The organism is Dawidia soli, assembly GCF_018598185.1.
Classification (GTDB): Bacteria; Bacteroidota; Bacteroidia; order Cytophagales; family Cyclobacteriaceae; genus Ohtaekwangia; species Ohtaekwangia soli.
In genome coordinates this window covers 1-57,671 of the sequence record NZ_JAHESC010000043.1, presented here as the reverse complement: position 1 = coordinate 57,671, position 57,671 = coordinate 1, and the positions used below count along the sequence as shown (strand labels likewise).

The 57,671-nt window shown below is 55.3% G+C and carries 47 protein-coding genes; 10 read left to right on the top strand and 37 right to left on the bottom strand.

Features of this window, described 5'->3' with window-relative positions; translation table 11 throughout:
* Positions 1 to 32 precede the first annotated feature (32 nt).
* From KK078_RS23605 to KK078_RS23580, 6 genes are all read right to left on the bottom strand, one after another.
* On the bottom strand, positions 33 to 1,028 hold the full coding sequence (locus KK078_RS23605; RefSeq protein WP_254092791.1) for an adenosine kinase: 996 nt from the start codon (positions 1,026 to 1,028) through the stop codon (positions 33 to 35).
* Positions 1,029 to 1,353: 325 nt separating this feature from the next.
* Positions 1,354 to 2,268: a glycerophosphodiester phosphodiesterase gene (locus KK078_RS23600; RefSeq protein WP_254092790.1), complete on the bottom strand. Its 915-nt coding sequence runs from the start codon at positions 2,266 to 2,268 to the stop codon at positions 1,354 to 1,356.
* A 124-nt stretch (positions 2,269 to 2,392) separates the two neighbouring features.
* The gene (locus KK078_RS23595) at positions 2,393 to 3,970 is read right to left on the bottom strand and encodes a DHA2 family efflux MFS transporter permease subunit (protein WP_254092789.1); all 1,578 of its coding nucleotides are present in this window, start codon (positions 3,968 to 3,970) and stop codon (positions 2,393 to 2,395) included.
* A gap of 6 nt (positions 3,971 to 3,976) precedes the next feature.
* Complete coding sequence (locus tag KK078_RS23590) at positions 3,977 to 5,056, bottom strand: HlyD family secretion protein (protein ID WP_254092788.1); 1,080 nt, start codon at positions 5,054 to 5,056, stop codon at positions 3,977 to 3,979.
* Positions 5,057 to 5,080: 24 nt separating this feature from the next.
* Positions 5,081 to 6,403 carry a TolC family protein gene (locus KK078_RS23585; RefSeq protein WP_254092787.1) on the bottom strand — a complete coding sequence of 441 codons (1,323 nt, stop codon included), beginning with the start codon at positions 6,401 to 6,403 and terminating at the stop codon, positions 5,081 to 5,083.
* A gap of 19 nt (positions 6,404 to 6,422) precedes the next feature.
* The gene (locus KK078_RS23580; RefSeq protein ID WP_254092786.1) at positions 6,423 to 7,013 is read right to left on the bottom strand and encodes a TetR family transcriptional regulator; all 591 of its coding nucleotides are present in this window, start codon (positions 7,011 to 7,013) and stop codon (positions 6,423 to 6,425) included.
* A gap of 252 nt (positions 7,014 to 7,265) precedes the next feature.
* Here KK078_RS23580 and KK078_RS23575 point away from each other — a divergent pair, with 252 nt between their 5' ends.
* From KK078_RS23575 to KK078_RS23565, 3 genes are read left to right on the top strand one after another with little or no spacing between them, the layout of a single operon-like run.
* Complete coding sequence (locus tag KK078_RS23575; protein WP_254092798.1) at positions 7,266 to 7,844, top strand: RNA polymerase sigma factor; 579 nt, start codon at positions 7,266 to 7,268, stop codon at positions 7,842 to 7,844.
* Positions 7,841 to 8,383, top strand: coding sequence for an anti-sigma factor family protein (locus KK078_RS23570; RefSeq protein WP_254092785.1), 543 nt, complete (start codon positions 7,841 to 7,843; stop codon positions 8,381 to 8,383). Before KK078_RS23575 ends, KK078_RS23570 begins: the two co-directional genes overlap by 4 nt.
* Positions 8,380 to 9,468: a hypothetical protein gene (locus KK078_RS23565; RefSeq protein ID WP_254092784.1), complete on the top strand. Its 1,089-nt coding sequence runs from the start codon at positions 8,380 to 8,382 to the stop codon at positions 9,466 to 9,468. The genes KK078_RS23570 and KK078_RS23565 overlap by 4 nt, the downstream gene beginning before the upstream one ends.
* Before the next feature lie 69 nt (positions 9,469 to 9,537).
* Here the strand turns inward: KK078_RS23565 and KK078_RS23560 are convergent, their stop codons facing one another.
* From KK078_RS23560 to KK078_RS23550, 3 genes are all read right to left on the bottom strand, one after another.
* A complete protein-coding gene (locus KK078_RS23560; RefSeq protein ID WP_254092783.1) occupies positions 9,538 to 10,911 on the bottom strand; it encodes a hypothetical protein in 1,374 nt (457 codons plus the stop codon).
* 253 nt (positions 10,912 to 11,164) lie between these two features.
* On the bottom strand, positions 11,165 to 12,289 hold the full coding sequence (locus KK078_RS23555) for a hypothetical protein (protein WP_254092782.1): 1,125 nt from the start codon (positions 12,287 to 12,289) through the stop codon (positions 11,165 to 11,167).
* Positions 12,289 to 12,918 (bottom strand): ABC transporter ATP-binding protein, encoded by a 630-nt coding sequence (locus KK078_RS23550; RefSeq protein ID WP_254092781.1) that lies wholly within the window; start codon positions 12,916 to 12,918, stop codon positions 12,289 to 12,291. Before KK078_RS23550 ends, KK078_RS23555 begins: the two co-directional genes overlap by 1 nt.
* Positions 12,919 to 13,103: 185 nt before the next feature.
* Between KK078_RS23550 and KK078_RS23545 the strand changes: the two genes are divergently transcribed.
* On the top strand, positions 13,104 to 13,706 hold the full coding sequence (locus tag KK078_RS23545) for a YceI family protein (protein WP_254092780.1): 603 nt from the start codon (positions 13,104 to 13,106) through the stop codon (positions 13,704 to 13,706).
* Between the two features lie 35 nt (positions 13,707 to 13,741).
* Complete coding sequence (locus KK078_RS23540; protein WP_254092779.1) at positions 13,742 to 15,121, top strand: hypothetical protein; 1,380 nt, start codon at positions 13,742 to 13,744, stop codon at positions 15,119 to 15,121.
* Positions 15,122 to 15,290: 169 nt separating this feature from the next.
* Here the strand turns inward: KK078_RS23540 and KK078_RS23535 are convergent, their stop codons facing one another.
* From KK078_RS23535 to KK078_RS23515, 5 genes are read right to left on the bottom strand one after another with little or no spacing between them, the layout of a single operon-like run.
* A complete protein-coding gene (locus KK078_RS23535) occupies positions 15,291 to 16,757 on the bottom strand; it encodes a hypothetical protein (RefSeq protein ID WP_254092778.1) in 1,467 nt (488 codons plus the stop codon).
* 22 nt (positions 16,758 to 16,779) lie between these two features.
* Positions 16,780 to 18,825, bottom strand: coding sequence for a glycoside hydrolase family 36 protein (locus KK078_RS23530; RefSeq protein WP_254092777.1), 2,046 nt, complete (start codon positions 18,823 to 18,825; stop codon positions 16,780 to 16,782).
* A gap of 32 nt (positions 18,826 to 18,857) precedes the next feature.
* Complete coding sequence (locus KK078_RS23525) at positions 18,858 to 19,679, bottom strand: class II fructose-bisphosphate aldolase (protein ID WP_254092776.1); 822 nt, start codon at positions 19,677 to 19,679, stop codon at positions 18,858 to 18,860.
* Positions 19,680 to 19,681: 2 nt separating this feature from the next.
* On the bottom strand, positions 19,682 to 20,629 hold the full coding sequence (locus KK078_RS23520; protein WP_254092775.1) for a carbohydrate kinase family protein: 948 nt from the start codon (positions 20,627 to 20,629) through the stop codon (positions 19,682 to 19,684).
* A gap of 6 nt (positions 20,630 to 20,635) precedes the next feature.
* Positions 20,636 to 21,802 (bottom strand): SIS domain-containing protein, encoded by a 1,167-nt coding sequence (locus KK078_RS23515; RefSeq protein WP_254092774.1) that lies wholly within the window; start codon positions 21,800 to 21,802, stop codon positions 20,636 to 20,638.
* A gap of 199 nt (positions 21,803 to 22,001) precedes the next feature.
* On the opposite strand from KK078_RS23515, the gene agaR reads away from it, so the two are divergent.
* Positions 22,002 to 22,781, top strand: coding sequence for a transcriptional repressor AgaR (gene agaR, locus KK078_RS23510; RefSeq protein WP_254092773.1), 780 nt, complete (start codon positions 22,002 to 22,004; stop codon positions 22,779 to 22,781).
* 71 nt (positions 22,782 to 22,852) lie between these two features.
* Here the strand turns inward: agaR and KK078_RS23505 are convergent, their stop codons facing one another.
* Positions 22,853 to 24,310, bottom strand: coding sequence for a RagB/SusD family nutrient uptake outer membrane protein (locus KK078_RS23505; RefSeq protein WP_254092772.1), 1,458 nt, complete (start codon positions 24,308 to 24,310; stop codon positions 22,853 to 22,855).
* 12 nt (positions 24,311 to 24,322) lie between these two features.
* On the bottom strand, positions 24,323 to 27,331 hold the full coding sequence (locus tag KK078_RS23500; protein WP_254092771.1) for a SusC/RagA family TonB-linked outer membrane protein: 3,009 nt from the start codon (positions 27,329 to 27,331) through the stop codon (positions 24,323 to 24,325).
* 112 nt (positions 27,332 to 27,443) lie between these two features.
* Between KK078_RS23500 and KK078_RS23495 the strand changes: the two genes are divergently transcribed.
* A complete protein-coding gene (locus tag KK078_RS23495) occupies positions 27,444 to 28,307 on the top strand; it encodes a DMT family transporter (protein ID WP_254092770.1) in 864 nt (287 codons plus the stop codon).
* A 134-nt stretch (positions 28,308 to 28,441) separates the two neighbouring features.
* On the opposite strand, the gene KK078_RS23490 is transcribed toward KK078_RS23495, so the two are convergent.
* On the bottom strand, positions 28,442 to 29,800 hold the full coding sequence (locus KK078_RS23490) for a Gfo/Idh/MocA family protein (RefSeq protein WP_254092769.1): 1,359 nt from the start codon (positions 29,798 to 29,800) through the stop codon (positions 28,442 to 28,444).
* A 40-nt stretch (positions 29,801 to 29,840) separates the two neighbouring features.
* Positions 29,841 to 30,731: a PKD domain-containing protein gene (locus KK078_RS23485; protein WP_254092768.1), complete on the bottom strand. Its 891-nt coding sequence runs from the start codon at positions 30,729 to 30,731 to the stop codon at positions 29,841 to 29,843.
* A gap of 173 nt (positions 30,732 to 30,904) precedes the next feature.
* On the opposite strand from KK078_RS23485, the gene KK078_RS23480 reads away from it, so the two are divergent.
* Complete coding sequence (locus tag KK078_RS23480; RefSeq protein WP_254092767.1) at positions 30,905 to 32,425, top strand: DUF4832 domain-containing protein; 1,521 nt, start codon at positions 30,905 to 30,907, stop codon at positions 32,423 to 32,425.
* Between the two features lie 50 nt (positions 32,426 to 32,475).
* On the opposite strand, the gene KK078_RS23475 is transcribed toward KK078_RS23480, so the two are convergent.
* From KK078_RS23475 to KK078_RS23455, 5 genes are all read right to left on the bottom strand, one after another.
* The gene (locus KK078_RS23475) at positions 32,476 to 33,723 is read right to left on the bottom strand and encodes a DEAD/DEAH box helicase (RefSeq protein WP_254092766.1); all 1,248 of its coding nucleotides are present in this window, start codon (positions 33,721 to 33,723) and stop codon (positions 32,476 to 32,478) included.
* A 59-nt stretch (positions 33,724 to 33,782) separates the two neighbouring features.
* On the bottom strand, positions 33,783 to 34,496 hold the full coding sequence (locus KK078_RS23470; RefSeq protein WP_254092765.1) for a LytR/AlgR family response regulator transcription factor: 714 nt from the start codon (positions 34,494 to 34,496) through the stop codon (positions 33,783 to 33,785).
* Positions 34,471 to 35,658, bottom strand: coding sequence for a sensor histidine kinase (locus tag KK078_RS30695; RefSeq protein ID WP_254092764.1), 1,188 nt, complete (start codon positions 35,656 to 35,658; stop codon positions 34,471 to 34,473). The genes KK078_RS23470 and KK078_RS30695 overlap by 26 nt, the downstream gene beginning before the upstream one ends.
* A 90-nt stretch (positions 35,659 to 35,748) precedes the next feature.
* Complete coding sequence (locus KK078_RS23460) at positions 35,749 to 36,795, bottom strand: Kelch repeat-containing protein (RefSeq protein WP_254092763.1); 1,047 nt, start codon at positions 36,793 to 36,795, stop codon at positions 35,749 to 35,751.
* 5 nt (positions 36,796 to 36,800) lie between these two features.
* The gene (locus KK078_RS23455; RefSeq protein ID WP_254092762.1) at positions 36,801 to 38,072 is read right to left on the bottom strand and encodes a DUF4270 family protein; all 1,272 of its coding nucleotides are present in this window, start codon (positions 38,070 to 38,072) and stop codon (positions 36,801 to 36,803) included.
* A 273-nt stretch (positions 38,073 to 38,345) separates the two neighbouring features.
* On the opposite strand from KK078_RS23455, the gene KK078_RS23450 reads away from it, so the two are divergent.
* Positions 38,346 to 39,578, top strand: coding sequence for a hypothetical protein (locus KK078_RS23450; protein WP_254092761.1), 1,233 nt, complete (start codon positions 38,346 to 38,348; stop codon positions 39,576 to 39,578).
* Between the two features lie 7 nt (positions 39,579 to 39,585).
* Here KK078_RS23450 and KK078_RS23445 read toward each other — a convergent pair whose 3' ends face one another.
* From KK078_RS23445 to KK078_RS23380, 14 genes are all read right to left on the bottom strand, one after another.
* Positions 39,586 to 40,404, bottom strand: coding sequence for a CheR family methyltransferase (locus KK078_RS23445; RefSeq protein ID WP_254092760.1), 819 nt, complete (start codon positions 40,402 to 40,404; stop codon positions 39,586 to 39,588).
* A 12-nt stretch (positions 40,405 to 40,416) separates the two neighbouring features.
* The gene (locus tag KK078_RS23440; protein WP_254092759.1) at positions 40,417 to 42,186 is read right to left on the bottom strand and encodes a PAS domain S-box protein; all 1,770 of its coding nucleotides are present in this window, start codon (positions 42,184 to 42,186) and stop codon (positions 40,417 to 40,419) included.
* Positions 42,187 to 42,219: 33 nt separating this feature from the next.
* Positions 42,220 to 42,819 (bottom strand): hypothetical protein, encoded by a 600-nt coding sequence (locus tag KK078_RS23435; protein ID WP_254092758.1) that lies wholly within the window; start codon positions 42,817 to 42,819, stop codon positions 42,220 to 42,222.
* 6 nt (positions 42,820 to 42,825) lie between these two features.
* On the bottom strand, positions 42,826 to 44,535 hold the full coding sequence (locus KK078_RS23430) for a chemotaxis protein CheA (RefSeq protein WP_254092757.1): 1,710 nt from the start codon (positions 44,533 to 44,535) through the stop codon (positions 42,826 to 42,828).
* 14 nt (positions 44,536 to 44,549) lie between these two features.
* Positions 44,550 to 45,587: a chemotaxis-specific protein-glutamate methyltransferase CheB gene (gene cheB, locus KK078_RS23425; protein ID WP_254092756.1), complete on the bottom strand. Its 1,038-nt coding sequence runs from the start codon at positions 45,585 to 45,587 to the stop codon at positions 44,550 to 44,552.
* 20 nt (positions 45,588 to 45,607) lie between these two features.
* Entirely contained in the window at positions 45,608 to 45,964 is a 357-nt protein-coding gene (locus KK078_RS23420) for a response regulator (protein WP_254092755.1), read from the bottom strand.
* 42 nt (positions 45,965 to 46,006) lie between these two features.
* Positions 46,007 to 46,480 carry a chemotaxis protein CheD gene (locus KK078_RS23415; RefSeq protein ID WP_254092754.1) on the bottom strand — a complete coding sequence of 158 codons (474 nt, stop codon included), beginning with the start codon at positions 46,478 to 46,480 and terminating at the stop codon, positions 46,007 to 46,009.
* The gene (locus KK078_RS23410; RefSeq protein ID WP_254092753.1) at positions 46,477 to 46,995 is read right to left on the bottom strand and encodes a chemotaxis protein CheW; all 519 of its coding nucleotides are present in this window, start codon (positions 46,993 to 46,995) and stop codon (positions 46,477 to 46,479) included. The genes KK078_RS23415 and KK078_RS23410 overlap by 4 nt, the downstream gene beginning before the upstream one ends.
* 31 nt (positions 46,996 to 47,026) lie before the next feature.
* The gene (locus tag KK078_RS23405) at positions 47,027 to 49,225 is read right to left on the bottom strand and encodes a methyl-accepting chemotaxis protein (RefSeq protein WP_254092752.1); all 2,199 of its coding nucleotides are present in this window, start codon (positions 49,223 to 49,225) and stop codon (positions 47,027 to 47,029) included.
* Positions 49,226 to 49,280: 55 nt separating this feature from the next.
* On the bottom strand, positions 49,281 to 50,540 hold the full coding sequence (locus KK078_RS23400) for an NAD(P)-binding domain-containing protein (protein WP_254092751.1): 1,260 nt from the start codon (positions 50,538 to 50,540) through the stop codon (positions 49,281 to 49,283).
* 257 nt (positions 50,541 to 50,797) lie between these two features.
* Positions 50,798 to 51,670, bottom strand: coding sequence for a sensor histidine kinase (locus tag KK078_RS23395; RefSeq protein WP_254092797.1), 873 nt, complete (start codon positions 51,668 to 51,670; stop codon positions 50,798 to 50,800).
* A 147-nt stretch (positions 51,671 to 51,817) separates the two neighbouring features.
* Positions 51,818 to 52,465 carry a response regulator gene (locus tag KK078_RS23390; RefSeq protein WP_254092750.1) on the bottom strand — a complete coding sequence of 216 codons (648 nt, stop codon included), beginning with the start codon at positions 52,463 to 52,465 and terminating at the stop codon, positions 51,818 to 51,820.
* On the bottom strand, positions 52,452 to 53,888 hold the full coding sequence (locus KK078_RS23385; protein WP_254092749.1) for a response regulator: 1,437 nt from the start codon (positions 53,886 to 53,888) through the stop codon (positions 52,452 to 52,454). Before KK078_RS23385 ends, KK078_RS23390 begins: the two co-directional genes overlap by 14 nt.
* 5 nt (positions 53,889 to 53,893) lie before the next feature.
* Positions 53,894 to 57,253 (bottom strand): PAS domain S-box protein, encoded by a 3,360-nt coding sequence (locus KK078_RS23380; protein WP_254092748.1) that lies wholly within the window; start codon positions 57,251 to 57,253, stop codon positions 53,894 to 53,896.
* 105 nt (positions 57,254 to 57,358) lie between these two features.
* On the opposite strand from KK078_RS23380, the gene KK078_RS23375 reads away from it, so the two are divergent.
* The gene (locus KK078_RS23375) at positions 57,359 to 57,631 is read left to right on the top strand and encodes a hypothetical protein (protein WP_254092747.1); all 273 of its coding nucleotides are present in this window, start codon (positions 57,359 to 57,361) and stop codon (positions 57,629 to 57,631) included.
* Positions 57,632 to 57,671 lie beyond the last annotated feature (40 nt).

Below are 57,671 nucleotides of genomic sequence, written 5' to 3'. Positions count from 1 at the left end.
AAAAAGGCTGGTTTACGGTTTCTGGATGCGGCTTACGCCGTCAGCTCCTGCAGCACTTTTTGAGCCTGGGCCGTTTCCAGGCGCGGGCCCCATTGCGACACCACGCGCGACGATGCCAGCGATGCCAGTTTGCCGGCTTCGGCGTAGCTGTGGCCGTGTGTGATGGCATACAGGAAGGCCCCCGCGAACATGTCGCCGGCTCCGTTTGTATCGACCGCCTTCACTTTGTACGGCTCGATCTGAATAAAGGTATCGCCGTCAAAGATCAGGGCGCCGTTGGCTCCCAGGGTGATCACAAACCGCTTGGCCACGCCGCGCAGTTTTTCGCGGGCCTCGCTTACCGAGGTGGTGCCGGTAAAGAGCATGGCCTCCTCGTCGTTACAGAACAGCAGGTCTACGCTGGCGCCGACGATCTCGGTCATTTGCTGCGAGAAATATTTCACCATGCTGGGGTCGGAAAAGGTCAGCGCTACATCTACTTTGTTGCGTTCGGCGATGCGCTTTGCCTCCTTCAGTGCCTGCAGGCCTTGCGGGCTGGGCACCAGGTAGCCTTCCAGGTAGACGTAGGAAGAATTTTTGATGGCGATTTCGTCCAGGTGCTCGGGTGACAGCAGCGAGCTTACGCCCAAAAACGTGTTCATGGTACGCGACGCGTCGGGCGAGGTCATCACCAGGCAGCGACCCGAGTCGCCCGGAGGGCAGGTTTCGTGACGCATATTGGTGTCTACCCCACTGCGGCTCAGCTCGTCCAGGAAAAATTTGCCCAGCTCGTCGTTGGCCACCAGACACGAGTAAAAAGCTTTTCCGCCAAACTGGTTGATGGCCGTTACGGTGTTCCCCGCAGAGCCGCCGCCCGTGAGCTTGCTTTTTTTCATGTCTATGGCCTTCATCAGCTCCACCTGGCGTTTCTCATCCACCAGGGTCATGACGCCCTTTTCGATACCGTTCTTTTCAAAAAAGTCGTATTCGACTTCTGTTACAATATCCACAATGGCGTTGCCGATGCCATAAACGTCGTATTTCTTCATGCGAGGGAAAAATTTTGCGCAAGGATACGGAATACAGCGCCATCAAACAAACCAGTGCTCCGGCAGCTTCGCAACTTTCATTTTACTATACTCTTTATATGCTTACAATAAGGTATCCCTATGTTTGCTATAAGGATGCTATAAGGATGGGTATAGGTTTGCTATGGCTATGCTGGCGCCGGTCACAGCGGCGGACAGCTTGAGAGGGCAGACGGCAGTTACAAACTGCCAACCGTCGCGGCACAAGTTACCGCACCTACGCTACCGCTCGGTGCTCAAACTTGCGCCAGTTTCGGCCAGTTCGGCCAGTTTCGTTGGCATCGTGCTATTTCTTCTGCACGTTCATGCCCAGTGTCATTTTATACCGCCTGGCCCGGTCGGGGTAATCGGTGATAAAGCCATCCACGCCCATGCCTTTCAGCGACAGCATGTCTGAAGTTTCGTTTACCGTCCAGGGAATGACGCGGATCCGGCGTTTGTGCAGGGCGTCGACCCGCTCCCTGGTGATCAATTTAAAGTACGGGCTGTAGATCGCCGGGTTAAACCCGAGGTCGGCCAGGTTGGCGTCTACGGACTTAACGTTCTCCACCAGCGCCGCCAGGCGGATATCCGGATATTTTTTATGCCAGTAGCGCAACACGCGGAAGTCGAAGGATTGGATCACCACGCGGTCCATCGGAATGTATTCGTCCAGCATGGCATACACCAGGTCGGAATATTCCTCTACCGTGGGGTGAAGTTTTTTATCGCCGTCGGGCGAGCTTTTGATCTCGATGTTGTAATCCACTTCATATAACGTCACGCCTTTGATGTGGTCTTCCACGGCGATCAGCACATCGCGCAGCAGGGGTTTTGCTACGGGCATTTTTTGCTGCTGGGGAAACCGCTCGTTGATCTTTGAGCCGCAGTCAAAGCGGGCCACCTGGGCATAGGTCATGTCGTAGATGGCGTAGCGTTTTTCATCCTTGCCGGTAAAGACATTGCCGGCGGTGTCGAGGCAGATCTCCGACGACATCCAGGGTTCGTGTGACAGCACTACCTGCCGGTCTTTGGTAATGACCACATCCATTTCCAATGTCATCACGCCCGAATCGAGGGCGGTGATAAACGCGGGTATGGTGTTCTCGGGCTTCAGGCCGCGGGCACCACGGTGGCCCTGTACATCGAACTTCGGTGTGTAGATCTGCGCCATCAGCGGGGTGGACGACAGCATGCATGCAAGGAAGAGGTATCTAAGCATGCCGAAAGATAAAAGAAAAAAACACGAACATCCGCGGACAGCGCGCGGACCAGGCAACCCCTCTAAAAACTCCAGCCCGGCCCTGCGCTGTGCGCGGATGTCGTGTGTATTGAAATATCCTGAATTAGTGTGCTGCCTGGCTCATGTCAACTTTGCCTTTGGCGGGCTTCAGTATGAGCACGAACGGTACGCACAGCAGGAAGAACAACCCGATGCCGAGGAACACGTCCATGTAGGTCAACAGCGCCGCCTGCTTCATGACCAGCCCCTCCATGGCCCGGTAGGATTGTTGCACGGCTACCTCGGCTGTAGAGCCATGCGACATAAAGTTGGCCTGCATGCCGTTCAGCCGCTGTGTTACGTTGGGATCATATGACGATACGTGGTCGATGAGGTCGGCGCGATGCTGCACGTTCTTGCGGCTGATATAGGTACTGATCAGCGCAATGCCGAACGACCCACCCAACTGCCGCACCATGCCCGTAAAGGCTGCGCCTTGCCCGATCTCTTTCCCCTTGAGCGAGGAGAGCGCCCACGTAGTAACCGGCACGAACAACAGGCCTAGACCTACACCCCGCACCATCAGCATCCAAAAGAAGTCGCCTTCGCCGGTAAACGGCGTGATCACGGTATAGGCCCAGAAACTGAAGCCAAAGAACACGCAGAAGCCCATTGCGATCAGGTACTTTTGCGATATCCCCTTTTGAACGGCTCGTCCCACGAAAGGCATCATGATACCGGTGGCAACCGAACTGGGCACCAGCATTATACCCGCTTGCAGCGCGGTCCATCCCAGCGAGTTCTGCGTAAAGATCGGTATCACGAAGGTCGACCCATAGAGGCCGAAGCCAAGGATAAAGGATAGCACGGTACCAATGGCGAGGTTCTTATCTTTGAGTACCCGCAGCTCTACTGCCGGGTCTTTCGCCACCAGCTCGCGCCAGATGAAGAGGTAGATGCCCAGCGCGCCCAACACGGCAAAGAATATAATGTGCGCATCTTCAAACCAGTCGTGCTCCTGCCCTTTCTCCAATACAAATTGCAGTGATCCCACGGCCATGATCAGGAAGCCGATACCCAGCCAGTCTACATCGCCCAGCGATTTCTTCCCACCATAGTTCGGACTTTTGACATACGACAGCGTCAACAAGGTGGCGATGACGCCGATCGGGATGTTGATATAGAAGATATACGGCCAGCTGTAGTTCATCGTAATATAGCCCCCCAGCGGCGGCCCCAGTGTCGGTCCTACGATCACGCCCATGCCATACAGCGCCTGCGCCATGCCGCGCTTTTCCGGCGGGTATACTTCCGTGATGATCGTCTGCGACGTTACCAGCAGTGCACCGCCCCCCAGGCCCTGGATAAAGCGGAAGAACACCAGCTCCCAGATAGAGGTTGCGTTGCCGCAGAGGAAAGATGCGACCGTAAAGATCACGATCGATACGGCAAAGTAGTTACGGCGTCCAAACTGCTGCGAAAGCCAGCTGGTGAGCGGTACGACAATAACATTGGCGATGGCGTAGGCTGTAATGACCCAGCTCACGTCGTTGAGCGTGGCGCCCAGGTTGCCCCGCATGTCATTCAACGCTACGTTGACGATGGTCGTATCGATGATCTCCAGCAGCGCACACATCACCGCCGTAATGGTAATGATGACGCGGTTGAAGCCGTATTCGACCAATGATTCCTGTTGCGTCATAGGGTATTAGTCCAGGTGTACGTCTACAATCACGTTCATACCGGCGCGCAGCAGACCAGCCTTGGCGGCTTTCTCTGTCAGCACAATTTTTACCGGCACGCGTTGCACCACTTTCACAAAGTTACCGGACGCGTTGTCGGCCGGCAGCAACGAAAACTTTGCGCCTGTTGCCGGTGAGATCGATTCTACCTTGCCCGCGAACACGTCGTCGGGGAAGGCGTCTACTTTGATCTCTACTTCCTGGCCGGGCTTCATCTTGTCCAGCTGTGTTTCTTTGAAGTTGGCTACCACCCATTTTTGTTTTTCGGTGACGAGAGCAAACAACGATTGGCCTGCTTGTACGTACTGACCGAGCTGTACGCTCTTGCGTGAGATCACGCCGTTGGTGGGGGCCAATATGTAGGCATACGACAGCTGCAGTTTAGCAAATTGCAGGTCTGCTTCGCGTTCTTTCACCACAGTCTGCGCCAGGGCAATGTTGCGATCGCTTACGTTGCTCTGTGCTTTGCGGGCGGATGTCTCGCGGTACAGGGCTTCGCGCTGACGTTTTGCTACGTCGAGCTGTTTCAAGGCTGCATCTTTCTCGGCTTCTGCCTGCTCATACTGCTGTTGTGTAACCGAGTTGGTCTTGATCAACTCCTGGTAGCGTTTGAAGTCTTGCTCCGCACGCTTGGCGCGTACTTGTGCAATTTCGATGTTGGCGTCTGCCGCTTCCATGTTCGAGCGCGAGCTCAATACGTTCTCTTGTGACGTTGTATAGCTGGCCTGCGACGTAGCGAGGCTGGCTTTGGCATTTTCGAGGGCTGCTTCGGCTTGCAGTACTTTCAGGGCCAGGTCGCGGTCGTCGAGCACGACCAGGGTATCGCCGGCCTTTACGACCTTGTTGTCTTCCACCTGCAGGCGCGTTACATACCCCGGCACTTTCGGAATGATGGGGCTGATATCTGCTTCCACCTGCGCGTCGTCGGTCTCTTCATGGTGCTGACCGTGAATATATTTAGTGATACCAAAGGCTGCGCCCGCAACGGCCAGGGCTCCCAACACGACGGCAAATGTTTTATTCTTCTTTCTCTTATTGGTTTCCATACTGGATAAAGGTGTTTGTTCTGATTATTGAAGGTTCCCGACTGATTCCTGAAGCTCGTAGTACGCGATCATGCTTTCGGCGCGGGTCGTCGCATAATTGATGCGGGCTTGCAGCAGCGCCAGGTCGGCGTCGAGGTAGTCCGACAGGATCACCAGACCCTGGTTGTATTTGTTGTGTGTGATCTGATAGTTCTCTTCGGCTTGCTCGATGGCACGCTCGGTGATCGCGAGCCGGTCGACCGACTCCTGGCACTTCAGGAACTTCTGGCGCACGGTGACTTTCACCTGGTCGGTGGCGGCCTGGCGGGCCGCTTCGGCCTGCGCCTGCTGCGCTTTGGCTTCTTGTATGCCGTGGTTCGCATGGAAGGCACCGGTCAGACTATATTTCACAGAGACACCGGCATTCATCGCGTTGGTGATGTTGGCGACATTGGGGATGTACGCATTTACATACCCGGCGCTTAACCCTACCGTCGGCAGGCGGTTGGCCCTGGCGGCACGGTACCCCGATTCACCTGCTTTTACCTGATACTCTGCTGCTTTCAACTCGCTGCGGTTGGTCAGACCGGTCTGCAAATATTCATCCCACGTGGTCAGTGGCATCTGGCCGAACATGCCGGCGGTGTCGAGCTCCAGCGTTGTGTCGTCGGGCAAGCCGAGCAATATAATGAGGTTGTATTCTGCCAGCTGCACGTTGTTGTTCACTTCCGTCAGTGCCAGCTCGATGTTGTTGGCCTGCAGCTCGGCTTTGAGCCGGTCGTTGCGCGCCAGCAGACCTTGTTTCTCCCGGTCCTGAAATTCCTTCACGCGTTGTTGCTCGCGCTTGAGGCTTTCCTCGATGGTGCGTCGCGTTTCCAGCAGCTCATAATATTGATAAACCGCTTTCTCCGTATTGAGCATTACTTTGCTCCTCGCCGTTTGGGCATCGTATTTGGCGGCTTCTTCCAGGTACTCGGCCATGAGGCGGTTGTTCCGGATACGAAAGCCGTTAAAGATCGGCAGGGATGCCGAGGCTTGCAGCAGCGCAATGTCGTGCAGGTCTTCAAAGATGGCCAGCTGTGAGCTGCCGCTTGTTTCGCCGTCGGCGGGCTTGGCCTTAATGTCTACGTTGGGGGTATTGAGGTGCAGATAGGTGCCGCTTACGCCCACTTCCGGCCATACCTTGTCGCTTGCCTGGGCGGCCTTTGCCTGGGCTTGTTTTACTTTGGCCGACGATACGGCCAGCTCCTTGCTGTTGGCTACGCCGAGGTCCACAGCCTCCTTGAGCGTCAGCTTCCTGACGGTTTGCGCCTGCGCACTTGCTGCGAGTAGCAGCGCTGCCAGGGCCCACGTTATTCTTCTATACATAACTAAAAATTGGTTCGGTTTATTTGATCAGGTACCCGGTCAGCAGATCGACCAGGTATTCTTTAACACGTTGTTTGAACGCCGCGTCGTCTTCGCCGGGGCGTATCCAGCGCTTCCGAAGTACGGCGTGCGTGGCCTGGTACATGACACCGAACAGAGTTGCGTTCACCATGTCGACGTCGGCCTCTTTCTTAAACTCTTTCTTCTTCTGCCCGTCTTCCAGTAACCGGCGCAGCTCGGCGCTGTTCTTGTTGGTGATCTTGGCGATGCCCTCTACCAACTCCGGACGCTGCGTCCCCGTCAGCTCACGCTGAATGAAATGATAGCCGCGGCAGTTCGTAAAGATCTTCTCCGTATACATGTCGATCACCTGCAGCAGTTTTTCTTTGGAAGGTATATCGGCATTGTTCAGGTTATTCAGCTTCATGCGCGAGGCGGACACCGTCTCTTCCAGCACAGACAGGAATAAGTTTTCCTTTGACTGGAAGTGGTAGTTGATCAGGGCCACGTTCACCCCCGCCTTGGCGGCGATCTCGCGTACACTGACGGCGTCGAAGCCCTTTTCCATAAAAAGCTCGGCGGCGGCAGACAGTATTTTTTCGCTGGTCATAAAAGATGTATAAATGTCACTTCGACGGGCCGGGAGAGAGTCGCAGGCGGGCGTCTGCTGTGCTCCGATGTCTTGTAACGGACGCAAAGTTAAACGGTTGTTTAAGATTTAAACAAATGTTTAAGTAAAAGAAACGTGTACGGTTTCAAAACGCATTTACCGTACGGTTTCAAACGGTTGTGGATTTCGGAAAAATTTTTTTAACACGTTTGACTTCCGCTGCGGGTCCTCGTATCATGGGTAAATTTGAAGATGCCTAACCCGCCACCGACCGACACCATCCTGCGCGCTACCCGCGGCAGCACGCAGGCCTTTCGCGAGGTAGTGGAATGGCTTCAGCCCTACGCGTATTCCGTTGCCTACCGTTTTACGGGGGATGCCGACGACGCCCAGGATATCGTCCAGGAAGCCTTCGTCCGGCTCTGGCGCCACCTGCCGGACTACAGGCCTGAGGTCAAGCTCACCACCTGGCTCTACCGCATCGTCGTCAACCTGTGCTTCGACTTTTTAAAGTCGCGCCACCGCCGGCAGCAAAAGAACCGGGTCGGACTAGCCGATGGCCACGGCATACCCGACCTGAGCTCACCCGAAAAAGACCTGCAGCAACGCGAGCTGCTGCAGTCCGTTCACCGGGCGTGCGAAACATTGCCGCCGAAACAGCGCGCCGTCTTTATCCTCCGCGACCTCGAAGGGCTTTCCGCCCAGGAGGCGTGCGAAGCTCTATCGATGGACGCCGGCACCTTAAAAAGTAATTTGTTTTATGCCCGCCGGCAGGTGGGCGAAAAACTCCGTGCCTTTTATCAAGACAACACAAACCACTTCTCGTTATGAGCTGTGCACGATATTTAGAAGACATCTACCTCTATGATGAGCTCTCTCCCGCAGCGCGTCTGATTATAGACCAGCACGTGCTGACGTGCGACGCCTGCCGCGCGTTGCTGGAGGAAGTACAACAGCAATCTGCGCTGGTGAAGCATGCTTCTACGGCACGACCGGCGCCCGCGCACGCGAAACATCTTACCGATGCCATTCTCGCACGCATCGAACAACCGGCACAGCGGGCAACCGTTGTGACCCGGTTGCTCGCACCGATGGATTCGCTCTTTGTCCGATATTCGCTGGCGGCCGTATCGGTAGGGTTGTTGGTGCTCTTTGTTTCTGAACAGTATAGTGGACCAGTCGTGGTCAAACGCATGCCGGGCCCGGCAGCGTCGGCCACCTTGAATACAGGCGTCTTTCTAAAACAATACGCGGAGGAAAAAAAACAGTCGAAACCAACCACCCCCTCCTGGTATCAATGTCTTCGTGATGAGTCCTGTGCCGCATCACTCTTCGAAACGCATAAACAACGAAAACTTTCTTCGCTATGAAATTCCGAATCAACATCATATACTTCCTACTATGTCTGTCAGCTCTCCTCTCCGCTTGCGAACAGGATATCGCCATGGAAACCACCGTTTACCCGGATGGCTCTTTGGACAAGACCATTCACATCGCTCAAACCGAAGACCATAAAATTATTAAGGCGATCAATGCCAGACCGGACAATACGGTAGAGGTCACCCACAGCGACACCATTGAAAACATATTCGGGTTGCGTGTAGAAGACGGGTGGGCCGTAGCGACCCGAATGATCCCGGAAGTTGACTCGATAACGCTTTATGCCTTCAGTCGCCATTTCTCGTCTGTGCACGAAGCGAATGCCGCGCTGGCGACGCCCGTCGACACATTGTTTCGCGTAACCAGTTCGTTCGAAAAGAAATTCCGTTGGTTCTATACATATCTCTATTACGCCGATACCTATCACGCGATCAACCGGCTGGATTATCCGATCACGAACTATGTGACCCCGGAAGACTACAGCTTCATAGACCGCCTCCCCGCCGAGGGCAAAAAGATCACGCCGGCCGACAGCATATACCTCGCCCACCTGCACGATAAGCTCTTCGGCGACTACAGCTTACGTGCCCTGTATGAGCAATATTATGATCTTACGGTAAAGCTTATGCAGGAAAACCACGTAGAGGACCGGTGGTACGACACGCTGCGGGCACACAAAGAAAGTATCCTTCGGGATGTTGTTTCCAGGCATGATATCAGTGAGAACTACATGGTCGACACACTCGATAGCCTCGGTATTCCGCTATCCTCGGCTCAACTATCAACGATACGGCAGGCCTTGCTTAAAGCGATGGATAGCAAACTTAGCTTTATGTCTGTAGCCAGCGATGCTACCTATCGGCACCAGATCAATATGCCGTGGGGAGTGGTCCGAACCAATGCCGACTCCATTTCAGGCAACCAGCTTTTCTGGAATCCGCCCTCCATTAAATTTCTGATAAAGGATCATACATTCTACGCCGAGGCACGTCAGCTAAACTACTGGGCGGTGGCTGTCTCGGGCGGAGTGATCATCTTGACGGTCTTTCTCTTCACCCGGCGGCGGCGCGCATAAGATGAATATAAAAGGCCCGGCAGCGTACATTGCCGGGCCTTCTCCTATCGTTACGTGCGCACGTAAGTATTAATTCAAGCGTTGCAATACGATCGCCGCCGCTTCCAGCTCCTCGCTCACCACGGTCAGGGCACCAGCAGCGCTAATTTCGGCTACGATCTTCTTGCCGTCGCTGAAACGCATTGCGCTGAACTGCACCACGTCATCGGCGCTTACGTTCATGGTATACACTTCATACGCGTTTTCGGGCAGCAGACTTTCATACGCGTGTGTATCGAGGTCCACTTTGTACAGGTTCGTGCCGGAGGCTATGTAGTAGTAGCGTTCAGAGTACACCAACAGGGCGCCTTCCTCAACCTGCGGAAGCTCAAATTTGCGCACGGTATTATCCTCCTCGAAAAACTCCCAGTGAAGGTTGCGATTAAAATAGGTATCGACAAAGACAACCGAATTCTCTTTCCGGATCATATAGGCTCCCTGGCTCTCGGTGCGCATCATGCTGCCGACGGCGTCGTTCACGTCGAGGTCGTCGTTGGCCGACCAAACGGTGTTGATCGCGATCTCGCTTCCCGTGATCGTTATTCTGTGGATGGCGGGCAAATAACCGTTATCCCAGGTGTACGTGATGAAATAGAACGATCCGTTATTGCCCAGCCAGGCTTCGCGGTTGTCGCGGCCATCGACCTTCACTTCAAAGATCCCTCCGTTGGCTTTCCGGATGCGCAGATCGGCCGTGCCGTTCGCCTGGGTTACGCCGCCAGACTCGCCATATTTGTAGAGGCAATTTCCGTGCGCATCCATTTCGAAATACCGGGCTTCCTGCCCGGTGGATGTATAACCTGATACCGCCGGCTGCTGGGGGTTGGAAACATCCAGTTTCTTTACGGAACCGGCAGCATTATCCATGGTCAGATAATATAGATTGCCCGCGCCATCGGCCTTTACAACTGCTTCGCCCAGTCTTTTCCATGGAGGCACCAAACCACCCTGGGTAAAATCGAAGATGGCGCCGTCGGTCTTGCGCAGCAGCAGCGTGGTATAATGTTTCGTGCTGATGCTATCGGGAAAAACAAAGTCACCCGTAAGCGCCACATACTCGTCGTTCATCGGTGTGATCCAACGTACCAGTACATTGGTGCCGGCCTCCTTGGTATCGATAACATTGCCCTGGGCATCCAGGAACTTTACAACCTCCATGGAGCCGCCTTCTGTAATCTTGTACAGATTGGGTGTGTAAGCCGGGCGTACATCGCCGATGCGGCCGTTGGGAGCGGGTCCGAGCAGCACCAGGCTCTGTGCATCCTGGATGTTCATACCGCGTGTCTCTCCCACGGGCGGCTGGTCATCGTCTTCTTCTTTTTTGACATCGTCGCTGTCGTCCGAACAGGAAAAAGCCAACACTGCCAGGGCTGTCAGGCAAAGCAGTAAAAATTTGTTTTTCATAGATAATGGTTGATGGTAATTTTTTAGACAATAGATCTTCAAAACTATTGAAAAAGCACAAACGCCGTCTAGCGGAGCCGATAGATCAGACCGCCCGGGCAGCAAATATTCTTACATGACCGATTCCGGTCAACACGCACTGTAGTATAGTGGTTTTCCTTTCCGTGACCGCACAAGATGTCTTACGACGCCTTCGGGCGATGGGCGAATCACGACAAATGGAACTCATTTTCCCATCGCACCGGCCTTTTCCTTACTTGTAGGTGTAGTAGCGTTGGTAGAATAGTATGGCCGAGGCAGCCAACATCACCGGTGCAGCCCACCACATTCCCCCAAAAAGGATCACCAGAAACAAGATCATAAAGCCGTAGAACGCCGCCGTTACAAACTTCGCCATCGACAGCGGCATCCTGTACAAGTAACTGCGGAGCAGCATCCCCATGGCGAGGTTCAACGCTGCCAACCCGGCAGCTGTCGAAAGATCGCCCTGTGTCAGTATCCATATCGTTTCAGGCAACGTCAACAACAGGTAGGCCAACAGGGTATGACCATAACGCCGCCACCGTGGCCACGGCAGGTTCGGCAATACGCTGAGGTAGGTATTCTCAAATTGCTGCCACTGATACAGTACCACCAGGTGGGCCAATGCCAGCAGCAATACCATCACGCCGCCCATGCGCACATCGGCTGTCAGGCTGCCGAACAGCACGATACCGCCCGCCAGGATCAGCCACGAAAACAACTTGGTGACCGTCAGCGTAAGCTTCTGCCGGTACAAGAGCTCGTACAGATACAAACTGAACAGGGGTTTTCGCCAACGCCGGGTGAGTGTCGTCATCCACCAACGCCCGACGTCGCTCGCCAGCCGGTTTATGTACCACACATATAACGCCGCACTCACCAGGATCACCAGCAGCACGTAGGCCACCAGTAACACGGGTATCAGATAATATTGATAAACCAGACCCACAACCACGCAGAACAATGCAAACACAAAGGCCGGGAGCGAAAGCACCAGTTGCACCAGGCACCAGTCGACATACTGCTGCACCTTAGGGGCTGCGGTAACGCTGTAGGTCAAAAACTGTTGCTCCGGCAACCGGGATTGCTTCAGCACAAAGCTCCAGCTGCGTACGGTATAGAACGCCCACCCCACAAAGACCGCCCCGCAGATGTACGGGGATGAAACGAACGACAGCGCAAAAATGAGATTGTACCGTATGCGGTCCGCCGGTACGAGGTGTGTTTCGTTCAGTACGTTCATAAAAAAGAAGTACGTCACCACGGTTACAAAGAGGAACAGGAACAGCCCGGCATTGGTCTTATAGAACCGGTACGCGAAGATGCGTATCAACACATGGGCTACGGGCCGGGTCATCAGGCCGTGACGGTTACCGTGTGATGTGCTACGAGCAGATGCCGTAGTGGCAAGCTTTCCATGGCGAGGGGCTGGTGCGAAGAGATCAGAAATGTCGTGCCCTGGCGCGTATACTGCCCGATGATCCACCGATCGAGCGCCTCCAGCGCCTCTGCATCCAGCGTAATGGCCGGCTCGTCCAGTAAGATAAGCTGCGGCGTGCCCAGGAACGCCAGTACCAGCGAAAGTTTCTTTAACATACCACTGGAGTACGTGCCGATAGGCTGATGTATATACGATTGCATATGCATGCTCTCTATATAATGCTCTTCCTGCCGCCGTGCACCACTCTTGGCTGTGCGAAAAAGATCGATCATCTCCATACCCGTCAGAAACTCCGGGAACAGCGGCTCGGCTTCCGCAAAGTTTACGACGCGCCGATAAGACACCGTGTCTTTTTTAAGACGAAGATCGTTCCAGGCAATGTCACCGCGGAAGTGCAGCACACCGGCCATGGAGCGTAACAATGTACTCTTGCCGGAACCGTTCGCACCTTTTACCCAATAAATGCCCACAGGCAGTGTAAGCGCATCGATCTGTACGATCGTAGTTGTGCCATACCGTTTGGCAAACCGGTCAAACTGTATCATTAGCCATTGTATTTGCTCGTCTGGTGATATCTGTCGCCTGCATTCGTCAGGAATTACACATCAACACGGCCAGCCTGACGGATGTCAGGAAGTATGTGTATCAAAGATCATCCTATCGGCAGACCTACGTCAGGTGCGGGGCATCGGGCGCCCCCTACTTTAGCGTCACATTAAAGGACAACGCTATGAACGCAAAACATCTGAATGCCACCCTGGTGGTACTGCTGGCGATCTTCCTGTATCATCCCCTGCACGCACAAAATACACTTACGGTCAAGTCGGTGAAGGCCACCATCCAGGGCTCATCGACGTTACACGACTGGGAATCGCAGATCACGCAGATAACCTGCCTTGGTGATTTTCAGTCAGAGAACAGTCTACTCAAAACCATCGCTGACATCAGCGTCAAAATTCCCGTGGCAGCCATCAAAAGCTCGGAAGGTAAAATGATGGACAATAAAACCTATGAAGCTTTTAAGTCCGACGAACATCCGTATATAACCTATACCGCGTCGCGCGCACAGATCACGACCGACGCTGCCCGGAATACGACCATTAAAGTCTCGGGCAGCCTGACCATGGCGGGCACTACCAAACCCATCACGGTCGAAGCAAAAGGCAAGTCATTGCCCAACGGCGACATGGAGATCTCTATAGCCCGCAAGCTTAAAATGACGGAGTTCAACATGAAACCACCCACCGCGATGATGGGTACCATCAAGGTAGGCGACGAAGTAACGGTTGTCGTGAGCCTCGTGCTCGCACAGGCCGCTGCCGCCTCCCGCTAATCATCTCTCTAACTATCCACTTAAACAAACTTCTTATGAAGACTGTCAGCCGTATTACCCTTCTGCGAAGACTCCCCGGCTTCCTCCTCCTCACCCTCCTGGCACAGATCGCAGCAGCACAGGCCCCGATTCAATACTTCCGCCAATATGACCAGCGTGGCATCGGCGTATTCGAAACCTCCAAGAACGACACCGTGCCCTTCAACGACCTCAAGCTGCGTGTAGGCGGGAACTTTACGCAAAGCTTTCAGACCCTCAGCCATAGCAACGAAAGCGGTGTACCGCTCTATGACCTGGGCAACGGCTTTCCGTTGGCGCAAGCGAACCTCAACCTCGATTTCCAGCTGGCCGACGGTGTACGCGTAAACCTCATCTCGTATATGTCGTCTCACCACCACAACGAAATGTGGGTGAAGGCGGGCTATTTTCAGATCGACAAAGTCGGGTTCCTCAACAGTGAGCTGCTGAACAACCTGTGGAAGAACCTCACGCTGAAGATCGGCCACATGGAGATCAACTACGGCGACGCGCACTTTCGCCGCAGCGACGGTGGTAACGCCTTCTGGAACCCTTTCATCGAAAACAATATCCTGGATGCTTATACCACCGAGATCGGCGCCGAGCTATACTGGCAAAAGAATGGGTTCTTGTTAATGGGTGGTATGACCAACGGCGAGATCCAGGGCAGCGTGACCGCACCCAACAAACGCAGCCCGTCGGTATACGGCAAAGTGGGCTATGACAAAGTGCTGGCGGAAAGAACCCGCATACGCCTGACCGGTTCGCTCCTGCGTAAATCTTCGTCTGTCAACGGCACGTTGTTCCGCGGCGACCGCACCGGCTCCAATTACCAGTTCGTGATGGAACCTGCCAACGCTACGGTAACGGCCAACGCCTTCTCCGGACGCATCAACCCCAACTTCTCCGACGACGTCACCACCTTTGTGATCAACCCCTTCGTACAGTTCCACGGCCTGGAATTATTCGGCACGGTAGAATTTGCGGAAGGCAACACGGCGGTAGAAAATGGTGAAGTACAATACACACCGGCTGCCAACGATGCCACCCGGTTCAATAAACTGGAGAAACGCAAATTCGACCAGGTAGCCGTAGACTTACTGTACCGCTTCGGAAAAGCCGACCGGTTCTATGTCGGCGCACGCTATAATAAAGTGAGCGGCACGCAGGTGTTCGGCAGCAGCACAACCGTTGCGACGGCCGGTGGGATCTCGCAAGGCACCCGTCTCGATGTATCGCAGGAACGCACCGCTTTTGGCGGTGGCTGGTTCATCACCCGCAACATCCTGCTGAAAGGTGAATATGTAACACAGAAATTTAACGACTATCCTGCAGGCGATATCCTGCAAGGTGGTAAGTTCGATGGATTTGTCTTCCAGGGCACCATCGCCTTCTAACGATAACCGGTAGCCGGCCTTTGCGGCAGGCAGGCCCTCCTGACAGGGCTCGGGCACCAGCCGACTTCTTCAGCACAGGGTCGACTGGTCCTGCAGGCAGGCAGGTGTTACAATAGTTTCAGGTTTGGGTTTTGGGTGTGGGAGCTGCCTCTCCCGCACCCTTCTTTTATCACCAGCGCACCACCACGCTACCGGTGCACCCCTGCATGTCAGAAGCCTTCACCGCCATGTGCAAATAGCCCGACGATTCGTCGTAACGGTGGTGCAGCACGGTGAGCCCGCGCGCCATCGACTGTACCAGCACCGGCTTCGGGCACCTTACCTTCACATCTTGCTCGCCATAGATGCGCAGCGTTGCCGAAAGCCCCTGTCCCGACAGCTCCACGCGGTATACGTTATACGTTCCGTCGTTGTACACATGCACCGGCGGCCGCTCATTTCCAACCGCATACCGCAGTGTATATACCTGGCGCTCGAGCGGCGGCAGGTATAAAAATCCATAGCCCTCGTCTTCGAACGCCACCGCCAGCGGGGTACCGTTCAGATCAGCCGAGGCGATATGTTCGCCGGGGGCAAGCCTGAGCTTCAGTACCAGGTTGCCGAGGCCTTTAAAGGTATAGGCCTTTTCGGGCATCGCTGTGTTGTCGAGGGTCACAACGCCCGGCGTGGGCTCGGTAACCACGGTGTGTTTGTTATATAGCCACTGCGCGTGCAGCTGTTCCGTGTTCTTGGCAATATACCGGTCGGGCAACCGTTGCGCAGCTTTATAGTATTCAATCCACCGGGCTGTGACCGCAGGTTGCAGCGGGTCGTCCTGTGCCAGCCAGTTGGGCCAATGGCTCTCGATGATGTCGGTCTTTTGCTCCGCCAGCGGCACTTTCGGCAACGATGACAGCTCGTACCATACGTTGCCGTAGTTGATGCGGTTGATGACGTGCGTGTTGAAGTCAAAACCGCCGCCGTTCGGCTCGGTGGGCGGGTTCAGCTCGGGTATCTCGCTAAAGTCGGTATTGGCATATTTTACACCGGCTTCGCTCAGCAGCTTTCCAAGGCTATAGCTGCCGGTGGGATTCCAGAAGTAGCTATAGGCACAGGGCACAAAGCTCTCGGGAAAAGAGTGCCCATTCTCCGGGGTGATACCATACTGCGCCAGGATGTCTTTAAAGCATTGAATATGCTCGCGCAGCGATACCTCCGGCCACGGTTCCTTGTCGGCGAGGTTATACCATTCGGCGCGCTTTTGCGGTTGGCCGGGAGCCCAATATTCATGGCCCGTGCCGTGCAGACCAAACTCCATATACGCGGACTGCTCGCGCACAAACCGCATGATAACCTCTTGCGCCTCCGATACGCGGTGGCTATTGTCCCACTGCTCGCGCAGGTACGTGGTGGTGGGGAACCGTGCCAGCAGGTTGGTGCGGTCCATCTCGCTCAGGATAAACAGGCATTGAATGCGTGACCCGACGGCCTTGCCGACGTCGATCATGTACTGGTAGTCACTTAACTCAAAGCGGCGCTTTACGCCGGTGCGATACGGACCGGGCACAGGTTTTTCGGAAAGATCGGCGCCGTCCATCCAGCCCAGGTCGTCCACGGCAAAAGCAAACGCACGCGGAAATGTTATCTTTTGTGTCATAGACATACAATTCTTCAGGATGCTACCGCGGGTATGCTTCCAGCAGCAGGTGTTGGGTAAACGTTACCGGCAGTGTTGGATTCGCGCGCGACACCTCCCCCAGCGTAACATTGTTTACATAGTCGCGCACGGTATATACTTTGTCTTCCAGACCACGCAATTCCACCGCGCCATCCCAACGATCACTGTAAAAGGCATAATGCAGCGTGTCGCCCTTCTGTACCACGTGTGTCTCGGGCAGATCATACCCCAGCGTATAGAGCTCCCCGCGGTACGGCGCTTTGGAAAGCATTTTACGGTGATACAACATAAACCATTTTTTCCATAGTTGCTCCTTCTCCGGCGTCAGCAGGTTATCTTCTTTTACCGCCGGATTTTCCTTCGGCCAGGTGAACTTCGTCCCCAGCACCGCCCCGATGCCAAACGAAGAGGCGAAGTCACTGCGGCCATCGCTCAGCTCCACATGATCACCAAAGTATGCTGTCTTGCCGATGAGCGCTTTGTACGCCCGGCCCTTCAGACGCACCTGCCAGCTGTTCAGCGGATCGGACGCTACCGCCTGGTTCATATAGGGCATATTAAAGACCGACATACACGTGCCACACGGGCAGTTTTGAATAACCGCGTGCGGATTGATCTGTTTTGCTTCCTGCCAGATGGTATCAAAGAACCGCGGCAGGTCGCGCACCGCTTGTTCAGGATCGGTACCACCCAGGTGTGTATTGTAATCGGGCGGTACGGCGTTCATGTGCTGGCCGTCCATCTTCAAGCCGTCGAAGCCCCACTGCCGCATGAACAGGTCGACGGTTTCTTTTGTGTGGTTCAGCGTGCCGGTATATCCCGGCGACATATACCAGGCATCCCACCACGTGATCTGCTGCGGTTTGCCCCCGGCATTGATCAGCCGCAGGTCGGGATGTACTCGTAACAGCTGGCTGCCACTGTCGGCGGCCAGCGGCGCCCACCACAGCATGGCCTTCATGCCCTGCGCGTGGATCTCATCGACCAGCGTCTTCATCTGCGCATCGCCCCCGGGAAACTTTTGGGTATTCACATGCCAGTCGCCCTCCGCTTGCTGAAACCCATCGTCGATAGTCACCCATTTTATACCGAGCGATTTTACTTTCGGAAAGGTACCACGGATCTCGTCGAGCGTCACGTCGCGCATATAGCCCCAGGCACACCACGAAGCTTCAAAGGCTCCTTCTTCCGGTTCGGGAAAGACCAGGCCCCGCGCCTGCAACAACGTTCCATATTGTTTAAGCGCGGTATAGTAATCGCCGCGGTGTATCAGCACAAACGTTTCGTCTGTACGCAGTGTATCGCCCGGCACCAGCGCATAAGGCTGCTCATATGTTTTTGATACCTGCACGATTGTCTCACCGGCTGCGTCGACGGCCACCGGCAGCTCTACGAGCCGCGGCTCCAGCGCCACATGCCCTACCGCCAGGCCCTGGTCGGCATGCCACACATCCGTCACGGGTATACCTCCGCCGTAGTCGGAGTTGTTCATGCCCATGTAATTCCGCTGGTAAAAGCCCGGCTTTAACGGCAATACCCAGTCGCGACGCTCGCCGGTGGACTCGCCCTGGAAGGACCAACCCACAACGGTGTCTTGCACGGGTGAAATGGAATAATGGTGATTGACCCACTGGCGGATCCCGAGAGGTTTATCTCCTTCGTTCACATAGGCCGCCTGTAACAACATCAGGTCGGGGAAATGGCTGTATACCTTTACCGTAACGACCTTTCTGATCTTTTGATCCGGCGAATCGGCTACCCCTTGGATAACCCATTGCGTGCCCACGCCGGCATCGTCCGAAAAAGCATGTGATTCCTTTTTATCAACACGAAAGTCCCGTAGCGTATCGATCGTTGTTACGATATACTCCGTCGCGGCCGTTCCGGTCGTCAGGGGGCCGGCCTGCTCGTCGGCGGATCGTACCGCTACATGCAGCTTGTCATTGACCGACACCTGCAAGTTACCATGCTGCCACGACAACGGCGTCTCACGACAGGCAACCACGACCAGGCATACAAGAAAGACTGCAACGCTACGGCTGGACATACAATAAAGGGTTTAGGATTGGAGAAGGCTTCTTACAACGGCGAAACAACGCTCAGCTTTTCTTCGATCAGCTTTTTGACCGACGCCGTCGCCACGGGGAACACCTTGCGCAAGTCAATCTCGTCGTTGTCACGTAACGTCGATTGCAAGGTTTTCATAAACATGTTCTTGGTCTCTGTTGCCAGGTTCACTTTTGTGATACCATTCTTCACGGCCTGCTTTAACTGGTCATCCGGGATGCCCGAGCTGCCATGCAGCACCAACGCCGCCGGCGTTGCCTGGTGGATCTGCAACAGCAGGTCCAGTTGCAGCTTCGGCGTCTCTTTATAGAACCCGTGCGCCGAACCGATCGCGATGGCCAATGCACTCACACCTGTTTCCTCCACAAACCGCCGCGCTTCGTCTGGCTGTGTGTATTGGCTTACCTGTTGCACCTGTCCCAGCTTGGCAACATAGCCCAGCTCTGCCTCTACGTTGGCGTGATACGATGCCGCCAGCTTCACCACCTCGCGGCTGATCTTCACATTCTCGTCAAACGATTTCTCACTTGCATCGATCATCACCGAATCAAACCCCGCATCGAGGCATTGGTGCACAACATCGCGCGAGCTGCCGTGGTCCAGGTGCAGCCAGCCTTCGACGCCGTACGCCTTCAATGCTTCGCGTGCCATCGCCGCCGCCAGGTCTATACCGAGGTATTGCAGCGAGCTTTCCGACAATTGAAGAATGATCGATTTGTTCCGCGCCTTCGCAGCCTGCAATACGCCCGACAGGGTCTCGAAGTTGTAAAAGTTGGTGGCCAGCAATGCTTTTCCTTCGCGGCTGCATGTACTGAGTTTTTCCTGTAGGGTCATAGTTAAAATGAATAGTTGAAGGATGTCGCGGCGATGGTCTTTACCAGGGCCAGGCTTTCAAACGCGCCCGTGCCACCGGGGCGTGTCGTATTGATCGCGCCCGTCAGCGCGCCAAATTCCAGACACGCCTGGTCACCGGCGCCGGATATGAATTTGTGTATAAAACCGGAGTCAAAGCTGTCGCCCGCACCGATGCTGTCGACCACATCTTTGTTCAGGAATGCCGGCTGGTGCAAGAGCTCCCGGCCATTCCACAGGTAGGCGCCGTCACTGCCGTGCTTCACCACCACGTTGCGGGCAAAGGATTTTATGGCGTCCAGGGCCGCCGTAAGATCGTCTTTGCTTGTAAAGGCTTTCAGCTCGTTGATGTTGGGCATAAAGACATCGACGTGCGGTAGCAATTGTGGCAGGTCTATATCCCAGCGCTCGGCCGGGTCCCACTGCGGGTCCAGCGACGTTGTCAGCCCCGCATCCTTTGCGCCTTTAAACAACGCCACGATATCTTGCTGCAGGCCCGATTGCAGGAACACCGAGCTGAGGTGCAGGTGTCTGGCCTTTTGTAATACGCCGGGGGTGATGTCTTGCAGCGTGAGGTGTTTCATGGCGCCGGGATAGGTCACCATGGCGCGGTCTTCGCCGAAGTTGAGCACGATGGTGGCGCCGGTGTTATACGCGGTCGACCGCAGGATATGCGTCGTGTCCACACCGCGCGACTGTAGGCTGGCCAGGATGTGGTCGCCGAAATTATCATGGCCCAACCGGCCGATGAAGGCCACCCGCGAGCCCACGGTGCTCAGGTTACTGGCGAAGATCGCCGAGCTGCTGCCCATCGTCAGGGTCATGTTGTCGGCCAATACTTCTTTTCCGATCTCGGGAAACTTATCGACCTGGTTGAGGATCAGATCGACGTTCAGCTCTCCGACAACCAGTACATCATAGGGTTTATTCATGATACGTTAGCGGATTCCGTTCAACGCATAAATTTGCACACCTTCCACCACGCGCGTGATCGCGCCCGTGGCAGACGGTGCATCGGGCTTCAGCCCCAGCTGCAGCGACTTAAAAAATCCCAGCAACTGTGCCGGCACGATCGCCGCTACCGTCAGGAACTCTTCATCCACGGTATTCGTGCCGTTCGATAGCGTGATCAAATGGTCGAGCGCGATCCCTTCCGGTGCCGTCTCGGCGATCCCCATCTCCGCGAGCGGCGGATTGCCCTTCTTCATCGCGCCCACCAGGTCTTTTTCGTATTGCTGTGCATGCTTGTCGTTGGAGAACGTATAGACCACCAGTGTATGCGGATCGATCACCGCTTTCGGACCGTGGCGAAAACCCAGGTATGAATCGTTCTTACAGATCACCTGGCCGTCCGTCAATTCCTGCAACTTCAGGTGTCCCTCGGTAGCCGTGCCGTACAATGGCCCGCCGCCCAGGAATACCGCACGCTTGAAGTCCAGCGCCGCGATCTCCTTCAGTTCGGCCACATTGTTTGTCAATACGCGCTCCGCATACCGCGCCAGCGTCTGCACGGCTGGCTCCTGATCCGCCACGGTGTCTATATTCGCCAATAGCTTACCCGCCAGTAACATGCCGGAGTAGCTGCTCGTCATCGCCAGGCTTTGATCGTTTGCCTCCGCGGGCAATGTATATACATATTTGGGATTGGGTGACGGATACATCGCCAGTAGCCCTTCCGGATTGCACGTGATCACCAGGTGAAAACACTGCCGGCAGATCTCATCCGCTATCCGCACCGCGGCAGCACTCTCCGGGCTGTTACCCGAGCGCGCAAAAGATACCAGCAACGTGGGCACCTCGGGCAGCAGGTAGTCCTGGGGATGTGACACCAGGTCGGTGGTCGAAATCGCCTCTGTCAGAATTCCCCGGCCGCGTTGAAACGCACCGCGCAGCGAAAGGCCGATGAAAGCGCTCGTGCCCGCGCCGGTCAGGATGATGCGGCGAACCGGTTGGGTCGTGTGAAAGAATTCTTCGATCGCTGACCGGCGGGCATTCGCCTCTTCCCAGATCTTCAGCCAGAGGGCGGGCTGCTGGGAAATTTCCCTGGCCGTGTGAATAGCCCCCAGGCGGGTCAATTCGTCCACGGGGAAATTCAAATATTTCATAGCTTTTATTTAAAAGTGTCCGAAGCCAAAGGTAGAATAAGTTAAATTAATTATCTTTCATTTCGTTATTTTAATTTACTGAAAGGCTTTCTTTTTATTACAATTGGTGAGAATACATTAAATCCGGGCCTTCCCGGTGGACCGGCTACTTAATTTATTACTTTTATTTGTTCAAAAAACCCTTTTAAACGAAACTATAATGTCCAGAAATCAAGATTCCACCGTGTCGCGACGCAAGGAAATCCTTCAAATGCTTTCAGAAAAAGGAGAAGTGTTTGTCGAGGATCTGATCGAACGCTTCAAGGTCAGCGGCGTCACGGTCCGGAACGACCTGGACCAGCTCGAACAAAAGAACCTGTTGATCCGCGCCCGCGGCGGAGCCATCAAAATGGAAACCGGCGTGGCGATCGACCAGCGCGTCGTCGACAAGAACCGCATCAACTTCCAGGAGAAATCGCGCATCGGCCGCAAGGCCGCCCAGCTGGTCGTTGAATCCGACACGATCATTATCGACTCGGGTTCCACTACCGCCGAAATGGTACGCAACCTGCCCGAGCTGCAAGACCTGACGGTAATCACCAACGCGATGAACATCGCCAACCAGCTGATCACACGCCCGAACATCAACGTCATCATCCCCGGCGGCTACCTGCGCAAAAACTCACTCTCCCTCGTCGGCCCACAAGCCGAAAAGAGCCTGCGCAATTTCAACGTAGACAAAGCCTTCTTGGGCGTGGATGGCTTCGATACCAAACATGGCATCTATACTCCGAACGTAGAAGAAGCCCGCCTCAACGAGATCATGATCGAGATCTCCAAAGAAGTGATCCTCCTGGCCGACTCCAGCAAATTCACCCGCCGCAGCTTCGCTTTTATCTGCTCCATCGACCAGATCAATAAGGTTATCACGGATAATGGGATTAAGCCCGATGATAAGAAGCGTTTGGAGGATGCGGGGGTGCAAGTTGTTATCGTATAGGGTAGCCGTTTAAGGCAACGACGCCAGTTACAAACTGGCGTCCGTCAGCAATTAGCCCAAATCTTAACCCATTAGTCGTTCTGATCCGCCAGCTCATTCGCCAGGCGCTCGTCCTGCGGTATATAATATATATTCCGGGCGGCATCCCAGTTCACCACCTCGTGCGGCTGCACACCGGGGAAGGTCCGATCCATGGGCAGCTTGTTCCGGAATACATCGATCGTGCGGTGCCCCTCATACGCCAGCTCCATCCGCCGCTCTTGCAACACTGCCTCCAGCACCGTCGCAGCGCCCTGGAGATCTCCCAATGTATACAGATCATCGTCGGCAATGCCCGCGCGTTTGCGGATCACGTTGATGTCATCCAGCGCCAGTTGGTCCTGTCCCTTCTTGGCATACGCCTCCGCGCGGTTCAGGTACATCTCCGCCAGGCGCACGACATGCGGCGAGCTGAGCGTCACAATGCCATCCTGGTATGAAAACTTCGTGATAAAGTATTTCGGGATACCATTGCGCTGCGCCACGGTCACACCGTCTTCTTCATACTGCGGTTTGATCAGCGTATTGCGGACATCCTCCGGATGCTGCTCCAATAACAAGCGCAGCGGATCCGATACATATACCTCTCCCCAGCCTTTGACATCGGTCAGGTACATCGACCCGATCGATCCGTCACCCAGATCGTCTTGTAGTGTGTGTTTGATCACAAAGATCGACTCCGAATGCTTGGGTGTATTCCAAAACATGTCCAGATAGTTTTCCTTTGGCGTCAACGTCAGCAACGGCGAGGCAATGGCCTTGCTGGCATACTCGATCACCTTGTCATGCTGATCCATATATAAGTATATGCGCGACAGTAACGCCCAGGCGGCCTCCTTTGAAGCGTACTCCACGCCCCGACGCTCACCATTCTCCATCAGGGCAGCAGCCTTCTCCAGATCCGCCACTACCTGGTCGTATGATTCGCCTACCGTCGCCCGCGGCATCTTTCCAGGGTCTGTGCTTTTGAGGCGAAGGATCGCTCCCAAATTACCCGTGCCTTGCGTATAGGGCTTCGAGAATAATCGCAATAGATCCATGTAGGCCATACCCCGCAGAAAGTAATTCTCCCCGAGCAAATAATCATTGGCCGGGTCCGCCCCCTCTTCAACCGATTCGATATTCTGGTTCACGGAGTTGATGATCTTATACGCCACGTACCATACGTATGTGGAATTCTCCATGGCAGGATAGTGTTGCCGGGTGGCCGCCTGGAATAGCGGATCTTCGGTGGTGCCACTCAGGGTAACGTTGTCGCTGGAGTATTCCAGCATCATGTGCAGGTTGCGCGCGTAGGTGCTTCGATAATCCGGAACACCCTTGTAAAGCAGCTGGTCCTTCATGAGCGAGTACGCGCCGTCGGTAGCGTATTTCAACGCATTGGGTACGGTGGGCAGGTTGTCTTTGGTCACGCCGTTGAAAGGGTCTACCTGCAGGTCGCAGGCGCCGAGCGTCAGCAGCGCGGCAGCTAAATATAGTTTGAGTTTCATGTGGTTTCGGGATTAGAAGCTGATTTGAAGACCTACGAGATACTGTTTGCTGATCGGGTACTTGAAATACGATAAGCCGGCCATGATACCGTTAGGCTCGTCGGTATACCCCGCTACCTCCGGGTCGAGGCCTGAGAATTTGGTGAAGGTGAACAGGTTGTCGCCCGAGACGTAGAGGTTGGCACCCGACAGTTTCAGCTTTGACAGCAGGTCTGCCGGCACGTTATAGTTGAGGGTGATATTTCGAATGCGCCAGAAACCGCCATCCTCCAGGTACCGCGACGAGGCTTTGTTGGCATTGTGATTCCCTCCGAACATAGGCTTGGGGTGTGTCGCGATATCACCGGGGTTGCGCCAACGCGACCAGCCGTCGTCCAGCTTCATCATATTAAAATTGAACATGGCGCCGTCGGCATCGACAAACTCACGCGTGCTGTGGTATACGTCGTTACCATATTGATAGGATGAAGATACGCTGAGCGTAAACGCCTTATAGGCAAGCGTCGTGCTCAGGCCGCCAAACACCTTGGGTGTAGCCGAGCCGACAATCTGCAGGTTTTCCGTCCGCGATGCGATATCGTATTCGTTGGTAACGCCGTAGCCCACGATCCTGCCATCGGCATCGCGCTCCGTCGTCTGCCACTGCGGATCACCGTTCTCCGGATCTACCCCTATCCACTTGGGCAGATACCACGAGTTAACATCTTTTCCCACCTGTACGACTTGTTTCACGCCATCGTTGTTCCGGAAGATCTGCGTGACACCATCATCGGCCAGTGCCTTCACCTCGTTGGCGGCCGTACCGATGTTAAAGGCTACATTCCAGCGGAAGTCGCCTGTGCGTAGTACATCGCCGTCGATGCCCAGTTCGATACCGCGGGTCGCCAGCCGGCCCGCATTGCGCAACACGCGTTCAATGCCTTGCGAAGGCGGCTGCTGTACATACAGCAACAGGCGGTCGGTGTCTTTATAATATGCATCAACCGCCACGTTAACCCGGCTGAATAATCCGACGTCGAGACCAACGTTGTAGGTCTTCGTTTGCTCCCAGGCCAGAACAGGGTTGGGGATATTGACAGGATAACCGGCAGTACCACCGTTGTACTGATGCGAGAATTCATAGACGCCGACGTCCTGATTGGCGGGAATGTTGTCGTTCCCCACAATGCCAAAGCTGCCGCGAAGCTTCGTGAAGGTTACCTGCTCCCGGATCCCGCGGAAGAAATCTTCACTGCTGATGATCCACGAGGCCGACAGGGCGCCAAAAGAACCCCAACGCTTATCGATGGCAAAGACAGATGCACCGTCCCGACGGAAAGAGCCGGTCACGAAATATTTGTTTTTGTAATCATAGTTGACCTCGCCCAGGTACGACATCGCCCGGCCTTCGGCATGCTCGCCGTTGATGTCCTGCGGAGTACCCACCGCCGAAGGAACCTTAATGCCCGATGGCACACCGATACCGTTACCGGCGGCATTTTCAGATTCCGAGTACTGCCCTTCAAAGCCGACGAAGCCACCGACGTGGTGCTCGCCGAAGTCGTGATTCAGGCGGATCAGGTTTGTCGAAATGAGGCTGTAAGAGTCCGATATGTCGTATGCCAGGGAGCCGTCATAGGCTGCGCCTTCAATCGTCTTCACATCCTCGTAGGTGTCGCTGCGATAGCTACCATAAGCAAACCGGTTCCGCGACTGTAATGTCAACCATGGAGTAACCTCTACGGTCAGCACGGCATCACCGTTCAGCGTAAAACCTTTGCCGTTGTAGTCGTTATACTCGGCGCTTTGCAAGATGTTGTTCTTGTCGCGCGACAGAAAGCCCGGCGTGGTTGCATCGACATAACGGATGTTTCCGTTCTCGTCGTAGGGTGAGTCGTATGGCAGGTATAGGAACGGTTGATACGGCCACCGCCAGTGATAGTTCTTGGTCTTGTCCCGGGTAATGTTGAGGTTCGTCGTAAGTTTTACTTTATCGGACAATGCAAAATCGAGATTGGAGCGGAAGTTGAACCGCTTATAGCCCGTGGTGAGCAGGGTGCCCTCCTCGTCGTAAAAATCGCCGGCCAGGTAGTAGCCGATCTTGCCGGACTTGCCACGCGCCGAAACATTGTGATTCTGTACAAAGGCCTCCTTATAGGAAAGATCCACCCAGTCATAATTTTGTTCCAGCAGCGTCCGCGGGCGCAACGCGAGGAACTGGGCGGAACCCGGGAACATGGCACGCTCGGTTTCATACAGCTCTTCAGTGTTCATCATCTCAAAATTACCCGTGGTAATCTTGCGCGTACCCAGCGTAGTTTTATAGGTGATGACCGGCTTTTCGGATACACCTTTTTTAGTTGTCACGATCAGCACACCCGAGTTTGCGCGCGACCCATAGAGCGCCGTTGCGCCGGCATCTTTCAGCATGGTCACGCTCTCCACGTCATTCGGATTATACGCCCCCCCCACAATGCCGTCCACCACCACCAGGGCACCCCGGCTGGAACCAATGGACGACGCGCCGCGCACCAACACCTGCGGCACACTTCCGGGCGCACCCGTCAGCGTCGACACCTGCACGCCCGCGACCTTCCCCTGCAGCAAGCTCTCGACGCTCGAGGTGGTCACACTCTTCAGCTTTTCACCGGAGACATTCACGACGGCACCGGTGATCTCCTGCTTTGTTTTTTCTGAATACCCTACTACTAAAACTTCAGCCAGTTGGTCGACCGATTGGGTCAACGCTATGTCCACGGTAGTTTGTTGCCCTACCGTTACCTCCTCCGACTGGTATCCGATAAACGAAAAGACCAGCACGTCGGCATCGCTCCCCACTTCCAGCGAATAGGCGCCGCTGGCGTCCGAGGTCGTTCCCTTTATCGTACCCTTTATCAGCACATTGACACCCGGCAAGGGACTGTTGTCGTCGATGGACCTGACAGTCCCCCGGACGGTCCTGACCTGTGCCTGCACGGCAGACGCCAGCAAGCAAAAGCAAAACACTCCCCAGGGAAGTTTTTTAAGTAAAAGAATAGGCATAGGTATTGGGTTTGTAAGTTTAAGTAAATGTATAAACTTTCGAAATATTACAAAAACACAATTTAAAATTTCCTATTATTACCAATAACCTAAATTTGATTTTTAAAACCTTATGATTCTCAAACAACCCTGGTTCCGGTACGCCCTTGTCACAACCCTCTTTTGGGGTGTCTGGGGCGCCTTTATCGAGATCCCCGAAAAAGCCGGATTCCCCGCCACGCTGGGCTATGTCGCCTGGGCCATATCTATGATTCCCTGTGCGTTAGTGGCCCTTTATGCCCTCGGCTGGAAACTCGAGACCGACCTGCGGTCGGTCGGGTTGGGCATGCTGATCGGCCTGCTGGGAGCAGGCGGCCAGCTTATTCTTTTCCAGGCCCTTCGCGAAGGTCCTGCGTATATTGTATTTCCTTTCATTTCGTTATTCCCGATCGTCACGATCTTGCTCTCCACCCTTCTCCTCCGCGAGCGTGGCAACCCCCGCCAGTGGGTGGGCATCGCCGTGGCCCTGGCGGCCATCTTCTTCCTGTCTTACTCCCCGCAGAGCACCGGCACTGTCGCTGGCACCCGCTGGATCTGGCTGGCGTTGATCGTCTTCCTGATGTGGGGCGTGCAGGCATATGCCATGAAGTTCTCCAATGCCTCCATGCAGGCTGAAAGCATCTTCTTTTACATGACCGTCAGTGCGCTGGTACTGGTCCCGGTCGCCATCTGGATGACCGATCGCACGCAGCCGATCTACTGGGGCTGGAAAGGGCCTTACCTGGCAGGCGTTGTACACCTGCTGAATTCCATCGGAGCCCTGACCCTGGTCTATGCGTTGCGTTATGGCAAAGCGATCATCGTGGTGCCGCTCACGGGATTGTCGCCTATCCTGACGGTAATCCTATCATTGATTGTATATACAGTGATTCCGGGTCCGAGCTTGATGTTCGGGATCGTGCTGGCGCTGGTTGCGATCTATCTTCTATCAGAATAGCAAGGGATCCTGACGAGAGAGTCAGCGCGCAGCGCGTCTCTTGTGCCCCGCATGCGCCCGGTCTCCAGGCTGGCGGGCATAAAAAAAGGCTACTCGGTAGCGAGTAGCCTTGTTCTTATTCCCAGATCATTGGTCTAATAATCGTCACTCCGCGCAAACTCATTCTTCCGATACATCCACTGCCCCTGCGTAAAGTCCGGTATCTCCACCGTCTCCCCCCCGAGTCTGATCGACGTCTCCGATAATGGCGTGATCGCACTCCACGTCACGGCATCATATACATCTTGCGGCGTATTTGTCTTCCGCTTCACCGCTTCGATAAAGGCGTTGATCACAAACCAGTCCATGCCACCGTGCCCTGCGCCCGAAGCATCGTTGCCATACTTCTTCCACAGCGGGTGATCATATTTGTCCAGCCACACCTGCGCGTTGTCCCATTCATGCGGCTTGCTCTTCCCTTCCACGTAAATGGAGTTATTGACATCCATCCACAATCCATTCGTACCCTGCACGCGGAAACCCAGCGAATACGGCCGCGGTAAATTTGTATCGTGCTGCAGCAGGATCGTCTCCCCGCGCGCGCACTTAATCATCGTCGTAACGATATCGCCGAGCTTAAATCCCACTTTCGCATTGGGATGATTCTCGCCCGCGTTCTTCACAATATAGTCGTGCAACCCGCGGCTCTTCGTCGAATACGACACGAGCTCCGTCAGGCGGTTGCCGCGGTTGATGTCGATCATCATGGCCACCGGCCCCAGGCCGTGCGTGGGATATAGATCACCGTCGCGCAGCACCGAGTGTTGCGTGCGCCACGAAGCCTCCGAGAAGGCTTTCTCGCCAAACTCCACCCCGCCGCCGTACGGATCCTTGCCGTTATTGAACTTCACCGCGCGCAGGTCGTGCTGATAGCCGCCTTGCAGGTGTACAATTTCACCAAAGACATTTTGCCGCACCATGTTCAGCACGGCCATGACGTCGCGGCGGTAACAGACGTTCTCCAGCATCATCAACGGCATGCCCGTGCGCTCGGAAGTATGCACCAGCTCCCAGCATTCTTCGATCGTCATGCCGGTGATCACTTCGCAGCCTACGTACTTCCTGGCATTCATCGCGTCGAGGCACATCACCGTGTGCCACTCCCACGGCGTAGCGATGACGACAGCGTCAATGTCTTTGCGCTCCAACAGTTTCTTATAACCATACGGGCCGTCGGAAAAGATCTGCGGCATCGGCTTACCCGATTTGGTAATGAGCTCCTTGCTCATGTCGATCATGCGTTGCTGAATGTCGCAGATCGCCACAACCTCTACGTCGGCACGGTGCAACGCCAGTTCCAGATGCCCTTGCCCGCGCAAGCCTACACCGATAAATCCCAACCGTACTTTGGCCGGATCCTTTTCTTTCGACAGCAGTGCCGACGGCAGCAACGTCAGCCCTGCTCCTGCCATGGCCGTCTGTTTGATAAAATCTCTACGCGAAAAACTCTTCATGCTTTGAATCCTGATTTCCTGAATATACTATTATTATGGCTCATTTCGTCAGATCGACAAACTGCGTTTGGTTAGGATCCGGGCTGGCGCCGGCTTCGGGTATACTGCCCACCGAGCCCCAATTCAACAGGTCGTGAATGCCATAGGTGAAGCCGGCAGGCGACAACCCCACGAGCGTCGAGCGCAGCATCGAAAACTCGATGGCCTTGCCGCCGTCGATAACCTGCAGGTCGGACGCCAGCAGGAAGCCCGAGCCGATGTCCGCGGCCGGCAGCCAGGCAAACGTATTGTTGTTACCCGAGCTATAATCGTAGCCAAACAAGCTTGCATCGTTGTCGTTGGCAAAGTCTCCTTCAATGAGGTACTCGGCGCCTATGCCCCCTTCCCAGTCGCCGGTATTAAAAGCCGTACCGAAGTTATTGTCGACGTTGAGGTATACATCAAAGAAGCCCTGCAGATCGGCCGTGCCCTCTACGTAGAAATAGATCTTCAGACCGTCGTAGTCTACTTTCACTTTTGTAATAGAGCCTTCGCCCAGTTCGGTCGATACCGGTATGTCGGCCCAGTCGTCAAAGCTGCCATCGATCACAACGTCCGAGCTTTTGGCGAGGATCATCTCGTCCGGCAGCGATAGCGTTTCGCCGCCCGGGCCTGTAGCCGTCAGATACGCCGTGTAAACACCAAACGCTGGATACTCGTGCACAGGACGCTCTTCCGTAGAGGTCGTACCATCGCCAAAATCCCAGAAGTACGCTGTCGCACCTTTCGACAGATTGATGAACGTGACCGTGCGCTCATCCGCCTCATAGATAAAGTCGGACTTGGGGGCGCCCTCATCATCATCACCGCAGGCTCCTGCTGCCAGGGTCAGGGCGGCCAGCGACAAGACCTTGCTCCAGAAGGTGAAGGACTGAACAAATCGCAGTTTCATAGGTTTTAGTTGGGTTAGGATGGTCAATATTTACAAAAGGTTTTCTTTGTTGTTATAAAATTATTAAAACAATCAAATAAAAGAAATAATATTGTTTTTAATTTCGAATCACGATCTATAAACAAGGAAAAGAAAGATTAAAACCAAATTCCCTATTTTTAACCCAAAACACCATGAAAAGATATCTGCCCCTGCTGGGCCTCCTGCTGGCCGTAGGATGCTCGTCGGACGACAAAAGCTCAGACCAGGATCAGGACGAGGATGAGCCCACGACCATCACCTACACCGCCAGCCAGGACGACTTTCCAAACCCCGAGCGTGGCTTCTATCATTATTCCGACACCCGCGCCAGCAACTATAGTCCCCTCGATGCCGACGAGCTCGCCACTTACCGCTCGCTGCAGACGGCCGATGGTGCCAGCTATTCCGTAGTCAGCACGCTCGTCTTTCGTTATTTTATTCTCGATATGTATACCGCCGCGCCCCTGGAGGAGTCGTTCCTCGCCAAGGTGCAGGCCGATTTCGCCGCGGCCCGCGATGCCGGTGTCAAGCTGATCCCACGCTTTACCTATACCGTCACCGCCACCCCCGGCGATTGCCCCGAGTCTTTTATCTGTCCGCCCTACGGGGACGCCGCCAAAGCCACCGTACTCGGCCACATCGGTCAGCTCAAACCGCTCTTGCAAGACAACGCCGACGTCATTGCCTGTGTGCAGCTCGGCTTCTTCGGCACGTGGGGCGAAAACTACTATAGCGACTACTTCGGCGATGCCTCCGGCAACGACCAGGGCAAGCTGCTCGACCAAAACTGGACCGACCGCATCGAAGTGCTCCAGGCCATGCTCGACGCCACGCCCAGGCATATCATGGTCCAGGTACGCTACCCGCAATTCAAACAACGCCACACCTATGGTATCAACGCCCTGACCAACGTGGCGGCCCTCACCGAAACCGAGGCTTTCAGCGAGACCGACAAAGCCCGCATCGGCTATCACAACGACTGTTTCCTCGCCAGCGCCGACGACTTCGGCACCTATGAAGACTATGGCAACTCCAGCTCGCCGCGCACCGGCGCCAATACGGTACTGCGTCAGTATTTTGCCGACGACAGTAAATATGTAGTAGTAGGCGGCGAGACATGCAGCGACGGCTACAGTCCCCAAAACGACTGCGCCCCCGCCGGCAAAGCCGAAAAGGAAATGAGTGACTTGCACTATAGTTATCTCAACATGGACTACAACAACGAGGTCAACAACGACTGGGTAACCGGCGGCTGCATGGACAACATCAAAAAACGGCTGGGCTACCGCTTCGCGCTCACCACCGGCACCTACCCCACAACCCTGACAGAAGACGACAAGATCGACATCAAGCTTACGATCGAGAACAGCGGCTTCACCTCCCCCTTCAAAGCCCGGCCCGCGCAATTGATATTCAGGAATACGACTTCGGGAGAAATTATTGTGCGCACGCTGGCCACCGACGTTCGCCGCTGGTTCCCCGGCACCAATACAATTGAAGAAAGCCTCGAAGGCGGCCTGAAGGCCGGCACCTGGGCATTATACCTAAACCTGCCCGACGCAGCCGCCACGATCAATAAACGGCCCGAGTATAGTATACGACTGGCAAACAATGGAACCTGGGATGGCGCGACGGGGTATAATTCTTTGAATCATACTTTGGCGGTTAAGTAGCCATAACTATAGTGTTACGGCGCGATGCGCCGTAACACCCGCATCTGGCGCTACTTCTTCTTCTTTTTCCTCCGCACGTTCTCACTGGCTTTATTGTGATCCTCGATAAGCTTCCGCCAGTTACTATCCGCCGGCATTTCCTCCGACGCACTCACGATCCCGCGATAATCCGCCTTATCAATTACCAGCTCTTCGATAGGCTTGCCCAGATATTCCTGGATCTCCTCCAGCACCGGCCGTTCCTCCGTACTGCAAAACGATATAGCCGTACCTTTCTGCACACCCCGGCCCGTGCGGCCTACGCGATGCACATAGTTCTCGGGCTCGTCCGGCAGGTCGTAGTTGATGACGTAGTCGACATTCGGGATATCGATGCCCCGGGCGTTGACATCCGTCGTGATCAGTATCCTTGTTTGTCCTTTCTTAAACTCATCCATCACGGTCAGGCGATCGCCTTGTTCCTTGCCTCCGTGCATCGTCAACGTCGCGATATTCACCCGCTGCATCGCTGCCGCCACACGCTCCGCCCGTACTTTGGTACGAACAAACACCAGCATTTTGCTGCCTTCATGCTGGCGGGCAAAACGTTCGAGAAAGAAACGTTTGTCATCCATCTCGATAAAGGCCACCCCGTGGCTCACATTCTTTGAAACCGGATTCTCCGGCGAGATCTGGATCCGGATGGGATTGCGCACGATCGAGTACGCTATTTCTTTGATCCTGGCGTCTATCGTAGCCGAGAAGAACAACGTCTGGTGGCGGTGGGCGATATGCTTTTGTACATCGCGTATGTCTCTGATAAAGCCCAGGTCCAGCATGTGGTCCGCTTCGTCGAGGATCAGGATCCTGAGCATGCCCAGATCGATCTTCTGCTGGTTGATCAGGTCGAACATCCGGCCCGGGGTAGCGATCAGCACATCCACGCCTTTGCCAAGCTGGCGGATCTGCTCTTCCTGCTCTACGCCGCCATAGATCCCCACGATGTTGACGTCGAGGTTCTTGCTGATGTCGTGAAAAACATCGGCGATCTGTACCGCCAGCTCGCGCGTGGGCACCATGACGAGACACTTTACCTGGTATCGACCAACACGGTACTGCTTATTTTCTACGAGTTTATGGAGCACGGGAATAACGAAGGCGGCCGTTTTGCCGGTTCCCGTCTGGGCAATGGCCAGTACGTCGTCGCCCTGTAAAATAGGCGGTATGGCCTTGAACTGGATGTCGGTCGGACGTTTAAATCCAAGTTCAGCCAGCCGGCTCTTGATGGCGTCGGAAATGCGGTACTGCTCAAACTTCATGCGGCAAAGGTAACGTTTTTAGCACAGCATGTCGTTTCCCGAAGGGGAGAGCAGCCTTTCTACGTCAAATTCTTCGGATCGATAAACCGGTAAAGATTCTCCCGGTAATGCTCGCTGATGGGGATCTGCTCCTTCAGCAAGGCGATCCGCCCTTTCCGTATCGACGTGATCTTGCTGATCGAAACAATAAACGACTTATGCACCCGCACAAACTGATCGGCGGGCAGGATCTCCTCCAGCGACTTCATACTCATCCGTGTGATCACCGGCCGTGTCGCCGACATCAAAAAGATCTTTACATAGTCTTTCAACCCCTCGATATACGCCAGGTCCGCAAAGTCGATCCGCACCAGGTTATACTCGGAGTTTACAAACATATACGTCGCAGCGGGCGCGACCACCGCGGGCGCGCGGCTGGTAAATTTGTCATGTGCCTTGTTAACCGCTTTCAGGAACCGCTCGAACGATACGGGCTTCAACAGGTAATCCACAACGTCCAGCGAGTAGCCTTCCAATGCATACTGCTCGTACGCGGTGATGAAGATCACGAGCGGTGGCGCCTTCGAAAGCCCTTGCAGGAATTGTATTCCCGTCAGGCCGGGCATCTGAATGTCGAGGAACAACAGGTCTACCGGTTGGGACTGCAAAAATTCATTGGCTTCGAGTGCGTTCGAGCATTTCTTGAGAAGCTTCAGAAAGGGGATCTTTTTGATGTTGTCCTCCAGCAGATCCAACGCCAGGGGTTCATCATCGACTGCCAGGCAGGTCATCATGGTGGCTGATGGTTAGTTCTGTAATAAACCAGTTTTCCTGGTTCGTGTAAATGTTGAGGGTGTAATGACCTTTGTACAAAAGATCCAACCGGCGGCGCACGTTCTGCAGGCCGATGCCCGAGCTGGCATCTTTCACCTCGGTCGGCGACATATTGAACTTGTTCCGCACCGCAAAGTGGATGGTCTCGCCGTTGGCCTTGAGCATAATAATAATGACCGGGTCGGCCATCAGGCCCACGCCGTGCTTGAACGCGTTCTCCACAAACGGCACGAGCAGCATCGGCTCGATCAGGACATCGCGTTGCGCGATGTCTACGTGGAAACGCATTTCGACCGAGGCCCCGAACCGCAGCTTTTGTAACTCGATATAGTTGTTGAGATACTCTGCTTCCTGCTCGAGCGTCACCTTCTTGTCGGTGTGATACAAGCTGTACCGCATCAACTGTGACAACTGGATGATGGCCGCTTCTACCTGGTCCGACTTCTTCCGTGCCAGCGATGCCAGGCTGTTCAGCACGTTAAACATAAAATGCGGGCTTACCTGCGAGCGTAAAAATGAAAGCTCCGACTTCAGCTTCTCGTTCTCCTGCTCTTTGCGGATCGTTTCGAAATCGGAGCGGTCCTGCATAATGCGCAACGCGAGGCTGAGGCCGAATACCATCAGGAAGTTGGGCATGCCCATAAACAACGGCGGGCCGATGCGATGTGCAAAAATGCCTTCCGGCATGAGGTTGAGCCGGATCATATATCCCACGGCTATATAGATCGAGCACGACAGCACCACGCACAACATATACGCCGGCCAGCCGCGGCGCGTCAGCACTCTCGGCACCAGCACAAACATGTTGGTATAGAAAAAGATCGCCAGCAGGATATTGGTCGTGATGGCCTCCACCTGGAACCACATCGGGTCGATGGGGATGGTTTGCGTATGAAAGGGACCACCCGGGCCGGCCGGGGTTGTAATGTGTAGCCCGGGACCGGCCTCGTCCAGGGGCAGCGCCGGCGTGAGGTGTGCATCGGGTGTTTCAAATACATGGTTGGCGCCCGCGCGCACATGCCCGCGGCGGATCAGCATACGGTACGGCAACATGAACAGCAATGCCCATCCAAAGACGTGCAACGCCACCACGAGGATCTTGTTGATGAGCTTTTTGTTCACGAAGTCTAAATATCGGTCTTTTTTAAGGCACTTCAAACAGCAATGGCTCCCACCCAAAAGCAGGAGCCATCACCATTGTCCCCCATTAATTCAATACTCTTCGTCGTACTCCTTCTGCGGGAAGAACTCCCACACATCGTCGAAGCGGCTGGAGCCGTTCACGCCCGTGCCGACAAACAGGCGGCCGTCGAGCACATATCCAACTGCCAGGCTGCGCGCGGATCCTTCCAGCGAGGTGAGGTTGTCCCAGTTCAAAGTGGTCGCGTCGAATTCATATACCGACTTGTCCGTCGCCCCGCTCGACGATATCCCGCCGACAAGATACGCTTTGTTGCCCAGCGTCAACACCACGGCATCGTAGCGTGACATCGCAATCTGAAATTCATCGTAGTCCGACTCGTCGGTATCCGGCGTGCGCTTCGTCCACGTAGGGCTACCACCGTCTGCACCGGGCGCAAACTCCCAGAAGCCCATACTGAAGATCAAGTTGTCGCGGCCCGTGCCGATATACGCTTTGTTGTTGATGACAAAGGCCAGGCCCCCCTCCATCTTCTCGCCGGGGTAGCTTACTACTTCCGTCCACGTACCTTCTTCCGGCGTGGCGCCCGGGGTGAACTCCCAGAAGTCGCTGAAAGTGTTGTCTCCGTCAGAACCTGTGCCGACATACCCTTTCGAGCCCATCGCGAACGACACTGCACCGTAGCGCAGCCCTCCACCGAAGTTCGCCAGTTGCGCCCACTGCCCGGTGGCTGGGTCGTATTGCCAGAAATCGTCCCTGCCGTCTTCTGCGTCGTCGCGGTGATAGCCCAGGCCTACATACCCGATGCCGTTGATGCTGAACGCCACGCAACGCTCGCGCAGGGGGCCCGGAAATTGCGTTACTTCCTCCCAGTAACCTTTGGTGATATCGAATTTATATACATCCGCCAGATAATCCTTACCGTCATAGCCCAACCCTACGTAGGTCGTGGTGCCGATCGTAAACGTAAAGGCGCCGGAACGTTTTACGCCTTTAAAAGGTGTGGACTTGATCCAATCGCCAAAGGTCGTATCGTCGTCGTCGGAAGAAGAGCAAGCCGCCATGACCATGATGCCGGCGAGCGTAAGAAGCCGGGCGATCCGTTGCAGGTGTTTCATCTGTTTTAGTTATTTAAAGTAGCGTAATAGATTCGCACACGGGTGTCGTAGTTGCCGCTCGCCGCCGCTGCGTACAGGCGATTGGCCGATACCGGGAAATTATCGGTCAGGGTAAACAGCAGCGCATTGTTATTGAGCGCTACCGTCTCCATCTGTGTTTTTACAAAGCTTGTAACATCCAGCGCATAGCGGTTGTCGCGCCCCAGGTCCAGATCTTCGATCAATAGCGCCTGAGCGTCAAACTGCCCGATCACAACGTTGTCGCGGTCTACCGGATATACCATGAGCTGCGACGGCATGGGGGTATAGTCGCCGCCCGAACGGCGCACCGTATATAGCTCGAGCACCGCCCGCAATACATAGAAGTTCTCTACCTGCTTCAGCTCGCGCAGATAGGGGATCTCCACCCGCAGGGCCAGCCCGCCGCCGGCCTGGATAAACGAAACATCGTCCGTCTCTTCGGCGTTTACTTTGTCGTACGGATCGGTAAGGTCTGCGAGCGCGCTGGTGCCCCGGTCGGTGGTCACTTTCACCGAGCGTACACCGCTTGCCTTGAAGCTGATGTACTTTTGCTCCACGGGCGTCACGCTGCGATCTTTATAGTACAGGCGCAATTCAGGCTCGACGGCAAAACCGACGAGGGATGCCGACACGGTGGAGTCCGCCAGGAGTTGCAACCCGTGGAAATATTTGAGAAAATCCGCCGCCGAGCTCAGGTCTACGTCTTCCTCCTTTGCCTTTTCAAAAAACTCCTGGCCTAGCGCATCGGGCATGCGAATCTCCACGGAGTCGCTGTTGTGCGGCCGTGGTTTGAATGTCAGGCTGCCCAGCGGCTCCTCATCAATCGTAAAACTGTCGTCATTATACAGATAGCCGTCGTCGTTCACGGCAATCTCTTCCGTCACGCGGTGCACGCGCAGGGTCATCTCCTGTGTGGTATCATAATAGCTGTAGCCGTCGTGGTACAACGTCAACGCCAGGTAGTCAAAGGTCACGTCGTCATCTTTCAGCGTTACCGCGCCGGCGGGCATGACTTGAAAATATGCCGCCGATGTCAGGCGCCCCAGGCGTTCATCGTCGTGGCTGCCGATGAGCAAGCGTGCCGCGTCGCCGGTAACAAGCTTGTCGTAACGAACCGTCGCCAGGTGAACGGACGAAGTATCCGAATAGGAATAATCCAGCACGCCTTCGTTAAAGAAGCTCGTGCCGGTTTCGGTAGAGTCGACGCCGCAGGATGCTGCGACGATCAATAATATGCCAAAAGTTAAATTCCGCATGGGCCAGTCTCACAATTCCTGAGACAAAAGAACGGTGTCCCGGTCGCTTGGTGAAAAGGAGTAGATAAGGCCGGCAAATGTGTCTACCAGATTCGGGGATTCGAAGATGTGCCGAAGACCGTGCCCCCGAGGGACTTTTTGAAACGAATATATACCTGCGACGAAAAATCCGGACAATGCCTGCACTGGTAGTCTAATTCCACGGGGTGGTCGCAATTTCTTGTGCGGTGGTGGGCAGCGCCCGTAGTTTGTCGCATGATGGACCCTGAGAAGATGATAAAAGCTCTGCTCATCACCCTGCTGCTGACGACAGGGGTGTGGACAGCACACGCCCAACAGGTATACAGCTCACCCTATTCGGTATACGGGCTGGGCATGATCAACCGCCGCGTCGCCACCCTCAACCGCAGCATCGGCGGCACGGGCATCGGCGTTCAGGATGATTATAGTCTCAACCCCGTAAATCCCGCGTCGTATGGCAGCATCGTATCGCCCGTCAGCCACATATACGAGATGGGACTCTATATAGAGGCCAACACATACCAGACGAAGAATCTGAGCGAATCAAAAAGCACCGGCAGCATCACCAACCTGAACTACTGGTTCAAGTTCTCCAAATGGTGGGCCGCGACCGCGGGCCTGACGCCCTATAGCAACGTAGGCTATAAGATCACGGCCACCCGGCAGCTGGCGGCCGCGCCCGACGTCGGGTATACGTATGAGGGGTCCGGCAACATCAACCAGTTATACCTGGGCAACGGATTTACCATCACGCCCAACCTGTCGGTAGGATTTCACCTGGCCTACCTCTTCGGCAACATCACCAAAAGCGAAACGATCGCCCCCAACGGCGAGTCCAGCGCGCTGACCTACTCCAACCAGGTCGTCGCCCGCAAGCTCGACCTCGACGTGGGCCTGCAGTATAAAATAAATTTCGGGAAACGCTCGCTCATCATCGGGCTCGTTGCCGACGACGGCATGACCCTGCACGGCAAGCAGGAAGGGGCGCTCTACGACGCCGCCGCCGACACGCTCGACAGCGGCACCGGCGACCGCCTTACGTATACCCTGCCGGCGAGCCTCGGCGGTGGCCTCTCCCTGCGCTCCAAACGATCCACCATCGCCGCCGACCTGGTCTTTGAAAACTGGAGCAACGCCAAATACGACAAGCAAGACCTCGTCTTCCAGGACACCTGGCGTTTCTCCGCCGGCTATATCTACCACGGCAATCCCAACGCCGAAAATTACTTCGGCCTCGCCTCCCTGCGCGCCGGTTTCTACGTGCAAGACTACGCCCTGAAGCTCTCCGGCCAAAACCTGCCGGTCTGGGGCCTCTCCGGCGGCATCTCGCTGCCCGTGTTCGACGGCCGCTCCGCCGTAAACCTCACCTACAACTACGACCGCCTCGGCACCACCGAACGCAACCTCGTACTCCAAAAATCCCAAAAGTTCATGATCGACCTCGTCATCCGCGACATGTGGGGTATAAAACGAAAATTCGACTAGTCCTAATCTACTTCTTCACAAAGATCTTCGCATCCGGATCGATCAGATCAAACCGACCCTCATCCACCATCTGAACCGGCGCATCATAAAACCCAACAATAAAAAGCCCGCCCGGATTAAGCGAATCATAGAACTTCGCCAGCAACTTCGCTTTCGCCGCATGATCAAAGTAGATCATCACGTTGCGACAAAGAATGATATCGTGTGTCGTTGCAATCGGGTCTGTAATAAGGTTGTGGTAATGGAACGACACGTGGTTGATCAATTCGGGGTCCATCGTCATCTCTTTCTCCGCCTTCCGGTAATAACGCTCGAAGTTGCCGTACGGATTATATTCCCGGTAGTTGTTCTCGTTCTCTACCATGCGGATCTTGTGATAGGTACCGGTCTTGGCTGTCTCGATCGCATCCTGGTTGATGTCCGTCGCCAGCGCCGTGGCCGTCCGCGCCGCTTCCCGCAGCAGGATGCCCATGCTGTATACCTCTTCCCCGGTCGAACAACCGGCATGCCAGATCGAGATCGTATCACGGTGGCCATACCGGTTCTGCAGCTGGCCGCGCAGGCTCCGCCAGAGCACCGGGTCGCGGAACATCGACGTCATGCCGACGCTCACCCCGTTCATGAAAGTATAGATAAACCCAGGATCGGACAGGAATTTAATCCACAACGCGTGCACCGACGTGAGATCGTGCAGGCTCAGCATGCGTATGATCCGCCGACGGAACGACTTCGGTTCGTAGCAGGTAAAATCGATACCGTACCGGATCAGGATACTTTGTGCGATGGACTTTACCTCTTCATCGGTAACATCAACGGGGTCTGTCATATTTCCGTCTAACTAATCAGCGACCATTACCGGCACTTTTTCGGGTACTTCTTTTACCAGGATCATGATCAACCGGGCAATCGTACCGTCGGAATTTTGCGCGACCGTGACCGACACTTCAAAGGTCATCGGCTGCCCCTCGTGCATCATCGGCAACAGGATGGACGAGAAATCCTTGCCGAGAAGTTCGTCTTTGATGTGATCAAACATCGCTACGGCCTGCGGCGCGAGGAAGTCGTACAGCGTCCTGGTCTTCAGGTTCATGCGCGTCACGCCAAAGAGTTTCATGAACTTGTCGTTTGCCGTCTTGCACTTGAATGCACTGTTAAATTCCACCACCGGCAACGTCGACTTGAGCGCGTTGACCATCACGCCCATATCGTTGATCTTTTCCTTTTCCTGTGTCGTAAACTGCGCGAACATCATGATCTTGTCCGGACGTCCGTTACCTGTAACGATGGGGTTGAACGTGCCCGACAGCCACAGCTCCTTGCCCTCTTTATCGCGCAGGCGAAATTCGCCGCTAAAGAATTTACCCTCGCGCAGGTTGTCCCACATCATGCGCACCGAGGCATCGTCCTTCATGATCTTATTGTATTGCTGGCCGGCCAGGTCGGACATGGTGTAGCCCGTTACTTTCAGAAAGATATCGTTGGCCGATGCAAAATTACCCAGCAGGTCGAACTCCGCCGACGCGATCGTATTGTTGATGGCCGACAGGTAACTGTCCAACTCCGTCTGTTTCCGGTTCATCTGCTCCTGGATGGCCGCCATCTCTTCGATGTTCTGCTGCATCTCCTCTTCGCGTTGCTGCAGCTCGTGCGTCAACGTCTTGGACTCGTCCAGCAGCTTCTGCGTATGGCGGAAGGTTTTGATAGACGAGATCTCCGACGCGATGTTCTCCGACACTTTCTTCAGGAACTCTACCTGGTGCGGTTCCAATACCTGGAACAGGGCCAGCTCGATGGCACCGTAAAATTTCTCGTTCAACATCAGCGGCACGACCACCAGGTTCCGCGGCGTAGCGGCGCCCAGCCCCGAGGTGATACGGGTATAGTTGGCCGGAATATCTTTCAGAAAGATAAACTCCCGCTCATACATCACCTGGCCCAGGAGGCCTTGCCCCTCGCGGATCTTTTGATCCTGGTACTTGCGTTTGTCATAGGCATAGCACGACACCATCTCGAGGTAACGCCCGTTGTCGTCCTCGTATTCGATGAACATCGCCGCCTGGTTGGCGTTGACATAGCGCGCCAGGTTGGAGATGATCTCGTAGGCGTATTCGTCGATCTCGGCTTTGTTCCGTAAGATCTCGCTAAACATCGCCAGACCCTGTGTGATCCAGTTGCGTTTATTTTCCTCTTCCCGCAGCCGCGACATATCGCTTTTGATACGCAGCAACGCCTCGCCGATCGTGTCGTTACGCAGTACTTCGTCAATGGTATCCAGTGACTCGGGCTGGCCCAGCCGGGCGATGTACTGGGCGGACAGGGCAAATTTCTTTTTGATGGCCTCCTGGTCCTGTTCGAGGGTGTCTATGTTGCCAAACGACCATGGCGAAATGCGCTGCTCTTTTTTGTTCAACGCGTCCGACGACCGGACGACAAGCCTGGACACGTACGACAGCCACACGCCCGTCATCGACGCCATCACCGCAGTGGCGGCCACGGCCAGGGTCAGCACAACTGTGCCCTTACCCGTAAAAGAAAGAAAAGACACCCCGATCAGGGTTGCCATGAATACCGTAAAAACAATGGCCAGCGAAACAATCCTTTTTTTCATAGTACCGATTATCAGGGTAAGCACTTTTTCCGGCTAGACACTCAGTCTGTCCACGGGTATAATGTCAAATACCTGTGTGCTGATCTTCCAGATGAATTGAGGCGTTATCTGTTGATGCCCGTCGAAACAAAATGTAGTCTTGGCAAAGATCACGCTCGAAGGGCGTTCGTGGTCCACGTCTTTGCCGACGATATCCTCGAGCGCCGACGCGGGCAGGATCTGCAGCGACGGCACGTCGCCGTACACCTCTGCCATGAGCGAGTCGGCCAGCTCGGCAATGACCGAAGCGGAAATGATATTGTCGATCTCCAGCAGCAGCGGCTCTTTCAGCGAGTCGCTCATTCCCGGCTTGTTCTTGCTTACCGCCCGAAAGATGCCTTCGCACTCCTCCAGAGTAAAGATCAGGTAGCTCCTGCCCGCAAACTCACCGATGATCTGCGTGATCAGTACATATACATTGCCTTTCTCCTCCGACAAAAACGTTACGTCTTCGTCGCGACGCGCCAGTACGAATTGCGTGCTCGTCAGCGTCACCGGCGCTTCGATGAACTGCGAGAACGACTGTGCGGCGCGCTCGAACCCTTTGTTCATAACCTGCAAAATATAGTTTTCGCGGCTCTTATTGGCGCTCATAAACGATCATTGATTTAAAGTTATACCTTTTGTCGACCTTCCCTGAACGTAGAGGCCAAAAATAAACTGCAAAACGAACGGAATGTTGAGCACCAGGCACACGTTGCCACTGCCCAGGATCGTCACCCCGCCGATAAATTTCACACGGTCCACAGGCTTCGTCAGCGGCTTCTCGACGATCTCCTTCTGTTGCAACAGCTTGTCCACCACCAGCCCCACGGTGCGGTTATTGAAGGTAACCACGACGATCTCGAGCTTCGTCTCGGCATGGATCTGGTCAAAGGTGTTCTGCAGCAAATTTGTGCCGGGATGTTTCTCCCGGTCCTGGTCAAACACGTCTTTAAGAAAGACGATCGCCATGCTTTTACCCAGGTGGCTGGCGATCAGGCCGCCGCCCGCCTTGTGAATGTCCGACTTATACAGGCTGATCACCGCCTCGGTGAACGACAACGGTATGGCATATACATCCTTCTGCAGCTCAAAGAGCAAACATGACTTCACGGCCATCGACGACGGCAGCGACAGCCGAACCGTTGTACCGGCCGCGGGCTTCGAGTCTACCCGGATGGTCGCACCGATCGAGTCGAGTGTTTTCTTCACCACATCCATGCCCACGCCCCGGCCCGAGATCGCCGTTACCTGGTCGGCCGTCGAGAAACCCGGCTCGAAGATCAGCAGCGCCAGCGCTTCCGCCGGCATGCGGTCCGCTTCTTCCGGCGTGATCAGGCCCTTCGACAACGCCTTGCGTTTGATCTTCTCGTGGTCCAGCCCCTTGCCGTCGTCGCTGATCTCGATCACGACCGTGTCTGTTTCGCCCCGGGCCCGCAGCGTAATAACACCCGCCGACGGCTTGCCCAGGCGCCTGCGCTCTTCGGCACGCTCCACACCGTGGCCGATCGCATTGCGGATCAAATGTATCAGCGAGTCGCTGATCACCTGCAGCACGTTGCGGTCAATTTCCGTATCCGCGCCTTCCAGGTTCAGGACGACGTCTTTATTCTCTGCCGCCGCTGCGTCGCGCACCACGCGGTGAAACTTGTTAAACAGGAAACCCACCTGCACCATACGCACGTCCATGACCGAGTATTGCAGGTCGGAGCTGATGCGGCTCAACCGCGCATATTCGTTCGTCCCGCGCAGGTTGCTGGCCGCCTGCGCCAGGATCCGGTCTTTTTCAATGATCAGCTCGCCCACCAGGTTCAACAGGTTGTCGAGCTTGCGCACGGGTACCTGTACGAGGTCGGAGAACGCAACCCTGGTTTCCTCCGTCTCCTCCGGCGCCACGTCACCAACGACCGGTACATCCGCCGCGTGGTCTGTTTCCGTTTTGACGATCCCCTTGGTCCGGACGATGACCTCCAGCTTGGTTTTGATGCCTTTATACTTCACGTCGGCATTGTCACGCACGGCGTTGATGAGCGCGCCCAGCACGTCCACTCCTTTAAACACCGGTTCGAACACCGGACCGTCCATGACGATGTTGCCGTCGCGCACCTCGCCGAAGAGGTCCTCCAATACATGCGCCAGCTCGGCAATCGCCGTAAAGCCCATACCCGCGGCGTTGCCCTTCAGCGTATGGGTGATGCGGAACAACGCGTGCAGTGTATTTCTTTCCGACGGATGTTTCTCCAGCTGCGTCAGCAACCGGTTTATTTCTTCAAAGTTTTCCAGCGACTCCGCCAGGAAGAGCTCGGTGTACTCCTGATCTTTTTTCATGGTTCATACGGGGCTTATAAACAACTCACGATAAAGCCGGGGATCTCGTGCAGCGGCACCGTTTGTCGCACGGCGCCAAGTTCGACCGCCGCCTTGGGCATGCCGTATACCACACTCGAGCCCTCGTCCTGGGCAATGGTAAAACCACCCTTTGATTTTATACGCAGCAATCCCTCCGCGCCATCTTTACCCATGCCGGTCAGAATGACGCCGATGCTTTTGGCGCCGTATACTTCCGCCACCGCGGTAAACAAACAGTTGATGGAGGGATGGTTGAAGTCTGCAAACTTTCGTTGTACCGTCGAGAATATCACCCGGTTTTCAGACGGCAGCCGGGTCAACCCCGAGTTATGATCGCCGTTGATGATATAGATCCCGCCGCCTTCCAACGGATCGCCCGCCCGCGCCACCGTCACCGGCAAATGGTTGTGGTTGTTGAGGCGCTCGGCAAAAGACTCCAGGAAACGCGCCGGCATATGCTGACCGATCACCACCGGTATCTGCAGGTTGGCCGGCAGGTTAAAAATGATACTTTCCACCGCGCTCGGCCCACCCGTGGAAGCACCGATGGCAATGATGGAATAGTTCAGCGTGCTGTCGAAGGTATGCGCGCCCCGGTTGGTCTTGCGGATGGTCTTCGACTTCAGCGCGCTGATGTCGGCGCGCGCGGCTTCCTTGATCAACGCGCGCAGCCGGTAGTCACGAATGCTGTTGACATCGAAATCCACCGGCTTGTCTATAAAATCAAAAGCACCCGATTGCAGGGCGTCGAAGATGCGGACGTTATTCTTTTCCAGCGAGCTGAGTAAAATGATCGGCACCGGCCGCTGGTCCATGACTGCGCGTACCAGGTATGCGCCGTCGTACTCGGGCATGACCATATCGGTCACCACCACGTCGGGCTTCAGCGTGGTCGCCAGGGTGCTGCCTTCGCGGCCATTCGCGGCGGTGCCCACCAGCTCGAGCTCGCCATCGGCCGTAATGATATCGCCGATCACTTTGCGCATGAACGGCGAGTCGTCAATCAGCAACGTCCTGATCTTGTTTGCCACGTGGGTCGGTTGGCGTGCGATCAGGCTTTGGAAATCGTTTCGATCAACTGCTCGGAGGTGAACGGCTTGATGATATAGGCCTTCGCGCCCAGGCGCAACCCTTCGTTCACCACAGACTCCTGGCCGACGGCGCTGATCATCACTACCTTCGACTTCAACCCCTCTTCCTGGTATACTTTCAGGATGTCGATCCCGATCATATCCGGCAGGATGTTGTCCAGCGTGATGAAGTCCGGCTGCAGCTCGAACGCCAGGTCGATGGCCTCCTCGCCGTTGGCCGCCTGACCAATCACCTTGTACCCGCCTACTTCCAGCGCATCCTTGATCAGCGTACGCATGTACAACGAGTCGTCTACAATTAAAACATTTTTTGACATGATAGTGAGGTTTAAGAGTTAGGGTATAGCAGGTCTGGTTTTTTAAATGGTTCGCTCCCCCGGGCGGCCGGGGTTCGTGATGTTCAGGCCGCCGGTATGGGTATTGAAGTTCACCGTGCGGCTTTCAAATCCTCCCACATCGGTCGCGGCAATATAGACTCCGCGCCGGGTCAGGTGGTGTAGTGTCGACTCGGCGTTCAGCGAGCCGACGTTGTACATCGACTGGATGACGTTCGCACCGCCCGTGATCTTGGCCCGGATCGACTTCAGGCTACTCCCCTTGCGCGCAAACTGCTTCAGCAAATGGTCGATGGCGCCCCTGACATTATAATACTTTCCGGCGCACGCATGCGACGACGTCGTATCTTCGGGCAGCATGATGTGCGCGCCGCCCGAAAGGTCGAGGGTCCTGTCCTGTAAGAATAAACCGATGCACGAGCCCAGGCCGAAGCAGGTAAAGGTCGCGGCGCCTTCTACCGCGTGTGCATCACCGATGTTCAGTATCACTCGTTTCATGCCGCCGTGCTTTTCCGAAGGGCCGATGTAACGTCCTGGCTGATCACCTTGAAGATGTCGATCAGGATAATGAGGCGGCCCTGTACCTTGATGATCCCCTTTATATAGTTCGACTCGCTCGTCGCATCGGTAATGATGTTCGTCGCCTCGTCGAAATCCGTCGCCGCGATCGTCACGGTGTTCGGCACCTCACGCACCAGCACACCCATTTTAAAATCCTCGCTCTCGACCACCAGCGTATAATGATTGCCGGTGTGCTGGTCTTCCGAGCGCTTAATATTGAACTTCTCTTCCAGGTCCAGGATGGCAATGATATTGCCCCGGATGTTGGCAACCCCCTTGATATAGGGCAACGTCTGGGGCATCCGGGTAATGGTCGGTGTAATGACCACTTCCTTGATCTGGTCGATGCTCAGCGCATACTCTTCGTTGCCCTGCTTAAAGACGATGATCTGAAACGAGCCCGCCGGCTTGCCATCGGCCGCTGCCCGGGGTTGTCCTGTCGCTGTTTCCATACGCTATATTCTTTTCGATTCGGGATTGGACTTAGCTGGCTTTGCGAAGCTTGAACTTGTTGACACCGGTCTGAAGCTCGGCCGCCACACCCGACAGTTTATTCGTACCTTCGGTGATCTCGCCCATCGCCAGATTCATCTGCTGCGACGAGCTCGCCGCCTGCTGGGTACCCGCCGCGGTCTCTTCGGCCACGACGACGATCTGCTCGATGTTCTTCACCACCACGTCGATAGACACCTTCTGACCGGAGGTCGCTTCCTGGATCTCTTTCGAGAAGGTAAAGGTCTCCTCGCTCGAGTCGGCGATCTCCTGGAAAATTTCTTCTGCCTCGTTGGTGGCCTTGTTGCCCTCGCGCACGCTGCTTTGCATCATATCGATCGCCTTGGTAGCCGCCTGCGTATCCTTCTGCACGTCGCCGATGATCTTTTCAATCTCCACCGCCGACTTGCGCGAGCCTTCTGCGAGCTTGCGGATCTCTTCGGCCACGACGGCAAACCCACGCCCGGCGTCGCCGGCACGTGCTGCTTCGATCGCGGCGTTCAACGCCAGCAGGTTCGTTTGGCTGGCAATGTCCGTGATCACGTTCAGCGTGCGGCCGATCTCTTCTGCACGCGTCGTGAGGATATCGATCGACTTCGAGGTCTGCTCGGCCGATTCTCTTATACCGGTCATGTTGGCGACCAGCGTCTTCATGATCTTCAAACCATTTTCACTGCTCTTCTGGCCTTTCTCCGCCGCCTTGCTGATGCTGTTGGCGCGCTTCTCCATTTCCGAAGAGGTCACCATCACCTTGTCCACCAGCTTCGACGACTCGTCCGTGCGTTGTGCCTGGTCTTGCGCACCTTTAGCCATCTGCGCGATCGCCGTAGCCACTTCGTTGGTATTGCGCTTCATGCCTTCCGTGCGTTGCAGCATGTTCATCGACGAGCTGGCCACCACGTCGGCGCTGCGGCCGATGTTGTACAACAGCTCGTTCAGGTTATCGATGGCCTTGTTCAGCGACTGACCCATGTTCTTCACATCGCCATTGGCCGCCATGGCAAACTTGTTGGTCAGGTCGCCGTCGGCCATCTGCATAATGATCTGGTTGACCTCCAGCATCGGCTCGGCAATAGATTGCAGCAGCGTATTGATGGAATCGGTCAACTGGCGCCACGTGCCCGCGGCGTCCTTTATCGTGAGGCGGGCCTGCAGGTTCCCGTCCCGGCCGGCCGCTTTTACAACGTCGTTCACCTTCGAGACGATCTCGCGCAACGTATCGCGCAATGCCAGGTTGTCGTCGATGAGGCGGCCTACGTCGCCCGTAGCCTGAATGTCCAGGCGGGCTTCGAAGTCGCCTTTGCGCAGGTGGCCGGCAAAGTCGCTTACCGCTTTCAGCGCCACCGTGAACTCGGTCATGTCGGTAGCATACTTCACCACCTTGTACGGTCTTCCTTCGGCATCCAGGATGGGATTGTACGACGCCTGAATATATACCGGGCGCCCCGACTTGGAGAGGCGCATGAAGTTGTCTACTAAAAACTCGCCCCGGTTCAGGCGCGCCCAAAAGTCGGCATACTCCCGGCTGCCGGCGTACGCCGCGTCTACGAACATGCGGTGGTGTTTGCCTTTCACCTCCGCCAGCGTGTAGCCCACTACACGCAAAAAGTTTTCGTTCGCATGGCGGATGGTGCCGTCCAGGTCGAACTCGATGACGGCGTTGGAGCGGTTCACCGCGTCGAGCTGGCCTTGTGTGTCGATGCTCTGGAGCTTTTGTTGCGTGATGTCAGACGCATACTTCACGATCTTTATCGCCACACCGTTGCGGTCGAAGATCGGATTGTAGGAGGCCTGCAGCCATACCTCGCGGTCGTAATGGCCGCGACGACGGAATTCACCGGAAATATACTCGCCGCGGTTCAGCCTCGACCAGAAGTCGCGGTACGCATGGCTCCGCGCAAAATCAGGGTCTACAAAAATGCTGTGGTGCTTGCCCTTGATATCGTCGAGGGTATACCCTACGGCGTTTAGGAAATTAGCGTTCGCAAAGAGGATCGTGCCATCCAGCGCAAACTCGATCATGGCTTGCGACCGGCCAATGGCCTCTATCTGGGATTTGAATTCCAGGTTAGCCTGTTCCAGCTCGGTGATACGACGCTGGAGCGCAGCGTGCTCGGTGGCGGCGGCATCGTTGTCGGTGCCGGCCATCGCCGCGCCGTTTCCTTTCTCTTGGTAGTAGTTCCTGGGCATGTCTAGGGTATAGGTAAGTGTGGTGTCCCGGCGTGCGAAGGGGCCAGGGATCAGATCAATTGACAGATAAGTAGAATCTTAAATTTTCAAAATTCTTTACGTGGCGTACCACGTCGGCCGGACTGGGCGCCTGGGTGTCGCCCGTTACGGTATACAGCCGCAGGTTTCGAAGCTGCTCGTCGTCCAGGCGGTGCACAAACCGATACGTCAGCTTGCGCAGGCGCACCGCGTCACGGGCGTTCGGTTTGGTGATGCGCGACAGAAAACCTTTCAGGTTATTGTCCTTGGTACTCAGGCGGCGCACCCAGTAGGGCGCCAGGATGGGCGTGGTATAAAATTGGGCAAAGAGCGAAACAAACTCCCTGGCCTCGGCATGGACGATCTTGCGGGCTTCGTCAACGCTGTTGCGGCAGCGCGCCGCGTCGGGCAACTGCTCGTAAAAGTTATCGCGGTCAAAAAATTCGATCGAGTCGTATTGCGCCATGGCGCGGTCGAAATTCGGCGGCGCGCCGAAGTCCAGCACAAAACGCTTCTGCAGCGAAGGATGCTGCGGCTTGGCCGCCGTCGGAAATATACTCACCGGGCGGTCCGTGGCGCCCACGATGATGTCGGCTTGCATAAAGTAATGCGCTACGTTGCGAATGTGACCGGCCTGCATGTGCATCCGCGCGGCCAGCACACCGGCCCGTTGTGCGTCGTGGCTCACGATCGTCACGTGCTTGCAGCCGTCGGCATACAGGCGGTCCAGCACCAGACGGGCCATCTTACCGGTGCCGATCACCAGCACCTTCTTTTCGGTCAGCTCGCCCAGCCGGCGGCGCAGCATGTCCAACCCCAGGTCTACCAGCGACACGCAGTGCTGGTCGATGCCCGTCTGCGCGCGCACCTTGCGCCCGATCTCTACGGCTTCGCGCAGCAGACTGTCGAGCAACAACCCGATGCTGCCCGTGTTCAGGCCAACCTGGTGCGCATGCTTCACTTGCGTGAGGATGTGCCGGTCGCCCTTTACCTGCGAGCACAAGCCGCTGGCCGTGGCAAACAAGTGGCCCACCGCAGCCTCGGTATTCTTATAGAACTGTACGTAGTGGAAAAGAATGGGATCGCGGAAAAAGAAGTTTATCAGCGGCGTTATATTCTGGCCTACACCGTAGATCACAAACCGGCTGGACGTGGACAGGATACACACTTCATCAAGATCTTTCTTCAGCTGTTGGATATACTGTTTCACGCTCGCATCGTCTGTGCCAAGCTTCTCACGAATGTGCAGAGGAGCATTTTCGTGACTGATCTCGGCGCCGAAAATATGTTTCGCCATGGGGGTCTTTTATTGGTTACAAAGTTATTTTAATGGCCCCCAGGCTCCATCAGCGGAACTTAGTATTTTGGTTTACACTGTTCTACGTGAAAAAGTCAGTAGAAGTACGTACTGCTTTTCCGGGGCAAAACACGCTTCCACATGTAAGAAAAAACGGGGAAAAAAGAGACATTTCAGGGGGGCCGAAATGGCCGGCGGCCCTGCGATCGTACCGTGTACATTTTACCTTCAACGGACTGCTGAAAACAGATGCAGGATTATTGACCAAGTTGCATTTTTCGGCTGATCAGCCGACCCTTCGGATCGTTCGGGATCGTGACCCGGAATAAACTGCCAAACCCGACTTCCGACTCTACTTGTACATGGCCGTGCAGCTTGTCCACGCCCTCTTTTACGATGTACAGCCCCAGGCCCGCACCACGCGAACGCTCGGAGGCCTTGAAGAACATATTGAAGATATTGTGGTGATGCTCGGCCGCGATGCCGATGCCGTTGTCGAGCACTTCGATGTGGATGCGCTGCCCGTGCGGCACCATGGTGATCCGCACAAACGAACGCGTCTTATGGGGGTCGTAAAAATGTATAGCGTTCGCAATGATATTCTCGAGGATGATCTCCAACCGGTCGTAGTCGGCATAGAAGGGAAACGTTTCGTCACTCTCTACTTCGAAGCGGATATACCGGAATGCGGGGTCTGCCCGGTGCCGGTCGATGATGTCCTGCACCAGCTTTATAAACTCGATCTTGCGGCTGTCGGAACGTTGATACGAAGTACGCGTAAAACCCATCAGGTCGCGCACGATCTTTTCCAGGCGCGCCGTGCTGTCGTCGATCCGCTCGATATAGCCCAGCAGCACCGGCTCGTGCGTCTCCATGCGCATGAGGTTGGTCAGGCCCATGATGGAGGTCAGCGGCGATCGCAGATCGTGCGATGCACTGTATAAGAACTTCTCCATGCGACGGTTCACCTTGGCCAGCTCATCATCCTTTTCGCGCAACAATTGCTCCAGCCGGCCACGGCTGTCGACTCCGTTCTCGGTGCTTTCTGTCCCCATTGGCGCCGGCATCGGCTTTTCCTGGTTGTCCATCGCCCCTTCTATCGTTTGATCAAAGGTCAGACAAGCATCCACCCAATTCAATACCCAGAAGTTTGGAGATTGGATACGTAGAAGTACGTAACAATACCGTGCAACCTCGCGCGCTGATAAAATGCGTCTGCAATACGCGTATGGGGTACGGGTTGCCTCGCCAGAAAAGACACCGCGGCATGCGCCGCGTCAGATCAGCTCCAGCTGCTGTACCTTCTTGACCAGCTCGATGGCATTTTTAACACCTACCTTCTTCATGAGGTTCGCGCGGTGTGTCTCCACCGTGCGGGGACTGATAAAAAGCTTATCGGCCATCTGCTGGCTCGTCAGTCCTTCGGCGATCAGCCGGATGATCTCGACCTCGCGGGGTGTGAGGCGGATCAGCTCTTCGCGCTGTTTCTTTTTTGTTACAGCATGTGAGTATTTTTTGAAGATCACATCCTGCGCCTGGCGGCTGAAGTAATTTTTACCCTGCAGCACCGACCGGATGGCATACTCCAGCTCCGAACCGCTTTCATTTTTTACCACATAGCCTTTCACACCGATCTCCAGACAGCGGCTCACATATTCTTCGTCGTCGTACATGGAGAGGATGATGATGTTGGCGAGCGGGTTCTTGTTGAGCACCTCGCGCGCTACTTCCATGCCGTTCAGCTCGGGCATGGAGATGTCGAGAATGAGCAGGTCGGGCGCCAGTGTTTCAAACTGTTCGATGGCCTGCCGCCCGTTGGAGGCTTCGCCGATAACTACGTACTCTTTACTTTGTCTTACCAGGTTCTTGACGCCGTCACGCACCATCGCGTGGTCGTCGGCAATGAGGATCTTATATCTGTGCATGCGTTAAAACGTTATTCACGGCCGGCGCTTCCGCTATGATTAATGTGCCCCGGTCCGTATCCGATTCGATGGTTAGTTGTCCGCCCATAATTTCTGCACGCTCGCGCATGTTGACCAGTCCGTGCTGGCTCGCCTTCTTCGGCGCAGCCGGTATACCCCGGCCGTCGTCTTCGATCGTCAGGCGTATCCTGCCCTCGTCTTCGTGCAGCTGCACGCTGATGAACGACGGCCGCGCATGTTTCACCGCATTGTTGATCGCCTCCTGCGCAATGCGGTATAAATTGATCTTCTGCGCCTGGTTCAGGTCTATCCCGCTGCCCGACGACTCGAACGCCACCGTGATCTCCGACAGGTCTTCGATCTGGTTGCAGAGCGAGTTCAGGCACGTCGCCAGATCGAAGTCGCGCAGTTTCGACGGCAACAGGTTTTCGGAAATGCGCACCGACTCGTGAATGGCCTCGTCGATCATCTTATAGAGCACCGCGGCATTCTCGTCGCCTCGTACTTCGGCCTTCACCTTCATCTTGATCGCGTTCAGCATCTGGCCCAGACCGTCGTGCATATCTTTGGCGATGCGGCTGCGCTCTTTCTCTTGCCCTTCCAGCAACGCCGCCATGCGGCTTTTCTCGAAATCTTTCAGAAGGCGCTCGTGCTCGATGCGCTGCGAAATGTCTTTGAAGATGATCACCAGCCCGGTAAACCTCCCCTTGTTGTCGATCACCGGGCTCATGCTGCCTTCACCGATCGCCCGGTCGGTTCCCTGCCGGGTGCGCAGCAACAGATTGTCCGGCATGGAGTTCACACGGCCGTTGCCCAGCATACACTGGATCGGATTGACATGCAGCTCGCCGGTTTCCTGGTTTTGCAGGCTCAATACTTCGTATAACAACTTGCCCTGCGCTTCCGCCAGGGGCCATCCCGAAATCGCCTCGGCGCTGGGATTCAGGTAACTGATCTCGTAATGCTGATCGATGACGACCACGGCATCACTGATGGACCGCACCGTCGAAAAATAACGCTCCTCACTCTGCTTCAACCGCAGCTCGATGTTGTGTTTGTACAACGCCATCTCGATCACGGTAAAGATCTCGCGGTCTTCAAAAGGTTTGGTGAGATAACCGTACGGCTCCGTCACCTTCGCCCGCTGGATCGTTTTTTTGTCCGTCAGTGCCGTGATGTAGATCACCGGCAAATTGTATTTCGATTTGATGATGCGCGCGGTTTCGATACCGTCCAGGTCTCCGTTCAACATAATGTCCATCAACACCAGGTCAGGTCGCTGCGTCTCCATGAATTGTAACGCTCCCTCGCCGGACGCCTGTGTCCCCAGCACAATGTACCCTTCGCTTTCCAACGTAGCCTGCAAATGGTAGGCAACGATGAACGAATCTTCAACAATCAGTATCCGCTCTTTTGGCAACATGATGGCTATACTACTCTTTGGTTGAATCGTATTAGGAATATAGTGCCTTTTTCGCGAATAATCTCCATCGCGCCGTTTAATTGTTTGGCAAAAATCTGGAGCAGCTGCATGCCAAAGGAACCGGCATGGTCAGGCACGATACTTTCCGGAAGCGTGATGCCATCATCACGTACCTGAAGAATAAATGTATTTACATCCTTTACAAGTGACACGACGATCGTGCCCTCGCCCCTATCTTTAAAAGCGTGCTTCATAGCATTTGTTACAAGTTCATTTACGATCAGCCCACAGTAGATAGCTGTATCGAGATCAAACACGGTTTTGGGGATTTCTGCTTTGATGGTCAACTGCATGCTCTGGTTGTCGTGCGCTGCCTGCAGGTCGTAAAGCATCTTGCCAAGATAGTCCGAGATCTCCACCTTGTCAAGATTATTTGTCTGTAGAAGCCGCTCGTGTATGAGCGCAATCGAGTGGATTTTCTTACGTGTGTTTTCGAGGAAATCACTCACATCAGATTTCCCCAAAGCGAGTATTTTGATGTAAATGATCGAGGAGATCAATTGCAGATTATTTTTCACACGGTGGTGAATTTCCTTAATCAGAACTTCCTTCTCCAACACCGAGGAGATGAGCTTCTTCTCCGTGATCAATTTCTGCGTAATGTCTGTCGCAATCGCTACAAACGAACGCCCCTCCAGCAATTGAATGACCGTGTCCACATCATAATACACACCGTTCTTGCGGCTGTGCTTGATCTGCAGCTGGATGCGGTCCGTCTCCCCACGCCGCAGCGGGCCCAACAGCGCCTGCAACGCAAATTCATCCGGATAATAGAACAAATCCGAGAATTTCATACGTGTAAGCTCCTCTAGCGAATAGCCCACGTTCCGCAGCGCCGACGTGTTGGCGAACTCAAAACACAGCGTATCGATGTTAAAAAGATATATTTCGTTGTAGCTCTCGCGCACGATCTTGTCCAACCGCGCCTGCTCCGCCTCCAGCTTTTTCCGTCCTGTAATATCGTGCCCGATAGACTGTATCTCGTACACTTCTCCCTGCGCATTGCGCAGCGGCACATCGATCCACTCCTGCCATTGGTGTGTGCCGTCGCCGAGAACCGTTTCGTGTTGCAGCGCTCGTGGCTTGATGGTTCCCGCTACCACACCTTCGAGAAATTCACGTCGCTCACGGTGCACGCGCCCGGGCAGGAAATTAAATATGCTCTCACCGATCAGTTGTTTATGATGACTGAAGGTGCGCTCGAACGCCCGGTTTACAAACGTCAGCCTCCAGTCGGGGGTGTACCGGCAGATCATCTCCTGCTGGTCATCGACGATCGAGCGATACCGTGCCTCGGACTCGGCCAGCGAATCGGCCGTCTCGCGCAGTCTTTTTTCGCTTTCGCGGATCATGTCTTCCGACGCCTTTCGTTCCTGGTCGGTGCGCAGGGCCTCTATAATATAGCCGATAACAATGACGAGCGGTTGTAATTCCTGACGGAACGCATTGCCGTATCCGCCCGCCTTGTTGGCCAGACCGATCATCCCTACCTGGATACCACTCCGTAATATAGGGATCCCGATAAAGGAGCGCAGCGGCGGGTAGCCCGGCCGGGGATCTTTGGAAGGCCGGTTGGTGACGACCGTCTCGCCCAACCGGATCACACGCTCCAACGGAGCGCCCACACCCTGGAATTCCACCCCGGCGCCGATATTCCCGGGGTCCTGGGGTGTAAGCTCTTCGTCGCGCGTGTCGATCAGCGCGAAGGTGCGCACATAGGGCTCGCCGTTGCGTTCCAACACCTCGCCGATAAAGCCGAGCTCGCTTTCGGTCAGCGCCAGGATGTTCTTGAGCGCCGTGTGGAAAAAGATCGTGGGTTTTACATCGCGTATAAATTGCAGCTGCGCCAGGTTGATGATCTCCAGCACCTGGTTCTGTTTTTTGAGCGCCCGGCGCTTCTGGTAAAGCTCCACTTCGTCCCGCTTTCGCTCGGTGATCGACAGCGCCACGCCCGCCAGGGCACAGACCCGCCCGTGCTCGTCGCGCAGCGGGAACTTGATGGCCAGGTACGTTTCACTCCTGCCGTCGGTCACCACCTCCTGCTCGAATTCTTCCAGCCGGCCCGAGCTCAGCACCGTCTGATCTGACGATGTAAATACCTCGGCCTGCGAAGGCTCGAACAGATCATGGTCGGTATACAACCCATGCTTCGGCGGCGGCACCCGGATAAACTTGTCTTTGAAGAGCTTGTTATAAAAGGTGTAGCGACCCTGCAGGTCTTTCATAAAGACAACGAGTGGCGCGTGATCGGTAATAGTGCGTAGCAGCTCTTCGCTCCTGAGCATCTCTTGCACGGCCGTCTTCAGGCTGGTGATGTCCGACTGAACGACCATAAAACCCGGCGGTTCCTCGTCCTCGCCTACCAGGGGAATCACTTCCACATCGACCCAATATTTGTTTCCGCTCTTCGTATAATGAATGAGCTCCGTGCGGAACGTGCGTCCCTGCCGCATCATGTTCTCCATGTATGCCAGTGTCTCGGGGCTGGTCTCCGGACCATTCAGAAATGTGGGGACGCGCCCCACTACTTCTTCCAGCGCATAGCCCGAGATTCGCACGAAACCCTGATTGACCCAGGTGATACGCCCGCGCGCGTCGATCATCAGGATGCCGTTGCTCGTACGGCTGGCGATCATGTTGAGCGTTTGCCGTTCGAGGCGGCGTTGCTTGCGGCGCGTCACATCGCGAAACATGCCAATAGCCACCCCGTCGGGCAGGAAAGACCCCATCGCCTCGATGTCTTTGACCGTACCCATCGCCGTGATCATCTTGAATTCCACGCGCACGCGGCTCACCGGCTGGCCGGCATCGTACATGCCCTCCTTGATCTTATCATAGATCAAGGCACGATCCTGTTCGGTTACATATTTATCGATGAACGCCGCCAGTGTCATGCGCAGCGGCGCCTCCGGGCTTTCTTCCAGCAACTCGAGCAGCTCCGCGCTCAGGGTCAGCTCACCCGTGCCGAGGGTCAGCTCGGCAATACCCGTTTTCGAAAAACGCATCACCTCGCGCAACCGGCTGGCCGCGCCGCTGGCACCATCTTCTCCCGGCACCGCGGGATGGGCGGCCATCAGCCAGCAGTTCTTATCTTCATACATCACGGGGGCCGTATGCACTTCGTACGGACGGTCTTGCTCGCGCAGGATGTCGTGCAGGCAAACGCCCACACACTGCTGGCGCGAATAGCCAAAAGCTTTCACGGCCGCCTCGTTCACATCGATGATGCGGGCGGTGTGGGGCTCACAGATCCACGCAGGGAGAGGGTGCCCATGAAAAAGATCGGTAGGCTTGTTTTCCACCATTAGAAATAGAAAAATAACGATTATTGGCAACGGTTTCGTACGTGTAACTACGTAGGTAGGGTACGTATCGCAAAACGATTATATTTGTTTATTGTACACCATCCTATGAAGACAATATACCGTCGTCCCGTTATAACACTGCTGGCGATCTGTTTTATCCTCGTCGCCTCGTCAATGCTCCGTGCACAAACCATCACTTCCCTCGACAGCACCTACCTGGCCTACCTAACCGCCTTCTCCAAAAATGCACGCAGCCTGGCAAGCGAAGTATGGCCCGGCATGACGATCGGCCCGTTCTGCATCTATCGCGTGAACGGCCCCGCATATAACACTCTCTCTTATACACAACTGACGCTGCCGACGAAGTTTGCTGTGTAGATATCGCTGGAAGCCGTATAATTAAAAAAAAAAACAGCGG

Coding starts and splice junctions, on each gene's coding strand:
- KK078_RS23600 (WP_254092790.1), bottom strand. CDS start 2,268: ATGCTTAGATACCTCTTCCTTGCATGCATGCTGTCGTCCACCCCGCTG.
- KK078_RS23565 (WP_254092784.1), top strand. CDS start 8,380: ATGAAATTCCGAATCAACATCATATACTTCCTACTATGTCTGTCAGCT.
- KK078_RS23455 (WP_254092762.1), bottom strand. CDS start 38,072: ATGCGGAATTTAACTTTTGGCATATTATTGATCGTCGCAGCATCCTGC.
- KK078_RS23390 (WP_254092750.1), bottom strand. CDS start 52,465: ATGCACAGATATAAGATCCTCATTGCCGACGACCACGCGATGGTGCGT.
- KK078_RS23570 (WP_254092785.1), top strand. CDS start 7,841: ATGAGCTGTGCACGATATTTAGAAGACATCTACCTCTATGATGAGCTC.
- KK078_RS23530 (WP_254092777.1), bottom strand. CDS start 18,825: ATGTCCAGCCGTAGCGTTGCAGTCTTTCTTGTATGCCTGGTCGTGGTT.
- KK078_RS23575 (WP_254092798.1), top strand. CDS start 7,266: ATGCCTAACCCGCCACCGACCGACACCATCCTGCGCGCTACCCGCGGC.
- KK078_RS23410 (WP_254092753.1), bottom strand. CDS start 46,995: ATGGAAACAGCGACAGGACAACCCCGGGCAGCGGCCGATGGCAAGCCG.
- KK078_RS23490 (WP_254092769.1), bottom strand. CDS start 29,800: ATGAAGAGTTTTTCGCGTAGAGATTTTATCAAACAGACGGCCATGGCA.
- KK078_RS23585 (WP_254092787.1), bottom strand. CDS start 6,403: ATGTATAGAAGAATAACGTGGGCCCTGGCAGCGCTGCTACTCGCAGCA.
- KK078_RS23460 (WP_254092763.1), bottom strand. CDS start 36,795: ATGAAACACCTGCAACGGATCGCCCGGCTTCTTACGCTCGCCGGCATC.
- KK078_RS23475 (WP_254092766.1), bottom strand. CDS start 33,723: ATGAAGTTTGAGCAGTACCGCATTTCCGACGCCATCAAGAGCCGGCTG.
- KK078_RS23495 (WP_254092770.1), top strand. CDS start 27,444: ATGATTCTCAAACAACCCTGGTTCCGGTACGCCCTTGTCACAACCCTC.
- KK078_RS23605 (WP_254092791.1), bottom strand. CDS start 1,028: ATGAAGAAATACGACGTTTATGGCATCGGCAACGCCATTGTGGATATT.
- KK078_RS23400 (WP_254092751.1), bottom strand. CDS start 50,540: ATGGCGAAACATATTTTCGGCGCCGAGATCAGTCACGAAAATGCTCCT.
- KK078_RS23590 (WP_254092788.1), bottom strand. CDS start 5,056: ATGGAAACCAATAAGAGAAAGAAGAATAAAACATTTGCCGTCGTGTTG.
- KK078_RS23550 (WP_254092781.1), bottom strand. CDS start 12,918: ATGATACAGTTTGACCGGTTTGCCAAACGGTATGGCACAACTACGATC.
- KK078_RS23500 (WP_254092771.1), bottom strand. CDS start 27,331: ATGCCTATTCTTTTACTTAAAAAACTTCCCTGGGGAGTGTTTTGCTTT.
- KK078_RS23580 (WP_254092786.1), bottom strand. CDS start 7,013: ATGACCAGCGAAAAAATACTGTCTGCCGCCGCCGAGCTTTTTATGGAA.
- KK078_RS23380 (WP_254092748.1), bottom strand. CDS start 57,253: ATGGTGGAAAACAAGCCTACCGATCTTTTTCATGGGCACCCTCTCCCT.
- KK078_RS23485 (WP_254092768.1), bottom strand. CDS start 30,731: ATGAAACTGCGATTTGTTCAGTCCTTCACCTTCTGGAGCAAGGTCTTG.
- KK078_RS23515 (WP_254092774.1), bottom strand. CDS start 21,802: ATGAAATATTTGAATTTCCCCGTGGACGAATTGACCCGCCTGGGGGCT.
- KK078_RS23435 (WP_254092758.1), bottom strand. CDS start 42,819: ATGAGCGCCAATAAGAGCCGCGAAAACTATATTTTGCAGGTTATGAAC.
- KK078_RS23430 (WP_254092757.1), bottom strand. CDS start 44,535: ATGAAAAAAGATCAGGAGTACACCGAGCTCTTCCTGGCGGAGTCGCTG.
- KK078_RS23405 (WP_254092752.1), bottom strand. CDS start 49,225: ATGCCCAGGAACTACTACCAAGAGAAAGGAAACGGCGCGGCGATGGCC.
- KK078_RS23385 (WP_254092749.1), bottom strand. CDS start 53,888: ATGTTGCCAAAAGAGCGGATACTGATTGTTGAAGATTCGTTCATCGTT.
- KK078_RS23520 (WP_254092775.1), bottom strand. CDS start 20,629: ATGAATAAACCCTATGATGTACTGGTTGTCGGAGAGCTGAACGTCGAT.
- KK078_RS23415 (WP_254092754.1), bottom strand. CDS start 46,480: ATGAAACGAGTGATACTGAACATCGGTGATGCACACGCGGTAGAAGGC.
- KK078_RS23480 (WP_254092767.1), top strand. CDS start 30,905: ATGAAAAGATATCTGCCCCTGCTGGGCCTCCTGCTGGCCGTAGGATGC.
- KK078_RS23470 (WP_254092765.1), bottom strand. CDS start 34,496: ATGATGACCTGCCTGGCAGTCGATGATGAACCCCTGGCGTTGGATCTG.
- KK078_RS23375 (WP_254092747.1), top strand. CDS start 57,359: ATGAAGACAATATACCGTCGTCCCGTTATAACACTGCTGGCGATCTGT.
- KK078_RS23595 (WP_254092789.1), bottom strand. CDS start 3,970: ATGACGCAACAGGAATCATTGGTCGAATACGGCTTCAACCGCGTCATC.
- KK078_RS23450 (WP_254092761.1), top strand. CDS start 38,346: ATGATAAAAGCTCTGCTCATCACCCTGCTGCTGACGACAGGGGTGTGG.
- KK078_RS23525 (WP_254092776.1), bottom strand. CDS start 19,679: ATGACCCTACAGGAAAAACTCAGTACATGCAGCCGCGAAGGAAAAGCA.
- KK078_RS23420 (WP_254092755.1), bottom strand. CDS start 45,964: ATGTCAAAAAATGTTTTAATTGTAGACGACTCGTTGTACATGCGTACG.
- KK078_RS23440 (WP_254092759.1), bottom strand. CDS start 42,186: ATGAAAAAAAGGATTGTTTCGCTGGCCATTGTTTTTACGGTATTCATG.
- KK078_RS23555 (WP_254092782.1), bottom strand. CDS start 12,289: ATGACCCGGCCCGTAGCCCATGTGTTGATACGCATCTTCGCGTACCGG.
- KK078_RS23505 (WP_254092772.1), bottom strand. CDS start 24,310: ATGAAACTCAAACTATATTTAGCTGCCGCGCTGCTGACGCTCGGCGCC.
- KK078_RS23545 (WP_254092780.1), top strand. CDS start 13,104: ATGAACGCAAAACATCTGAATGCCACCCTGGTGGTACTGCTGGCGATC.
- KK078_RS23535 (WP_254092778.1), bottom strand. CDS start 16,757: ATGACACAAAAGATAACATTTCCGCGTGCGTTTGCTTTTGCCGTGGAC.
- agaR (WP_254092773.1), top strand. CDS start 22,002: ATGTCCAGAAATCAAGATTCCACCGTGTCGCGACGCAAGGAAATCCTT.
- KK078_RS23560 (WP_254092783.1), bottom strand. CDS start 10,911: ATGAAAAACAAATTTTTACTGCTTTGCCTGACAGCCCTGGCAGTGTTG.
- KK078_RS23540 (WP_254092779.1), top strand. CDS start 13,742: ATGAAGACTGTCAGCCGTATTACCCTTCTGCGAAGACTCCCCGGCTTC.
- KK078_RS23445 (WP_254092760.1), bottom strand. CDS start 40,404: ATGACAGACCCCGTTGATGTTACCGATGAAGAGGTAAAGTCCATCGCA.